The organism is Pseudoalteromonas sp. SiA1 (assembly GCF_018732205.1).
GTDB classification, from domain to species: Bacteria; Pseudomonadota; Gammaproteobacteria; order Enterobacterales; family Alteromonadaceae; genus Pseudoalteromonas; species Pseudoalteromonas tetraodonis.
The window spans coordinates 1,281,790-1,339,460 of sequence record NZ_CP076084.1 but is presented as its reverse complement, the minus strand read 5'-3'; the positions used below and the strand labels follow the sequence as shown (position 1 = coordinate 1,339,460).

General features: G+C 41.0%; 40 protein-coding genes, 9 tRNA genes and 2 pseudogenes (2 of these 51 only partly in view). 16 read left to right on the top strand and 35 right to left on the bottom strand.

Going from position 1 to position 57,671, the window contains the following annotated elements:
• Positions 1-609, bottom strand: partial view of a hypothetical protein gene (locus KK487_RS06255; protein WP_058154442.1) — the 5' portion only. 456 nt of this gene lie to the left of the window's left edge; 609 of the gene's 1,065 nt are visible here — the first part of the coding sequence; the start codon lies at positions 607-609; its stop codon lies off the left edge, out of view.
• Positions 610-673: 64 nt separating this feature from the next.
• On the bottom strand, positions 674-1,732 hold the full coding sequence (locus tag KK487_RS06250) for a hypothetical protein (protein ID WP_128583390.1): 1,059 nt from the start codon (positions 1,730-1,732) through the stop codon (positions 674-676).
• Positions 1,733-2,056: 324 nt separating this feature from the next.
• Here KK487_RS06250 and KK487_RS06245 point away from each other — a divergent pair, with 324 nt between their 5' ends.
• Positions 2,057-3,346 carry an amidohydrolase gene (locus KK487_RS06245; protein ID WP_058154440.1) on the top strand — a complete coding sequence of 430 codons (1,290 nt, stop codon included), beginning with the start codon at positions 2,057-2,059 and terminating at the stop codon, positions 3,344-3,346.
• Between the two features lie 130 nt (positions 3,347-3,476).
• A complete protein-coding gene (locus tag KK487_RS06240; RefSeq protein WP_013464657.1) occupies positions 3,477-4,109 on the top strand; it encodes a trimeric intracellular cation channel family protein in 633 nt (210 codons plus the stop codon).
• A gap of 13 nt (positions 4,110-4,122) precedes the next feature.
• Here the strand turns inward: KK487_RS06240 and recD are convergent, their stop codons facing one another.
• The 6 genes from recD to KK487_RS06210 form a co-directional block, all read right to left on the bottom strand.
• Positions 4,123-6,141: an exodeoxyribonuclease V subunit alpha gene (recD, locus tag KK487_RS06235; RefSeq protein WP_128583389.1), complete on the bottom strand. Its 2,019-nt coding sequence runs from the start codon at positions 6,139-6,141 to the stop codon at positions 4,123-4,125.
• The gene (gene recB, locus KK487_RS06230) at positions 6,138-9,704 is read right to left on the bottom strand and encodes an exodeoxyribonuclease V subunit beta (protein WP_138687005.1); all 3,567 of its coding nucleotides are present in this window, start codon (positions 9,702-9,704) and stop codon (positions 6,138-6,140) included. The genes recD and recB overlap by 4 nt, the downstream gene beginning before the upstream one ends.
• Positions 9,691-12,990, bottom strand: a complete 3,300-nt coding sequence (gene recC / locus KK487_RS06225) for an exodeoxyribonuclease V subunit gamma (protein ID WP_128583388.1) — start codon at positions 12,988-12,990, stop codon at positions 9,691-9,693. The genes recB and recC overlap by 14 nt, the downstream gene beginning before the upstream one ends.
• 169 nt (positions 12,991-13,159) lie before the next feature.
• A complete protein-coding gene (locus tag KK487_RS06220) occupies positions 13,160-14,221 on the bottom strand; it encodes an alkaline phosphatase D family protein (protein ID WP_036956166.1) in 1,062 nt (353 codons plus the stop codon).
• Positions 14,218-15,348, bottom strand: coding sequence for an alkaline phosphatase family protein (locus tag KK487_RS06215; protein ID WP_036956164.1), 1,131 nt, complete (start codon positions 15,346-15,348; stop codon positions 14,218-14,220). The genes KK487_RS06220 and KK487_RS06215 overlap by 4 nt, the downstream gene beginning before the upstream one ends.
• 69 nt (positions 15,349-15,417) lie before the next feature.
• On the bottom strand, positions 15,418-17,691 hold the full coding sequence (locus tag KK487_RS06210) for a TonB-dependent receptor domain-containing protein (protein ID WP_036956163.1): 2,274 nt from the start codon (positions 17,689-17,691) through the stop codon (positions 15,418-15,420).
• A 404-nt stretch (positions 17,692-18,095) separates the two neighbouring features.
• Between KK487_RS06210 and KK487_RS06205 the strand changes: the two genes are divergently transcribed.
• On the top strand, positions 18,096-19,835 hold the full coding sequence (locus KK487_RS06205) for a PAS domain S-box protein (RefSeq protein WP_036956241.1): 1,740 nt from the start codon (positions 18,096-18,098) through the stop codon (positions 19,833-19,835).
• A gap of 59 nt (positions 19,836-19,894) precedes the next feature.
• Here KK487_RS06205 and KK487_RS06200 read toward each other — a convergent pair whose 3' ends face one another.
• The gene (locus tag KK487_RS06200) at positions 19,895-20,938 is read right to left on the bottom strand and encodes an alkene reductase (RefSeq protein WP_128583387.1); all 1,044 of its coding nucleotides are present in this window, start codon (positions 20,936-20,938) and stop codon (positions 19,895-19,897) included.
• 173 nt (positions 20,939-21,111) lie between these two features.
• Between KK487_RS06200 and KK487_RS06195 the strand changes: the two genes are divergently transcribed.
• The 5 genes from KK487_RS06195 (at position 21,112) to KK487_RS06175 (ending at position 27,083) form a co-directional block, all read left to right on the top strand.
• Positions 21,112-21,690, top strand: a complete 579-nt coding sequence (locus tag KK487_RS06195) for a TetR/AcrR family transcriptional regulator (protein ID WP_013464648.1) — start codon at positions 21,112-21,114, stop codon at positions 21,688-21,690.
• Between the two features lie 64 nt (positions 21,691-21,754).
• On the top strand, positions 21,755-22,144 hold the full coding sequence (locus KK487_RS06190; protein WP_013464647.1) for a DUF2750 domain-containing protein: 390 nt from the start codon (positions 21,755-21,757) through the stop codon (positions 22,142-22,144).
• A gap of 229 nt (positions 22,145-22,373) precedes the next feature.
• Positions 22,374-23,486: a methyl-accepting chemotaxis protein gene (locus tag KK487_RS06185; protein ID WP_128583386.1), complete on the top strand. Its 1,113-nt coding sequence runs from the start codon at positions 22,374-22,376 to the stop codon at positions 23,484-23,486.
• A gap of 299 nt (positions 23,487-23,785) precedes the next feature.
• A complete protein-coding gene (locus tag KK487_RS06180; RefSeq protein WP_058154430.1) occupies positions 23,786-24,667 on the top strand; it encodes a c-type cytochrome in 882 nt (293 codons plus the stop codon).
• Between the two features lie 244 nt (positions 24,668-24,911).
• Positions 24,912-27,083, top strand: a complete 2,172-nt coding sequence (locus KK487_RS06175; RefSeq protein ID WP_036956156.1) for a M3 family metallopeptidase — start codon at positions 24,912-24,914, stop codon at positions 27,081-27,083.
• Between the two features lie 277 nt (positions 27,084-27,360).
• Here KK487_RS06175 and KK487_RS06170 read toward each other — a convergent pair.
• The 20 genes from KK487_RS06170 to KK487_RS06075 form a co-directional block, all read right to left on the bottom strand.
• A tRNA-Ser gene (locus KK487_RS06170) sits at positions 27,361-27,450 on the bottom strand.
• 170 nt (positions 27,451-27,620) lie between these two features.
• Positions 27,621-28,661, bottom strand: a complete 1,041-nt coding sequence (gene nadA / locus KK487_RS06165) for a quinolinate synthase NadA (RefSeq protein WP_013464643.1) — start codon at positions 28,659-28,661, stop codon at positions 27,621-27,623.
• Between the two features lie 150 nt (positions 28,662-28,811).
• Positions 28,812-28,887, bottom strand: a tRNA-Lys gene (locus KK487_RS06160).
• A gap of 65 nt (positions 28,888-28,952) precedes the next feature.
• Positions 28,953-29,028: transfer RNA gene (locus KK487_RS06155), tRNA-Lys, on the bottom strand.
• Between the two features lie 71 nt (positions 29,029-29,099).
• Positions 29,100-29,175: transfer RNA gene (locus tag KK487_RS06150), tRNA-Lys, on the bottom strand.
• Between the two features lie 71 nt (positions 29,176-29,246).
• Positions 29,247-29,322: transfer RNA gene (locus KK487_RS06145), tRNA-Lys, on the bottom strand.
• Between the two features lie 69 nt (positions 29,323-29,391).
• Positions 29,392-29,467, bottom strand: a tRNA-Lys gene (locus tag KK487_RS06140).
• A gap of 65 nt (positions 29,468-29,532) precedes the next feature.
• Positions 29,533-29,608 (bottom strand) — tRNA-Lys (locus KK487_RS06135).
• Positions 29,609-29,682: 74 nt separating this feature from the next.
• A tRNA-Lys gene (locus KK487_RS06130) sits at positions 29,683-29,758 on the bottom strand.
• A 171-nt stretch (positions 29,759-29,929) separates the two neighbouring features.
• Positions 29,930-30,682 (bottom strand): tol-pal system protein YbgF, encoded by a 753-nt coding sequence (ybgF, locus tag KK487_RS06125; RefSeq protein WP_016899823.1) that lies wholly within the window; start codon positions 30,680-30,682, stop codon positions 29,930-29,932.
• Positions 30,683-30,695: 13 nt separating this feature from the next.
• A complete protein-coding gene (pal, locus tag KK487_RS06120) occupies positions 30,696-31,235 on the bottom strand; it encodes a peptidoglycan-associated lipoprotein Pal (RefSeq protein ID WP_013464641.1) in 540 nt (179 codons plus the stop codon).
• Between the two features lie 35 nt (positions 31,236-31,270).
• Positions 31,271-32,629, bottom strand: a complete 1,359-nt coding sequence (tolB, locus tag KK487_RS06115) for a Tol-Pal system beta propeller repeat protein TolB (protein ID WP_013464640.1) — start codon at positions 32,627-32,629, stop codon at positions 31,271-31,273.
• An 8-nt stretch (positions 32,630-32,637) separates the two neighbouring features.
• A complete protein-coding gene (tolA, locus tag KK487_RS06110; protein WP_024601153.1) occupies positions 32,638-33,543 on the bottom strand; it encodes a cell envelope integrity protein TolA in 906 nt (301 codons plus the stop codon).
• 4 nt (positions 33,544-33,547) lie between these two features.
• Positions 33,548-33,979 (bottom strand): protein TolR, encoded by a 432-nt coding sequence (gene tolR, locus KK487_RS06105; RefSeq protein WP_016899822.1) that lies wholly within the window; start codon positions 33,977-33,979, stop codon positions 33,548-33,550.
• Positions 33,966-34,670 (bottom strand): protein TolQ, encoded by a 705-nt coding sequence (gene tolQ, locus KK487_RS06100; protein ID WP_016899821.1) that lies wholly within the window; start codon positions 34,668-34,670, stop codon positions 33,966-33,968. The genes tolR and tolQ overlap by 14 nt, the downstream gene beginning before the upstream one ends.
• An 875-nt stretch (positions 34,671-35,545) precedes the next feature.
• Positions 35,546-36,553 (bottom strand): Holliday junction branch migration DNA helicase RuvB, encoded by a 1,008-nt coding sequence (ruvB, locus tag KK487_RS06095; RefSeq protein WP_013464636.1) that lies wholly within the window; start codon positions 36,551-36,553, stop codon positions 35,546-35,548.
• 7 nt (positions 36,554-36,560) lie between these two features.
• Positions 36,561-37,178, bottom strand: a complete 618-nt coding sequence (ruvA, locus tag KK487_RS06090; RefSeq protein ID WP_008114133.1) for a Holliday junction branch migration protein RuvA — start codon at positions 37,176-37,178, stop codon at positions 36,561-36,563.
• 2 nt (positions 37,179-37,180) lie between these two features.
• Positions 37,181-37,705 carry a crossover junction endodeoxyribonuclease RuvC gene (gene ruvC / locus KK487_RS06085; protein WP_008114131.1) on the bottom strand — a complete coding sequence of 175 codons (525 nt, stop codon included), beginning with the start codon at positions 37,703-37,705 and terminating at the stop codon, positions 37,181-37,183.
• Between the two features lie 132 nt (positions 37,706-37,837).
• Positions 37,838-40,339: an ABC transporter permease gene (locus KK487_RS06080; RefSeq protein ID WP_036956153.1), complete on the bottom strand. Its 2,502-nt coding sequence runs from the start codon at positions 40,337-40,339 to the stop codon at positions 37,838-37,840.
• On the bottom strand, positions 40,329-41,042 hold the full coding sequence (locus tag KK487_RS06075) for an ABC transporter ATP-binding protein (protein ID WP_008114127.1): 714 nt from the start codon (positions 41,040-41,042) through the stop codon (positions 40,329-40,331). Before KK487_RS06075 ends, KK487_RS06080 begins: the two co-directional genes overlap by 11 nt.
• Here KK487_RS06075 and KK487_RS06070 point away from each other — a divergent pair, their 5' ends adjacent.
• Both KK487_RS06070 and KK487_RS06065 read left to right on the top strand, forming a co-directional pair.
• Complete coding sequence (locus KK487_RS06070) at positions 41,043-41,666, top strand: arylesterase (RefSeq protein ID WP_013464633.1); 624 nt, start codon at positions 41,043-41,045, stop codon at positions 41,664-41,666.
• 116 nt (positions 41,667-41,782) lie between these two features.
• Positions 41,783-41,859, top strand: a tRNA-Pro gene (locus KK487_RS06065).
• 831 nt (positions 41,860-42,690) lie between these two features.
• On the opposite strand, the gene KK487_RS06060 is transcribed toward KK487_RS06065, so the two are convergent.
• Positions 42,691-42,975, bottom strand: a complete 285-nt coding sequence (locus KK487_RS06060) for a hypothetical protein (protein WP_013464631.1) — start codon at positions 42,973-42,975, stop codon at positions 42,691-42,693.
• Positions 42,976-43,151: 176 nt separating this feature from the next.
• Between KK487_RS06060 and KK487_RS06055 the strand changes: the two genes are divergently transcribed.
• From KK487_RS06055 to KK487_RS06045, 3 genes are read left to right on the top strand one after another with little or no spacing between them, the layout of a single operon-like run.
• Positions 43,152-44,633, top strand: a complete 1,482-nt coding sequence (locus tag KK487_RS06055) for a PAS domain-containing sensor histidine kinase (RefSeq protein WP_013464630.1) — start codon at positions 43,152-43,154, stop codon at positions 44,631-44,633.
• The gene (locus KK487_RS06050; RefSeq protein WP_013464629.1) at positions 44,630-45,052 is read left to right on the top strand and encodes a response regulator; all 423 of its coding nucleotides are present in this window, start codon (positions 44,630-44,632) and stop codon (positions 45,050-45,052) included. The genes KK487_RS06055 and KK487_RS06050 overlap by 4 nt, the downstream gene beginning before the upstream one ends.
• Positions 45,053-45,075: 23 nt before the next feature.
• Positions 45,076-46,797 (top strand): GGDEF domain-containing response regulator, encoded by a 1,722-nt coding sequence (locus tag KK487_RS06045; protein ID WP_235190276.1) that lies wholly within the window; start codon positions 45,076-45,078, stop codon positions 46,795-46,797.
• A 17-nt stretch (positions 46,798-46,814) separates the two neighbouring features.
• Here the strand turns inward: KK487_RS06045 and KK487_RS06040 are convergent, their stop codons facing one another.
• From KK487_RS06040 to scpC, 3 genes are all read right to left on the bottom strand, one after another.
• A complete protein-coding gene (locus tag KK487_RS06040) occupies positions 46,815-47,357 on the bottom strand; it encodes a methyltransferase (protein ID WP_215522047.1) in 543 nt (180 codons plus the stop codon).
• A gap of 181 nt (positions 47,358-47,538) precedes the next feature.
• Positions 47,539-47,787, bottom strand: coding sequence for a hypothetical protein (locus KK487_RS06035; RefSeq protein ID WP_008114111.1), 249 nt, complete (start codon positions 47,785-47,787; stop codon positions 47,539-47,541).
• Between the two features lie 169 nt (positions 47,788-47,956).
• Positions 47,957-49,450 (bottom strand): succinyl-CoA:acetate CoA-transferase ScpC, encoded by a 1,494-nt coding sequence (gene scpC / locus KK487_RS06030; RefSeq protein ID WP_013464626.1) that lies wholly within the window; start codon positions 49,448-49,450, stop codon positions 47,957-47,959.
• A gap of 388 nt (positions 49,451-49,838) precedes the next feature.
• Here scpC and KK487_RS06025 point away from each other — a divergent pair, with 388 nt between their 5' ends.
• The gene (locus tag KK487_RS06025; protein ID WP_013464625.1) at positions 49,839-50,432 is read left to right on the top strand and encodes a hypothetical protein; all 594 of its coding nucleotides are present in this window, start codon (positions 49,839-49,841) and stop codon (positions 50,430-50,432) included.
• Positions 50,433-50,490: 58 nt separating this feature from the next.
• Here the strand turns inward: KK487_RS06025 and KK487_RS06020 are convergent, their stop codons facing one another.
• Both KK487_RS06020 and KK487_RS06015 read right to left on the bottom strand, forming a co-directional pair.
• Positions 50,491-51,042, bottom strand: coding sequence for a flavodoxin family protein (locus KK487_RS06020; protein ID WP_013464624.1), 552 nt, complete (start codon positions 51,040-51,042; stop codon positions 50,491-50,493).
• Between the two features lie 90 nt (positions 51,043-51,132).
• The gene (locus KK487_RS06015; RefSeq protein WP_016899760.1) at positions 51,133-52,833 is read right to left on the bottom strand and encodes a cyanophycinase; all 1,701 of its coding nucleotides are present in this window, start codon (positions 52,831-52,833) and stop codon (positions 51,133-51,135) included.
• Positions 52,834-53,182: 349 nt separating this feature from the next.
• On the opposite strand from KK487_RS06015, the pseudogene KK487_RS06010 reads away from it, so the two are divergent.
• A pseudogene (locus tag KK487_RS06010) lies at positions 53,183-56,144 on the top strand (TonB-dependent receptor domain-containing protein).
• Between the two features lie 141 nt (positions 56,145-56,285).
• A pseudogene (gene yfcC, locus KK487_RS06005) lies at positions 56,286-57,671 on the top strand (putative basic amino acid antiporter YfcC); it runs 18 nt beyond the window's last position.

Below are 57,671 nucleotides of genomic sequence, written 5' to 3'. Positions count from 1 at the left end.
TATTTTACCCGCGATATCGGCTTCAACTAATAATTGTAAATTACGTGGATAGTCTTCTTCACCTTTAAATGTCATTGCCAGCTCATTTTGACGAGCCACACCACTTTGCGTTTTTAGCGACTTTTTGGTGTCTGTATTACTGAGTGTTACTACCGCCTTACCTAAATTTGGGGCGCTTACGGTTAGCTCTATAGCTTGTGGATACACATACCGATATTGAGACAAGCTCACTGTTAACTCCCCTCCTTGCTCACCCACTGGGCTGCTAACAGGAAAGAACTGATTTGGCTTAAGTCTGTCCTCATCATATACCGTTAATGGTTGTGAATAAGGCGGAAACGCCAAACTTTGTTGATACTGTTGTGCCACCGCCGATGCCGCTTTGGCTAAGTCTTCATCAAATGCTGACTGAGTTACTGAGCTGGTTTTTGTTGTTGCCTTTGTCACAGGTTGGCTTAGCGTGCGCTGCTGAGCTGGAGGTGTCGATATCGGCTTTTTATCATTGAGAGGGGCTTGTTTTAGGGGGTAACTTGCATGACCCTCATCAATTAAAAACCACATAAGTAGGCCCATGCTGATAACAAAGCCAATCACGTAGGACTTTTTCATCGGTTAGTTATCCTATATAAAACGTGTAGTACGTATACTACACGATGTTTTAAGTATGCTTATATCACGGGATCACATTATATATAAGTGCCGATGCACTCAAATTATCTGAGTCTTTTACATAACGATATTGTTTCTTCCAAAACCAACTACCTATGGTTTCATCTACGGTTTCAAACCCTAGCGTGTCGTCAGCTACCGTAATGTTATTCATCGCAATCGTTACATTTCCTTGGCGCTGCGCTTGTTGAATCTCATTATGACTGTAACTGTTAGTCATCATTAATGGATAATGATATGGCATAAAACTATTAACAGCATCACCTTGCGATTTTAAACGCCCATTAGTGTCAATATTGGTGCTACAGCTACCAAATGAGTTTACCGAGCTTGCACCACATGATGAGTGAGTAGCCACCACCGAGTCGTCATTACCGCGTAAAAATCCAGCCGTTAAACCTAAGTAAGCATTACCATCGGCTACAAAACGTAAACGAGGTGTGCGTGCATCAGGTAATGGCGCAATTCTGCGTGCATTATTTACTTTTAAATCGTGCAATACGCCTACCGCCTCATTAACTTCACTGCCTAACCACCACGTTAGCGCGGCATCTACAGCAAAATTCCACGATGCGCCTGTTAATGTACTCACCGCTAAGTCGGCCAATTCACTGCCGCCACCAGCACCGGCTAAATCAAAGGTGGCAATAATATTAAGCGGCTGTAATCCGGCATTTGCAAGCCAGTTTTCTTGGTTATCTATAATATATCGGGCAACTAAGTCACCGGTTGAATGAGTCACAAATACACAGCCTGGCTCGCATAGATTTGAGCGAGAAATTTGCTGTAGTTTAGGCCATATCCAATCGGTGGTGATTTTTCCTTCTATTCGTTCATATGCAGGCCAATCGATGCGCTCGTCTGCGCGGTTCACCCAATAAGACTGCCAATAGCTTTGTCCATCGTTTACCACATCACTGGCTGCTCTATTGGTAAGTTGTGATACCTGCAAACCATGAATTAAAATTACCTTATACTCTTTACTGAGCGCAGAAAAACTCATTAGCAGGCTTAATGCTGCTGCAAATAAAGAGACGCGTTTAAATATGTGTGTGTTGTTCATATTAATCCTTAACTGATTCAATATTTTTATTATGCTTAGCTTGTTACACGCTGTTGTCGGTGCATGGTAAAAGCAACGCATTGACCAGTATTGGGAACAAAGTTAAAAAATGCAACATTTTGTTATCATTTTCACTGTTAAGGCTAAATATCTGCGTTAAAATACGACAAAAGCGCTAAACTATTGTGCTATTTGGAACAGTTTATGGGCTTTATAAACCGCCATTGAAAACACCGTGAGCTTTTTTGTTAACTATCGCACGGCACTACTTTTTATCAGCGTAATAGCGTAAGTTAGTTACATACGAACAACCGAGGAATCATAATGATAAAAAAAATAATATGTGGTGGCTTTTTATTAACCGCCATTTCCGCCCCTAGTTTTGCCGCGAGTGTTAACACCCAACTTGAACAAGCAACACAAAGTGTGAGTGAAAAAGTCATTACATGGCGTCGTCACTTACATCAATATCCAGAGCTGAGTAATCGCGAATTTGAAACCGCCAAGTACATTACTCAACATTTAAAATCACTAGGTCTTGAAGTGCAAACTGGTGTTGCGCATACCGGTGTTGTGGCTAAATTAAGTGGCGGTAAAAAAGGCCCTCTAATCGCATTGCGTGCTGATATGGATGCTTTACCGGTTACCGAACAAGTTGATTTACCCTTTGCCTCTAAACAAACATCAACCTATCGTGGCAATGAAGTAGGCGTTATGCATGCCTGCGGGCACGACACTCATGTTGCTATTTTAATGGCCGTGGCAGAGTCACTGGTAAAAATAAAAGATCAGTTAGCGGGCGAAGTACTGTTTGTATTTCAACCGGCTGAAGAAGGTGCCCCCGAGGGCGAAGAAGGTGGCGCTGAGCTGATGTTAAAAGAAGGCTTATTTAAGCAAAAGCCTGAGGCCGTGTTTGGTTTACATGTCACGAGCTCACTCAATACAGGGCAAATTGGCTTTCGTGAAGGGCCACTAATGGCCAGTGAAGATTCTTTCACAATTAACGTAACGGGGCGTCAAACACATGGTTCACGTCCATGGAATGGCGTAGACCCAATTGTTGCTTCATCACAAATTATTATGGCAACTCAAACAATCGCCTCTCGCCAAGTTGATGTAACTAAAGCACCTTCAGTCATTTCGTTTGGCGCAATTAATGGCGGCATACGCTCAAATATAATCCCTGATAATGTAGAGCTGATTGGTACCATTAGAACCTTTGATCAAACTATGCGCGCCGATATTAAAAAACGTTTAGCTAAAACCGCTGAGCTGGTTGCCGAATCCGCTGGTGCTAAAGCCGATGTGCATATAGATCACGGCTACCCTGTCACAGTAAACAATGTAGCACTCACCCAAAAAATGACCCCAACGCTTGCCCGTATTGCTGGTGCTGACAATATTATTACCACCGATTTAATTACCGGCGCAGAAGACTTTAGTTACTATGCGCTTGAAACCCCTGGGCTGTTCTACTTTTTAGGCGTCACTCCAAAAGATCAAAACGCTAAAACGGCAGCAAGTAATCATTCACCTCAGTTTTATGTTGACGAAAGCGCCTTACAACTCGGCGTAGAGTCATTATCTCAACTGGTTGTTGACTACTTACAATAACAACTCAACGTAACAAGCACAGGGGTAATAACCTTGTGCTTGTTTTATTAGAGAGTGTTATTCAGCTAATATAAATCCCCTTTCGCTTACCTTTAATTATATAAATTCTCAATCAGGTAAGGACACCTTAATGACAGCAGAATATTTTAATTTTTTAAGCCTAATTGGTGTGGCTTTTTTTGCAATTTCAGGTGCGTTATTAGGCCATGATAAAGATATTGGCGGATTTGGAGTGGTGGTTGTTGGCTCAGTCACTGCGCTTGGCGGTGGCACGCTCAGAGACATACTTCTTAACCAACCCGTTTTTTGGATAGCCAACCCCGATTTTTTATATGTCACCTATGGCGCTATTTTTGTCACTGTTATGTTTATTCGCCACTTACCCGATGTGTCTAACTATTACATGTTGTTGGTTGATGCAATTGGTATGGCTATCTTTAATGTGGTCGGTATCGAAAAAGCATTAATTGAAGGCACCACCATGATGGTTGCACTTACAATGGGCATGACTACGGGGATATTTGGTGGCTTAATACGCGACGTGATCTGTCGAGAAGTGCCGTTGGTGATGCGAGAAGAGCTCTACTCCACCGCCTGTTTTGCAGGAGGCTTGACCTATGCCGCGCTATTTTTATTAGAAGCCCCTTATTTATGGTGCATTCTTGGTTCGCTGTTGGTCAGTGTTTTTTTAAGATTGGGCGCGCTCCATTTTGGCTGGCAGCCCAATCTATTTAGAAAAAGAACACCAAAAATAAACGATTAGTATAAGCATTGCGTTACACTAATCGCTCATAGAGTCCTGATGCCCGTGACACACTTTTACCCATCGCCAGTTGCAGCACTTTTTTATCTGCTACCAGCTCAAAGGTCTGCTTTGCACGGGTAATACCGGTATACACTAATTGCCGGTTAATACCGACGCTCGCTTGTTTAAGTGGGGGCAATACCATAGCAGTGTAACTAAACTCTGAGCCTTGCGATTTATGAATGGTCATAACATACACTTTATCGTGCGCTGGGAGTCGTGCAGGTGAAAATGCACGTTCATTACCCTGCTCATCAATAAACAGTGCTTTGAGTTGGCCACTGTCATCAGGCATTAAAATACCTATATCGCCGTTAAAAAGTTTAAGTTGATAATCGTTTTGGCTAATCATAATAGGCATACCCGTGTAATGCCGCTGATTAGGGTTAACGCTAATTAACCCTTGCTGTTGCAATACACGCTCAATACGTTGATTTAAACTATTAACGCCGTAATCGCCTTCACGCACCGCGGCAAGTAATTGATAGCGGGCAAAAGCCTCATGCACTTTGGCAACACTAGCCCCTTGAGCAATCAGTGTTAAATAATCACCGTAATGACTTGCTGCGCTGTTTATAAGCTTTTCAATCGGTGTAGAGACAAAATCGTAGTCTAAAATAACATCCCTAAAATGCCCTTGCGTACTGTGTTGTTCAACGTAATTTAAAATACCCCGATCATTGGTATTAACAGCCAAAGCCAATTGGCCTATGCCACTTTGGGCATCAAAGCGATAACTATGTTGTAAAAAGGCAATGCAATCAGCCAGTTTAAACTCACTCTGATTTTGCGCGCCAAGTTTAGCGTTGCCATTAAAACACACCTTATTTAATTGCTCACAGCGTGCTTTTGAATAACGCGGTGTTTGCCCAAGCACTAAACCTTGGCATAAATCACTCATTACACTGCCAGTATCAACCGAGGCGAGTTGGTCTTTATCGCCGAGTAAAATCAATCGGGCATGCGCTGGCAAGGCCTCAATTAATTTAGCCATGAGCGATAAATCGACCATACTGGCCTCATCAATAATCAATACATCAACATGCAACGGATTGCTTTTATCGTGCCTGAATTTATTGGTAAATGGCTTAACTCCTAACAAACGATGAATAGTTTGCGCACTTTGCGGGATCAACGCATTAATATCAGCCGGTATTTCTGTGAGCTTATTTTTAGCCCCTAAAATTGACTCTGTTAATCGCGCCGCTGCTTTACCGGTCGGTGCTACTAATTTTATGCTCAATGGCGCCGCTTGATATAACGATTGTAAAATCGCTAACAGCTTTGTCACCGTGGTGGTTTTACCTGTGCCAGGCCCGCCTGTGATCACACTAAAGCCCTTTGTTGCAGCAACAGCACAAGCGACCTTTTGCCAATCAATATCAAGCGTTGGATTATCAGGAAAGTAGCGTGTTAATAACTCAGTAAGGACTGCATCATCAATATTGAGTTGTCGCTCACTCATTGTCAGTAATCGTTGCGCTAAGGTTTGCTCATACCCTGCTAAACGGGAAAAATACAACCGCTGATTAAACAATTGCAGCGGCTTGTGATCCCCCACACTGTGATGCGCGTGTAAGTAATTTATTGCCGCCTCAGTCGTAAAATCGTCACTAAATGGGGTGAGAGTGTCAGGTACGGTGCCTTCTAATTTAGTAAAGTCGCTTTGGCGTAAATTAAACGGATTAGCCCAATCAACCTCTGTTAGAGTTAAACAACTATGCTGGCTTTGCTGCGATAAACACAGCATTAAAATAATATAAAATAATTCGTCATAATCATGCTCAGTATTGTTACCACTGAGTAATTCGGCCAGCTTTACATCCACAACACGTACGCGATGCTGCTCAGTTAAATAGCTAAGCAGCGGCACAACTTTAGGTGTTTGAGTAACAGAGTCCGCTAGTTGTTCATTGAGTAGCGCCGACTCATCAACAAGCGCGTCGTCAAAGTCATCAAACAAACCAGGTTGTTGGTTTAAATCACTCATAGCATCGCTCCTTGGCTAAACAAACCATCTAAAATAATAACTTGCTCTGCACTTAACTGTTTAAAGTACACCCCTTCACCCGCTGGCATACCGCGTAAAAAGGTATAATACACGCCGCCTAAATGCGTCTCTATGGCATAGTCAGGAATACGTTGTTTAAGTAATCGATGCAGCGCTACGGTATAAATTAAATACTGTAAATGATATTGGTGGCTGGTCATGGCTTGCTCAAGCTGCTCTGGATCATAATCTGCGGGGGTACTGCCCAAATAATTCGATTTATAATCTAAAATATAATACTTGCCTTGGTAACAAAAAATTAAATCTATAAAGCCTTTTAGTAAGCCTTTTACATGGGCAAATTCAAGTTTGCTTTGGCTAAAATCAAAGTGTTTAATCAGCATTTCGTTGAGTTTAGGCGCTCTTAGGCTAGCAAGCGGTAAGTTAAACTCCATTTCAACAAGACAATCACTCGGTGATAATTGACTCAAGCTTAAATTATTTTCACTATTTAACGGGCAATTAAGCGCATCGAGTATCCATTGCTCGGTAATTTGCTGCCATTGCTCATCAATATGGTATTTTTCAAAGGCACGTTTAATTACTGCCGATAAGTTTTGCTCTGGATTTGAGGGGTGAACAAGCGGGCTGGTAAAATCAAGTTGCTCGAATATTTCGTGTAAGCAACTTCCTGGTTTTGCACCTTTTGGAAAACTATACGGTGAGAGAAGTTCATCTTGTTGCACCGCAAACTCATCTCTTTGATGATCTTCATCGCTGCGCCCAGGTGCCAGTTGGTCAGTATGCTTTTTAAAGCTTAAGGCACTAAAACTGGTTGCCCGCCAATCGCGTTCAATCTGCGTGGTTACAGTATTAATACTCAGCGCCTGCTTTTCAACGTGTTCATTATTAAAGCGAAGTATGCCCTGCTCGAGTAATTCACCCGAGGTAAATTGCAGATATTCCATCGAATCATTGGCATCACAAAACTCACTTAAATGAGTGCGCCATATTTGGCTGCTGGTTAACGCTAACCCTGAGAACAACACATGCCCAAGCGCACTACTTTGAATCGCTAAGCGGCTACTTTGCCCTTGCCCGATATTATATACACCCAAGGCACAAAAATGCACTGCACGGGTCAGTGCGACATACAATAGGCGTAAATCTTCTGCTAAACGTTCTTGCTCGGCTTTTTGCAGGGCGTCTTCGTCTTTACTTAAATCAAAAATTAACTTGCCGTTATGGTGATAAAGCGCGTCTTTAGTTTCACGATAGCCACTAGCAAAGGGCATAAATACCAATGGATATTCAAGCCCCTTTGAGGCATGCATAGTGACAATTTTAACCAAGTTTGCGTCGCTCTCTAAACGTACTTGCACAGTTTCGCCATCTTGCTGGCTCACCTTTTGCGCAAACCAACGTAATAAACGAAGTGTCCCTTCAAGCTCTATTTGTTTTTGCTGCAGTATTTCGCCAAGGTGTCTAAAGTCGGTAAGCCAACGTTCTACGTTATAGCCCAAGCCTTGCCATTTGGCACTGAGTTGATTATGACTCAGTAAGCGCTCAAGCATCGCCATAGCCCCTTGCTTGTGCCAAATATGGCTAAGTTGGGCAAAAAAGTTTAAGTGTTCTTGCCATGCATTTTCATCATCGGCCAAAGCAAAAATATCGTTATAACTTAAACAAAATAATGGCCCTGCGAGTACACCTCGTAGTAGCGACTCGTCGTACTGGCCGTGCAATGCGGTTAAAAAGTTGAGTAAATGGTGACTTAGCTCTTGGCTAAATACACTATCACGAGACAAATACACGCTGGCAATATTGGCTTTGCTCAAGGCCTGCTTCATTATTTGCGCTTCAACGCGGTCGCGCACCAAAATACAAATATCAGCAGCGCTTACCGGCGTACTGCCAATACAGGCTATTCCTTGGTTTGCTTGCTCGAGTAACGTAACAATTTTATTGGCAAAATGGGTGGCTAAATGAGCTTGCCCTAAGCCTTTACTGGTCGGCTTATTTTTTTCATCGCCGGCTTCATCTACAAACACATTAAACTCAAAGGCGGTGGCCGGCTTGCCAGCAATTAAAAATGCATCTTCGGCTTTTTTACCCTTGGCTTTCACTTTATTAAAAGGAATGGCATCGTTATAAATAAAGCTGTTGTCGTATTTACTAAACAAGCTATTTACGCTGTTGACGATATCGCTGCTGGAGCGAAAATTAGTGCCTAGGGTAAATTGTTGCGACTGCTCTACGGCCTCTTTGGCACCAATGTAGGTAAATATATCTGCGCCCCTAAAGCCATAAATAGCTTGTTTGGGATCGCCTATCATAGCTAAAGTGGTATTGCTTTGAGCATAAATTTTACTAAAAATACCGTACTGAATAGGGTCGGTGTCTTGAAACTCATCAATCATTGCCACCGGAAATAACTGCGCAATTTTTTGCGACAATACGTCACCCTGCTCACTATTAAGGGCTGTATGTAAATTAGTGAGTAGGTCATCAGGGGTGATCACGCTTTGCTCTTGTTTGCGCTTAACTATGGCCGCTTTTACCCAACTTGCCGCATATTGCACTATCGCAATTTTTAGCCCTTGTTTAATGGTATTGTTAAGTGCGGCTAAGGTATCGAATTGGCTAATAAGTGGATGAGTCAGTAATGTGCCATTTTTTTTATAATTAGCGGTATTACTTAAATTCTCGCTGCTCCAAACCTCAAACGAATATTTGTTAGTACCAAATTCAAAAAAGTCATCATTGCCTAAACAAAACGCTTCAAGCGCCGCTAAGCTGCCTTTTCGTGCCGGTGTTTTTGAGCCGCTTAAATCTGATGCTTTCACAGCGCCAATAAATTCTTGCTCTAGGCACGCTTTTTTAAAGGCGGGTACAAGCTCCAAGTATTCATCTCGGGCTTGCCACACATCCTCTAAATTTACTTGCGGTGTTATTTCGGCGTTGGCTTTATTTAAAATACTGCTTACTTGGCTAAATAATGATTCAGGTGCGGCAAACACCTCTAAAATTGCATTTGTTTTTTGCTTATTAAGCGGGTAGACAAACGCGCGCCAAAAATCTTTTATGGTCTCAAGCAGTATCTCGCGCTCATCTAAAATAAACTCTAAGTTAAACGCGACCCCCGATTCAAACGCATGTTGTTTTAGCATCCGCTGACAAAAACCATGAATGGTAAAAATAGCCGCCTCATCCATTGATTTAGCTGCTGCATCGAGTAAGTCAAACGCACGATGTTTATCATCAACGCCCGCTATCACATCTTCAATGAGTTCATCGTTTGGCTGTTGCCCCAATAAGGCATCGCGCGCGGCAATAATACGGCTACGTACGCGGTCTTTAATCTCTTGGGTAGCGGCATCGGTAAAGGTTACCACCAAAATTTGCTCAACACTCAATGGCGTACTCAGCTCACCGGGTATTTGCATACCTAATAAATAGCGTAAATACAAACCCGTGATCGTGTAGGTTTTACCTGTGCCAGCACTGGCTTCAATTAAGCTTTGGCCCTTTAATGGCATAGTGATTGGGTTAAGCGCTTGCATAGTCACTCTCCTTGGCGTGCTCAAATAACGGGGCGAGTAATTTTTCGCTCCATTGTATAAACTCCTCTTGGCAATCATTGAGCGATTGCACCGTGAGACGAATATAAGGGTTTTCCCCTTCACCTCGGCCAATATACTGTGGGCTAAATTTACTGTTAGCTTTTGCCATATCGCCACCGCTTTTCACATATTCGTAACCACTCACCGGAAAAAACGCCACGGGCGCGTTTCGCAATGCTTTGTATAGTTCAAACCAATCTGCAAGCAGCAAGTCGGCATTGGCTTTACTCATAGGGGCAAAGCTAATTTGTTTATCTAAACCCAGTAATAAGGTTTCAACCTCTTGTTCCATGCTTTGAGCTGCCAGGTGATAAAGAAAGCCTTTTATTAAATCTTTGGCTTTAATACTGGCACTGCGGTAAAACACTTGTTTTTGCATATACACATGGTTAAGCCAGCCTTCAATGGTGGTATTTTCAAGCGCAAGTAACACTTCTATCGGTTCGCTTTTACCGGCTTTTATTTGCTCTTTTACTTGCCCTGCAAGCGCATCAACTCGGTGCTGCATACCCTCATAAATTAAGCTGCCAACATTGGCTTGGGGCAACTCACCGCGCTGCAGGATTTGCTCGGTACTGAGTGGCGTATTGTTAATGTTTGCTTCAAGTATTTCGTCAAGGTAAAAATAACGGCGCAGCGCATCTAGGCTAAACGGTTCTTCGTCTTTCGCTATATCGTTAAATTGCGGCAAGCGTAACCCTAAGCTTTGTTGATAAAAGCTCTCTTGGGCATGACACACACTGCGAATAAACACATCAAGATCAAGTAGCTCTGGGGGTGTTACATCAAGCGCAGTGATTGCTTTTGGCTCAATAGCCTCACTAGGCAGCCAAATTGGGTTATAGCTGTGATTATTTACTCCCGCCTGTTCATCGCTAGGAGCTGAGTAATACAGGCTATTAAAAGGCTGCAAATGCTGCTGCGTAATAAGGCATTCAGGCAAGGGTTTATCACTGGGTTCGCTAAGTTTAAAACTGCGACCTATGTATTCTAACAATTCACTGACAAGTGTTGATGGCATGCGCGGCTGGTTGTCAAAACATGATCGACCAATGTAGCTCATATATAAATTATCTCGAGCACTTAAGAGCGCTTCTAAAAAGAGGTAACGGTCATCGAGTTTACGTGAACGGTCACCTTTTTGCTTTTTAGAATAAGGTACTAAGTCAAAACCGATAGGCTGCACGGTACGTGGGTAATCGGCATCGTTCAAGCCTAGCATACACACCACCTTAAACGGCACGGCGCGCATTGGCATTAACGTACAAAAGTTCACTTGTCCTACTAAAAAGCGCTGACCTACACCTTTTTCTTGTATACCTTGCTTGATTAGATAGCTCACTATGCGCTGCGATACGGCTTTACTGTAGTCGCCGTTGTCGTGGTGCTTCGCAATGTCTTCGAGCACCTTTTGCAGCACTAATAAATCCCAGCTATCATCGCTTTCGCTCTCATACACAGCATTGAGTAGCTCACTTAATATATGGGCTTTATTAGAAAGCGTATCATCAGGGGTGAGTTTCGCTTTAAAGTCTTGAAGCACATCAATAAAATGCACCAGCTTATTGAGAGTATCAAGCGCCATACCTTCTACTTCATCGGCGCTGTAAATACCATTAAATGGGCACTGTTCGTCGCGCATGGCAATCCCCAGTAATAAACGGTTCAAGCCATGTTGCCAGGTATTTAAATCAATTGCGGGTAAATCAAAGCTTTGTTTATGCTCAGCGTTTATGCCCCACTTTACCCCTACTCGCTCAAGCCAATAATGTATTTGCTCGTATTCATGGGCTTCTAGGCCAAATTTTTCGGCAATTTGCGTAACCTGTAATAAATCAAGAATATCCGACACGCCAAAGCGCGAAAACGGTAAATTAGCTAAACTGGCAAACGAGCCCAGTACTGGTTTTTCTTGCTCTATGGCTAAATCGGCAAGGGCGTATGGTATAAATCGGCTGCCCTGCGCACCACCAAAAACGGCCTCAATGTAAGGGCTATAAGTACCTACATCAGGCATCATCACAATGATGTCTTTGGGGGTAAGCGTTGGGTTATGATTAAACAAATTGAGTAAGTAGTCGTGCAGGCGCTCGACTTCCCTTAATGGTGTGTGGCAGTCACTTAACGTAATGCTGGTATCGTTTGCACTTATGGGCAGTTTACCCTCATCGTTTATAAACCATTCTTTGTTATCGGTAAGCGATTCACCTTTAAAGGCAAGTTGGTATATTTCGCTTTGCACTTGCCCAAGTAAGGTATCGTCAAACGCATCAATAAAACCATCAATCCAACGGGCATCAAGCTGCACCAGTTGCTCAAAATAATCGCGGCCGAGTTTACCCCACGACGACAACAACGGATTACCAATAAAATAGTATTCTTCATCAGGATTCGTTTGCTTTTTTTGCTGCGCTTCCACCAGCGGCATTTTGGCGTATTTAGCGTTTATTTTAGCCGCTGTTTTTTCATCGATTATATCGCCCCAATAATGCTCGCTGGGGTTAAAAAAGAATAAAAACACCTCAGTTTTTTTACTCAAGGCTTCAAACACGTCAAGCTGTGAGCTGGCAATCGCAGATATACCAAATAGGCTAATACGCTTTGGCAATAAGCTGCTATCCATACTCTCAAGGGCGCTGAGTAATTGTCCTTGCATGTTGGCGCGGTGAAATTGGCTTTGCCCAAGTGTTTTACTTAATTTGACAAGGCGGCGCCACAAATCGGGTTGCCAAGGAGCAATGCTGATATCTACATCATCAAGCGTATCAACACCGCTATCCCAAGTGGCTATCCAATGGGGGCGATACATTAAATATTGGTCGTACACATCGGCTATTTTTTCACATAGGGCAAAGGTTTTTTGGCCGTCAATATCCCCCTCTAAATAGGTTTTTAGGGGTAAAAACAGTGGCTCGTCAATACAAGTAGGTAAAATTGCAAACAGTTTCCAAGCAAGGTTCGGTTTATTAAACGCCGACTCTTTAGGCACGTTTGGCAATAGTTGCTGGTACAACTGCCAAATAAAGCTCGACGGCAGCGGAAAGTCTACCTGCGCAGCCACGCCTAAATTTTCACTTAAACCAATTTTTAGCCACTGCGACATACCCGGCGATTGCACTAACACCACTTCTTTATCAAATGGGCTTTGCAACGGGTTTACCTTTAACAGTTGATGAAACTGCGCTTGCAGGGCTTCCATACGGTTTGATTGAATAATATTGAGCATACGATACCAGCCTTACTTGAGATAAAGGCCAGTGTAAGATATTTTCAATTTAAGCGGTAGCGCAAAGGAGGAATTGGCGTTAATAAATCAGCATGTTAGCCAGTAGCTAGCTGTTTTTTTAAACGCACAGGACTCACTTTAGTCACTGTGCGTTTTTATATTAAACCAACTATTGGTATGGGCTTATGCTAGATAAGCTAAAGTCACTTTGCATTATTACGTTACCATCAATGCCTTTGAGCTTAAGTGACAAGCCTGGATCTGCTTGCTGCCAATCAATGGTTAAATCCCCATAGTTAACATTATGCGTGTAATCACCGACACGATGTTTATTTGGGCTAACGTCTTTCCACTTTTCTGTCAGGCCTGAGCTGGTCATTTCAATGAGTGGGTAATCAAGATTGTGTTGATACCTTGAAATTTCCCCCCAATGGGTATCGCCGCTGATGATCACCACGCCATTTATTTGGTGTTTTTTAATTAACGCAAATAAACGGTTTCTATCCTCTGGAAAATTTGCCCACGATTCCCAGCCAGTAAAATCAGGCAGTAACTGCAAGCTTGATGCAATTAGTTTAATCGCTGCTGGCTTTTTAAGTTCGGCTTCAAGCCATTGCCACTGCGCCTCCCCTAGCATAGACGCGCCTTTTACTTCGGTTGGACTATACGGGCCTTGGTTATTTGCTTTACGCTTGGTGTAATACTCAAGTTCGCTCACTGAATTAAGTTTATCGCGATTAAAACGTAAGTCAGGCATGATCACTTGCACGGTTTGCTCGCCTTCGCCATACATGTAAGAGGTATAAATACCATCAGCACGGGTTCGGCGCGCTGAGTTTGCCGGTTCATCCCAAAAATCGAGCATAATTTGCCGAGATGCTTCTTTATGCGGGTACTCTTTACCCGCATCGTTTTGACCATAGTCGTGATCGTCCCACATGGCTATTAATGGTGTATTTGCTTTTAAGGTTTTAAAGCCAGGCTTTGCCCCTAATCGTTGGTATTTATTTTTAAGCACGGCCATGTCGTTAGTATCGCCATAAATGTTATCGCCTAAAAAAATAAATAAATCACTCTGCTCTTTGTTGATGGCGTTAAATATAGGAATGTCTTTATCTTGATGCCCACACGAGCCAAACAATATTTTAGAGGGCGCAGCCATTGCGCCACCACTAATAACAAAAGCAAGTAACAGCGCTGAATGATTAAAGGTTTTTAGTAACTGTTTCATTTTAAAATCTCATTAATAGCCGGTGCCATATTAGGGTTAATCGTGTCTGGGTTTTGCCCAAGTGCTTTTAAAACGGTGGCGGCAATTTGCGCTTGTTTAAGCTCATTATCGGTTTTTATTAAGCCATTACCTTTAATTGTAGGACCAATGGCAGCAAGCCAAATATGCTCTGAGCCAATAATTCCCTCAGGAAATGCCTTTTTACCCTGCTCCGACTTTGCTAATGCCCGTTTAGAGCTGTGATGTTGCCAATCGTTTGCGTAGCTGCCACGGCCGTGATCGGTAGTAACAATTAACGTAGTATTATTTTTATAACCTGCTGTGCTTTGAATGGTTTGCCATAAATCTTTTAAAAATGCATCGCTTTGTTTGGCCGACTTTAAGTAAGCATCGTAATGGCCATCGTGAGCAAAATCGTCAGTTTCCCCTAAGCTAATCACCAATAATCTTGGCTTTTTAGCCAGCATATAGGCTTTAGCAAATCGATAGGTAAAACTATCAAGCCGCACATTGTGCCATGGGCTGGGGATTTCTGTTTGTAATGCGTTTAACAGGGGCGCATCGGCAAATAAATCATCGGCAATAGGCATAAATCCTGCATTTACATACACATGACTACGCTTAGTATTTACAATGTAAGGAAACACATCCCAGCTACCAAATAAAGCCGTGCTGTTTTTAAATTCAGGCTGCGCATCTAATCGCTCTAAAATGGTTTTATTTGGATTAAATACTTTATCGTTACTCTTAATGTTTTCATCCACTTCGCCGGTAAGAATTTCGTTATAACCAGGGTATGAAAAATACCATGGATTACTCACTGACATCGCTGAGCCGTTTGCTCTGTCGCCCATAATTACGCCTTGAGTGGCAATCGTTTGTGTTAAAAACGGCATTAATAATTGCTGGCGCTGTTGCACCCTTTCATCCCAAAATTCATTGCTTAACTGTGCTGGTTGCTTAACAAATTCTTTATTATTGAGCAGGTTTTTATCGGCACCATTAAATACTTCCTGCCAGCGCACGCCGTCAAGGGTGACTAACACTACATTTTGTTGAGCAGCCAATGCCACATTATTAAACAATAAAATTAAACTTAATCCGGTTATTTTTATCATGCTTTTCATTGTGTTCTCATCAATCTTTTTATAGCAAAAAGCCCATCGGTGATGGGCTTATATAAGGTTACATTAGGTTTAAAAAGTAGCCGTTAATGTAACTGCTGCTGTGCGTGGTGAGCCAATAAAGTAAGTACTCCCATTGCCCGTACCACCTGCTAAGTAGCTTTTATCGGTAATGTTATAAATCACAAAGGCAATATCAACGGCTTTAAACGGGCCTGCGTTAACTTCGGCTGCATAACCTGCGTTTAAATCAAGCACGGTGTAACTGTCTACATCGCCACGCTCACCGGTGTATTTAGCAGATAAACCAAAGCGGAAATCGCCACTGTAGTAATCGGTTGATAGCACAAATAAATCATCCACTGAGTCAATTACTTTGCCTCCAGCTTCAAAGCCTGGCGCATCGCCTTTGTATTCAGAGCTATTATTGGTGTATGAGCTATATACATTCCACTCATTATTAAGCATGTAACTTGCTGACAACTCTAAACCTTTTGATTCAATACCGCCCACATTGAGGTACGAGCCGTTTGTGCCTATGGTGTAGTCTATACCGCCCGTGTCGCTGCCTGGTGCTATAAAGGTGATGCGGTTATCAAACTCAATTGAATAGGCCGTTGCTGTTAATTTAAGTGCATTATTTTGATAGCGTACACCCAGGTCAATATTTTCAGCGGTTTCTGGCTTAATTGCTGATAAGTCAGAGCTATCGCGTTCAAGCACACCGTCTTTAATAGCGGCAAAGTTTTCGCTATAGCTGCTAAATAACTCAGTATTACTATTTAGCTGATACAAAATACCACCACTAAATAGAAGGTCTGAATCACTGTTTACTTTAGCTGTTGTGGCGTTTTTATAGTGGTCATACTTTTCTATATCCACTAAGTATTTTTTTACCCCTAGGTTTAAGGTAAGGTCGCCAAATGTCATTGAGTCTTGTGCATACCATTTAAGCGTATCAGTCTCAAAGGTGTTTTTGTATTGCGTCCAGTATGGGGTGTTATCAAAATGATGATAAATACGGGCATCTATTACTTTATGCCAATCACGCGACTCATCACGGTCGCTTTGCTCATACCAAAAACCCGCTTCTATATCGTGCATGCCAAAGCTAGCTTGATAATTAGCAGTTACCCCTAAACGATCTTTATTGTAATGAGTATGACGATAAGACATAACAGGCGTTGCATCAGCGTCGTAACACGCAGGATTAAGCTCAGGGCCCGACTCCCATGGCCAGTTTAAACTTGCGGTACAACCTGCGTTCGGCGCAAGTGGATTACCGTTGCTATCGGTAAAACCATAAGAGCCCGCGTTTGTGCCCCCCTCGGTGGTTGGGTTGCCATTTTCATCTACAGGGGACGTTAAATAAGGTGGGATCCAATCGCCACGGCCAGAATTTTTATGATAATACGGGCTAACGGTTAATAATGAGGTTGGAGAAATCGCGTATTCAAATTTTAAATAGCCTAGGGTATTTTCGCGCAGGGTGCCCCAACCTTCTGCAAACATTTGGTCAAAGTGCGGAACGCCTGTCCAGTTCCATGTTAGTTGATCCCAATCAGGGGTTTGTTCAAATTGTTCTAGGCTCACGCTATTGTAGTTGCTCTCGCTTACATCGTCGTACGATAAACGCCCTGTAATAGTTAAATTATCAAGAGTGGTAACAAATTTCGCCTCAGCGTGTTGGTTATCTTTTCCGCCATTGCTGCCTGAGCCAATCCAGCGGCTGGTATCGGTTTGTGAGTAACTCACGTACGCTTGGGTATTATCGAAAATGGTGCCAGTTTCGTGCTTAACATAATAACGCGAAGCATCGTGACTGCCTGAGGTATAAGCAAAGGTGGTGCTTTTATCTAAACTCGGTGCTTTACTTACAAAATTAAAAGTACCGCCTAATGCCTCTAATGAGGCAGATTTAATATCTGAGGTACCTTGGCCAACTTCCACTGTCACCAAGTTTTCGCTATCGAGATAACGATTCGCTTTAGCCCCGCCACCATAATTAGAGCCACCATTAGGAATGCCGTCTATCGTCATACCTAATTGCTGTTGGTTAGAGTCAATACTAAAACCACGCATGGTAATGGTTGTTGACCAATCATCGCCGCCAAATGCGTCGCCTTCGTTTATGCTAATCCCTGGCAAGTTATCAATTACCGATAACACACTCGATACCGAGCTTTGTTGTTCTAGCATCGCAGGTTCAATAACGTTGTTTGCATAACTGGTTGGTTTTGCAGTAACAGTTACTTCTTCTATCACGTTATCGTTAGCATAAGCTGGAGTTGATACCGCCATGGCCACAGCCATGCTCAAAATCGATTTATTTTTTAAAGCGTACATTGTTGTCCCATTTGATTCTAATTATAAAAAGGTAATTATGAAAGCGGGCACAGTCTATTTTTTAAGTATGACAACGAGGGGCAATTTTATTGACAAACAGGTTAAACAAATATGAGTTAATTATGACGTAAAGTAATCAAATCAAGCACATCGTAATTAAGAGCAATCAGACTAAAACAGCACCCAAAAGCCAAGGGACTCTCTAAAGTCATAAAATTTTCTCACTCTTTCTAACTGCAATTGATCAAAATCTTATTTAACTTAGATATAAAGAGTTAAGAGCCCATAAAGTGATAACTTTTAGCCCAAAAACACGGTTTTATACAAAGTTAAAAAACCAATTTTGCAATCAGCTTTTTCTGGGCTATCTTTTTATTAACGCTTTACTTACAGGTAGCTGCACTATGTTTAATTTTTTCGCTAATAGCGCTGAGCAAGCATTAAAACAGTCTATTACGGCAATTGTTTCCATAGATGAAAAAAACAATATTGTCTTTTATAACAAAGCCGCGCAAAAATTATGGGGCTACACAGAAGATGAAGTACTCGGTCACAACATACGAAAACTAGTCCCTGACGAACATAAAACAAACCACGACGACTATGTAAATCATCATAGAGAAACCGGGCAAGACAAAATTGTTGGCAGCTACCGAGAAGTTGAGTTACAAACTAAATCGGGAAGTCGCATTTGGGTCGAATTAGCGCTTTCTCAGGTGAAAGTAAATAACAACAAACATTACACCGCTTTTATAAGAGATATATCAGCAGAGCGTGAAGCAAAAGAAATCAATGAGCAATCGTTAGAGCAAGCCCTTGATGCAGTTGTATGTATTGATGAAAATAATTGTATCACTTTGTATAACAAAGCCGCAGAAACACTGTGGGGTTACAGTAAACAAGAAGTAATGGGAAACAATGTAAAAATGCTAGTACCCCATGCAATACAACATAACCATGATGAGCTTGTAAATGCAAACCGAGACACAGGTGTCGATAAAATAGTTGGTACCAGTAGAGAAGTTGAAATTGAACGCAAAGATGGAACAACCGTGTGGGGGCGATTATCGCTATCGAAAATTAAATTAGCTAATCGCGTTATTTACACAGCTTTTATCAAAGATGTAACGCAAGAGGTAATAACTAGAGAAGAACAACGGATGTTGTCACTTGTTGCAAACGAAACAGACAACGCGGTAATAATCACCGATCCTAACGGCTATATTCAATATGTAAACAATGGATTTGAACGTTTAACAGGATACGCTTTAAGTGAAGTAAAAGGTAAGAAACCAGGCAGTTTTTTACAAGGCAAAGATTCTGACAAAAACATGATAGAAACGATACGCACACATCTTAAAAATCGAACTCCTTTTTATGGAGAAATATTAAACTATAAAAAATCGGGGAGTGCTTACTGGACCTCGCTATCTATCAACCCAGTAATAAGAGAAGGGAAATTAGAAAATTACATTGCAATTCAAGCTGATATATCTGAAGTAAAGCAAATGGCGCTTGATTTCACAAACAAACTAGAAACTATCGGCGAGTCTATAGCTATGTTGCAAGTGTCTCTTCATGGTGAAGTACTTGATTGTAACGAATTACTAAAAACGGCATTAAAACCCAATTTTTCTGTAGAAGAGTTTGCTAAAAATCTGATTTCTGATCTCAGCGTTGAAGAAAGAGCATTTTTAGACAAAAACAAACATATCTCAAAAACTTTTGAACTTGAAAAAAATAATCAATACAGTGCCTTTGATGCGAGAATATGTGCTCTTCGTGATGTTAATGGTCAAACCACTAGTTATATGTTTATAGGTTTAAACATAACGGAAAGAAAAAAAGCAGTTAATCAAACTCAAATATCAATGAAAGAATTATTAGATATAAGCCAAACCATCAGCAAAATAGTAGAAACAATTAATGGAATATCAGAGCAAACAAATTTACTTGCACTCAATGCTGCTATTGAAGCCGCAAGAGCAGGTGAAATGGGACGCGGTTTTGCCGTTGTTGCTGACGAGGTAAGAACTCTTGCAGGCAATTCAAAGGCATCTTCTGAAGAAATAAACGGCTACATAAAAGAAACGGTTACTAAAATTCAAGAGCTTGCAGAATTATCTAAAAAGATAGATTCATAAATCCGCTTTTAAGTAATAAGCCCACATTTGTGGGCTTATTAGTGAGAACTCTTTAAAACTTAAACTAACTCAGCAAGCATCTCATCACTATAAGGTGTCACTTCTTCACCATTTTTAATTTTGCTAATGTAATCTGGGTTAGCAATAAGTGGGCGACCAATGGCAATTAAATCAAATTTATTATCGTTGATCGCTTGTTTGGCAGTTTCAAAACTATAACTACCTACACCCACTAAGGTACTTGCATAACCAGCTCGTAAAAATTCAGAGGTTGATTTACCTTCTAGTGAATCAAAACGCATGCTGTCGTCAAAAATACCGCCATGTAAATAGGCTAGTTTGCGGTTTTCAAGCTCAGGTAATAAGTAGTCAAATACTGCTTTATCACGGTTATCTTCGCTCATATTAAAGTAGGCACCTGGTGTTAAACGCATAGCGGTACGCTCATTACCTACAACATCAATTATGGCATCGGTTACTTCGAGTGCAAAACGAGACATATTTTCTGGTGTTTGCCCATACTCGTCATCACGCTCATTGGCAGCATAATGTAAAAATTGGTCAATTAAATAGCCATTAGCACCATGAATTTCCACGCCGTCAAAACCTGCTTCCATCGCGTTTTCTGCCGCTTTAGCGTAGTCAGCCACTAAGCCTTTAATATCATCTTTAGTGGCAGCTTTTGGCGTAATATAAGTTAGCTCGCGCATACGCGGTACTGAACCTTCAACCCCTATCGCCGATGGCGCCAGAACATCACCACCAAAAAAGTGAGGGTGAGCAACACGGCCAACATGCCATAATTGCGCGAACATTTTACCGCCATTGGCATGCACGGCGTCAGTGACTTTTTTCCAACCTTGAACTTGTTCACTAGTGAAGATACCCGGTGTATTTGGGTAACCTTGTGCATCGGCACGAATAATAATTGCTTCACTAATAATTAATCCTACATTAGCACGGCGAGCGTAGTAATCAACCATCGCTTGTGTAGGCACTAAATTGTCATCTGCCATACAACGAGTTAGTGGTGCCATTAGTACGCGGTTTTGCAGTTCAATGCTGTTATTTAATTTAAAAGGTGAAAGTAAGTCTGTCGACATAATGTTTATCCTTTATTGAATGTACATTCAAGATAAGGTCACTTGAATGAATATTCAAGTATAATTTTGAAACTTTGTTCAAGATTGCGTAAACTGCTTTACCTAAACGCTGCTTAAGGTAGGATTATTGTTGAGAGTTCGTTTTACCTACTCTGCCAACAAGAAGAGTCATTATGAGAACTGCAGAATTTGATACAGAGTTTGTACTGCGCCAAGCAATGGCGATGTTTATGCTTCACGGTTATGCAAAAACCAGTATGCAAAAACTTACTCAAGCAACCCATTTACATCCGGGCTCGTTATACGCGGCATTTGGAAGTAAAAAAGGCATTTTTTTAGCCGCTACTGAGCAATACCAAACCGATCGCAATACACAGTTTACGGCGCTGTTTGAGCACAGCAGTTGTATTTTAGATACGCTGAAACAATACCTTAATATCATTGTGCAAGAATGCGTTGACGGTGAAGCAACCAAAGTGTGCCTGCTCACAAAAAGCATTAGCGAGGTAGAGGGTAACGATCCACAAATTTGCCACGTATTGCGTACTAATTTAACTGCATATGAGCATGCTTTTGCGCAGCAGTTACAAAAAGCAATTGATAATAAAGAAATTACCAATGGCCGAAGTGCCATAGAGCTGGCACGATTTTGTGTTATGGGTATATATGGATTACGCACCTACGCATTAACAAACCAAGACCCCGACGCACTAAACCAACTAGCCAATGAGCTACTAGCAGCCATCAGCTAAACTAAATTTTAAAGCGCAGCAGCTCGCTGCTCTTTGTATACTCCACAGTGAGAGAGAGCCAAAAATGACCACCGATAATTTATCAAAGCAAGACGACGTAATTTTAGGCCTTGGCGCAAAAAAACGACTCGCATACATGTACGAAACCGTGCAGCAATTTAAACAAGTGTGGATTTTAAACGATGACGACGGCTGCGTAATGCTCACTAACGAGGACGACGATTGCGTGCCGGTATGGCCAACACGAGAGTTCGCACAAGCCTGGGCAACCGGCGAATGGCAAGGCTGTACACCTAAAGCAATTCCAACAAACGATTGGTTTAGCCGCTGGACACCTGGCCTTGAAGAAGACGACTTACTGGTGGCCGTGTTCCCTACCGAAGAAGACGACGGCACAATTTTATTCCCTGATGAGTTTCAAGCCCAGTTGAGTAAATCAATTAGGAAGTACTAACTTCTAAAGCAGTGTTCACCTTAAACAAGCTTATTATAAGCATTAAAAGAAAAGTTTATTTACCAAAAGGTTATAAAGCATCTATTATAGTGTTGTAACTTACTTTTATAAAAATCGACCTGGGTGGACGTCAATTCCACCCCTGTAAAAAATCGAATAAAGTAATCAATGTTCAGGTAAATTTAATAAAAAATATACGTTTATTTTCTGTGTTTAAATTGGGGTCTACATGCTGTTCAATTCAAAATATAAAAACAAAATTAATGAGTTAAATAACGAGTTAATTCAATTAAAAAAAACCAATGAAAAGCTTGAAGCGCAATTGTTAGCAGCAAACAGCGAGCAATCACAACAAAACGACAATGAAATAGCAAATGATACAGCCTTTGTAAAACAGCGTGAATTAAACACATTATCATTACAGTCATCTGATTTAATTAGTGACATCAGAGAAAGCTTAGCCTCAACTTCACATAAACTAATTAATGATATTACGTCATTTAAGTCATCCCAAGAATTACTTGATACAATTTTAGATATGTTAGCAACGACTTCATCGTCAACACATAATATCTCAAGAGATACAAAATCAGCCACTAAATCCGTTAAAGAATTGCAGTCAGTAACAATCGGAATTAATGATTTTGTAAACATAATTAAAGGGATTTCTGATCAAACAAATTTACTTGCACTTAATGCGGCCATCGAGGCCGCTAGAGCCGGAGAGCAAGGACGAGGCTTTGCTGTTGTGGCAGATGAAGTAAGGACGCTCGCTCAGCGCTCTTCTGATGCATCTAACGAGATCTCTAATTTAATAGCTAAGGTCAATGAGCAAATGCAAAGCGTTGTAAATAACATTACTAACGTTAGCGAAGAAAGTGATGGCATTGCAAATAGCTCATCAGAAATTGATGCTACCGCTAAAAAGGTGGTTGAACTATCACAAAATATGTATAGCGTTATTGTTAATTCAAGTGCCGATGCATTTATTCAAACAGTAAAAATGGATCACATTGTATGGAAATACGATATTTATAAAGTCATTTTAGGCCAATCAAATAAGACTGCAGAAGACTTTTCTGATCATACCATGTGTCGTTTAGGTAAATGGTATTACCAAGGTGAAGGTGCATTAAAATATTCAAGCATTAACGACTTTAAAGCATTAGAGCAACCACATGAAGATGTCCATAAGAATGGCTTTGCTGCTTTAGAAGCATTCCAATTAGGCGATATCAATACTGCTGTAGAAAAAGTATCTCTTATGGAGCAAGCAAGTTTTAAAGTAGTGGACATACTTAGCGCTTTATCACACAAAATTATGGACTATAACTGTAAGTAAAATAGTCAAAAAACACCTCACTTTGCATAGCGTTATGGTTCATAATCATTTGGCTATGCATACCAAACTTATATAAATTAATCACAAACTAATGACACCTCCACCTAAGCACTGCTGTTCAATAATCAAACTAACTAAATTATTAACCCTTTAAGTAATCGTTAACTATATTTTAATGATAGTGGGTCACGGTTTACCGATTCATCTTACCAATTTCACCGGTATTAAAAACACTTAGCCACATTACAGCAATAGTGAGCACTGTCGTTTAAATACTCTTTTTTATTTAGGTTTTAATTATGTTTAAAGTTCATTTAAGTGTTTTATTCGCGACGTTGTTTACTTTGCCCGTATACTCACAAGAAGCGCAAACACAATCACTTGTGCAAAAAGCGTTAAGTAATGCGCCCACAATTATAAACTTATCAGCAAATCACCCTAAAACCCTAGTAACGCCCGCTATTAATGAGCTCGATGCCAGCCCTGAGTCGGATTTAATTCGTTATGGGCGCTTATTAATTATTGATACCTATAAACAACTTCCCAATAACGTAAATAATAAGCTCAATTGTAGCACTTGCCATCTTAATGAAGGGCGTGTAGCTAAAGCCGCGCCTTATGTGGGCATGAATGTGGTATATCCAAAGTATCGTTCACGTAATGCAAAAATAAACACCATTGAAGACAGAATTAATGGCTGTTTTCAACGCTCAATGAACGGTCAGCCACTGCCTACTAATTCAGTGCCAATGCAGGCTATTGTCAGCTACATGAACTTTTTATCACAAAATATAAAAAACAAAAACGATCTGCAAGACAACACAGGTTTTGTCACTATTAATAAAGAGCTAGTACCAAACGCCGATAACGGAAAAACTCTTTACGTTCAGCACTGTGCAAGTTGTCACCAACTAGACGGTCAAGGCTTATATCCTAATAATACTTACATGTTCCCAGCCATTGCCGGCAGTCAGTCGTTTAATGATGGTGCAGGTATGGCACGCACTTACACCGCAGCGGCATTTATTAAAGGAAATATGCCATTGGGCCAAGAAGGCATGTTAACCGAGCAACAAGCTGTTGATATTGCTTATTACTTTTCACATTTAGAACGTCCTATTTTTGCCAATAAAGCGGATGACTGGCCAAAAGGTGGCGCACCAAAAGACGTGCGTCGATAAATAACTAGATAGGTAAATAAATTAAGTATCGCTGGCGTATTTAAGTCACTCAACGCCCCTCCTATTTACTGCTTTATATTTTACTCGCTCGTCAAAAAATGCACTATGAGGCATATAACTTACCAGCTCGTCGCAGTTAATTCAGACTTTATCGCAACCTAAGTGTGGTTACATTTAAGTCAACGTACTCTTACTTGATTAATGACAAGGTAACGACTGGTTACAATAATAAGATAATGTAAATATGAAAACTTTACTCGCCACGGCAATCAGCTCGGCGTTATTACTTTCGGGCTGCTCTGAGCCAAATGTAAACGCTGACAACAAACAGCAAACTACTGCGCAAAGTGTTTCAGCGCAAGCAAAACAAGCTACCAACCCATTATTAGAAAAAAGCACACTACAGTACGAAACCCCTGACTTTGCAGTCATCAAAGATGAGCATTTTTTACCTGCCTTTAATCAAGGTATGGCGCAGCAAATGGCGCAAGTACAAGACATTATTAATAATACAGCCCCTACGACTTTTGAAAACACCATCGTGGCACTTGAGCAAAGTGGCGAGTTATTAACGCGTGCAAGCAGCATTTTTTACAACCTTGCAGGCTCTAGCTCAAACCCAGCGCGTCGTGAGCTTCAAAAAGAACTTGCACCAAAGCTTGCAGCGCACAGAGACAACATCTTTTTAAATGATGCGTTATTTAAAAAAGTAGCCACACTTTTTGAAAAAACAGACTCTTTAGCATTAACAGCGCAAGAAACACGACTATTAGACGTTTACTATAAACGTTTTGTGCGCTCAGGCGCTCAGCTTAATGATGAACAAAAGCAGCAAATACGTGATATTAACTCATCGCTATCAACCTTAACGACGCAGTTTTCACAAAATTTACTTGCGCTAAGTAAAAGTAATGTTGTTATCGTAAAAGACCAAAAAGAGTTAGCTGGCTTATCGGCAGGTCAAATTGAACAATTTGCTAATGCAGCCACAGAAGCCGGCCACGAAGGGCAGTATTTAATTAAAATCACCAATACCACTCGCCAGCCTGTTTTAGCTTCATTACAAAACCGTGATTTACGCGAGAAAGTGTGGCGTGCATCTTCAGAGCGCGCGCTAGATGGTGAATTTAGTAATCGCGACATTGTTGCGCAACTAGTTAAATTAAGAGCACAAAAAGCAAAGCTACTTGGCTACAACAGCTGGGCTGAATTTGGTTTAGAGTCGCAAATGGCTAAAAAACCACAAGCTGTATTTGATATGTTTGCTAGCATGGTGCCAAGGCTAACTCAAAATGTAGCGTTAGTAGCTACCGATATTCAAGAAAAAATAAATGCATCTGCAGAGCAGTTCGAACTTAAACCATGGGATTGGTTATATTATGCCGAGCAAGTACGTCAAGATAAGTACAACCTTGATGAAAAAGCAGTAAAAGAATATTTTGAGTTTAACCGTGTATTAGAAGACGGTGTATTCTTTACCATGAATCGTTTGTATGGCATTACATTTAAGCCACGTAACGATCTACCTGTGTATCACCCAGATGTAAAAGCATATGAAGTATTTGACGCAAATGGTGAAAGCCTAGCTATCTTTTTTGCTGATTATTTTGCGCGTGAAGGTAAACGTGGCGGCGCATGGATGAGCTCGTTTGTTAAACAGTCTGGTTTGCATGGGCAAAAACCTGTTGTCGTGAATGTTATGAACATTCAAAAAGGCGCCAAAGGTGAGCCGACACTTATTAGCTACGATGAAACAACCACTATGTTCCATGAGCTTGGACATGGCCTGCATGGTATGCTTTCAAAAGTAAAATACCCAACCTTATCTGGTACGTCAGTATCAAGAGACTTTGTTGAATTCCCGTCTACGTTTGAAGAAGATTGGGCAATGCACCCTGAAGTAATTGCTAACTATGCTAAACATTATCAAACAAGCGAGCCGATTCCGGATGAATTACTTGAAAAAGTAATAAAATCAAGAAGCTTTAACCAAGGTTTTGATACGTTAGAATATGTATCTGCCACTTTATTAGATATGGAATGGCATTCATTACCAGCAGATGCCCCACTGCAAGATATTGAAAAATTTGAGCAAGATGTTTTAACAAAACACGGCGTTAACGTGCCATTTGTGCCGCCGCGTTATAAGTCTGCATTCTTTTCTCATTCAATGAGAGGGGGTTACTCTGCAGGCTACTATGCCTACATGTGGAGTGAAATTTTAGCTGCTGATGCATTTGCTTATGTACAAGAGCAAGGAGGCTTAAAACGTGAACTAGGTGACAAATACCGTAAAGAAATTTTAGAAGTCGGTAACTCGCGTGACCTTATGGAATCGTTTAAAGCATTTCGTGGCCAAGAGCCAGACACATCAGCCTTACTTAAACGTCGTGGTTTAACAGCCACGGTTGAATAACAAGCTGTTAGTAGAGCTTGATGGCTACATAGCCATTAAGCTCTGCTTTATGCTATTACATTAAACTTCAAACGCCCCTCAGCCATTTTTATGGGTATTAATAATTGCCCAGCAGCAAAACGCCCCCCACTTACCCAACCTGTTTAACCTTAGCCGAGCATGTATACGCTAAAACATCGGCATAAAAATAATCGAGTCGCGCAAGCGATAGGCTAACTGGCTAAACTTTATTACAGGCACAAAAAAAGACGCCATAAGGCGTCCTAATATAGAATAATGGTGGAGAGAGAGGGATTCGAACCCTCGTTAGGGATTAACCTAAACACACTTTCCAGGCGTGCGCCTTCAGCCACTCAGCCATCTCTCCACAATGTTGCAGTGCAACAGCGCGCTATAGTATGAAATACACTTGCTTGGTGCAAGGCCTTTTTAACATCACGCTTTTAACTGCTCAATAATCAAACTAACCACCTATAAGCAAATAAAAAAGGCGATACCTGAGTATCGCCTTTATCTAATGCATTATATTGCCATCTATTATTTTGCCATATTGGCTGTAAAATCAAGCATGCGATTTAATGATTTAAGTGCGCCTTCGCGCAAATCCATGTCAACAAACACTTCTTTACCGCTGGCATCAATCAGTGCTTCCTCAATCGCTTGTAAGCCATTCATTGCCATCCATGGGCAGTGAGCGCAAGTTTTACACGTAGCGCCGCTACCGGCCGTTGGAGCTTCGAAAAACTCTTTCTCTGGGCATAGTTGCTGCATTTTATAAAAAATACCGCGATCGGTGGCTACAATAAACTTTTTATTAGGCATAGTTTGCGCTGCTTTAATTAGCTGGCTAGTAGAGCCAACTGCATCGGCTAATTCAACAATTTCAGCCGGTGATTCTGGATGCACAAGTACGCCCGCATCTGGGTGCAATGCCTTCATGTCTTTTAAGGCTTTGGTTTTAAATTCGTCATGTACGATACATGCGCCGTTCCACATGATCATATCGGCACCGGTATTCTTTTGAATATAGCTGCCTAAATGCTTATCTGGGCCCCAAATAATTTTTTCACCTTGCTCATCTAAGTGCTCTACTATTTCAAGTGCACACGATGAGGTAACTATCCAATCAGCACGCGCTTTAACCGCGGTAGAGGTGTTAGCGTATACCACCACTTTACGGTCTGGGTGTTGATCACAAAATGCTGAAAATTCATCAACAGGGCAACCAATGTCTAATGAACAGGTTGCTTCAAGGGTGGGCATAACGACAGTTTTATTGGGGGTTAAAATTTTAGCGGTTTCACCCATAAAACGTACGCCCGCGACGATGATCATGTCGGCTTCGTGTCTAGCGCCAAAGCGTGCCATTTCCAGTGAATCGGCTACACAACCGCCTGTTTCTTCAGCGAGTGCTTGAATTTCAGGATCAGTATAATAATGAGCAACAAGCACCGCGTTTTTTTCTTGCAGTAACTGCTTTATTCGCGCTTTATATTCGCCTTTTTCGTCTTGTGTTAACGGAGCTGGCTTAGGAGGAAAGATATAGCCTTCTGGCATAATAGTTTGAGCTAAACTCATTGTTCTCGACCACTTTATTTACAGTGTAATTAATAGTGCAAATTATACGAGAAACTAACACTAAATAATAGCAATCTAACAAGGCAGTTTATAAATAAAAATTAGGGAGATAGTAGGAAATATTTCATGTCGAAGAAAGTGTACCAGAAGTGGTGGGTCATGATGGACTTGAACCATCGACCAATGGATTAAAAGTCCACTGCTCTACCAACTGAGCTAATGACCCGCTCTGGTTTACTTATAAAAAGTAAGGCTGCGTAAATCCGCCGATTATAACCATTCAATAGAGAATGGTGGGTCATGATGGACTTGAACCATCGACCAATGGATTAAAAGTCCACTGCTCTACCAACTGAGCTAATGACCCGCTCTGGTTTACTTATAAAAAGTAAGTGCACGTAAATCCGACGATTATAACCATTCTTATTCAATAGAGAATGGTGGGTCATGATGGACTTGAACCATCGACCAATGGATTAAAAGTCCACTGCTCTACCAACTGAGCTAATGACCCGCTCTGGTTTACTTATAAAAAGTAAGTGCGCGTAAATCCGCCGATTAGACCATTCTAAATATAAAAAAGAATGGTGGGTCATGATGGACTTGAACCATCGACCAATGGATTAAAAGTCCACTGCTCTACCAACTGAGCTAATGACCCGCTCTGGTTTACTTATAAAAAGTAAGTACGCGTAAATCCGCCGATTAGACCATTCTAATATAAAAAGAATGGTGGGTCATGATGGACTTGAACCATCGACCAATGGATTAAAAGTCCACTGCTCTACCAACTGAGCTAATGACCCGCTCTGGTTTACTTATAAAAAGTAAGGCTGCGTAAATCCGCCGATTATAACCATTCAATAGAGAATGGTGGGTCATGATGGACTTGAACCATCGACCAATGGATTAAAAGTCCACTGCTCTACCAACTGAGCTAATGACCCGCTCTGGTTTACTTGTAAAAAGTAAGGCTGCGTAAATCCGCCGATTAAGACCAAACTTTATTAACAATAAAGAATGGTGGGTCATGATGGACTTGAACCATCGACCAATGGATTAAAAGTCCACTGCTCTACCAACTGAGCTAATGACCCGCTCTTTTTGTCGCATTTCGAGTGGGGTTACCATTCGTTTGCTGCGGGCGCTTATAATACTTATTTATAAAATGAGTGCAACCGAAATTGTCTCTTTTTTTAAGTTTTTATGTCTAGTTGAGCAATTTTAGACCGCTTATGACAAAAAGCAGTCTAATCAAGCATCAACATTTATTTTGATAAGCGATCTGTGGCTAATTTAGCAGCAGTTGTACTTGGGTACTGATTGATAAGCTCATTCAGTATTTTTTGTGCTTCTGCCTTCAAACCTTGCTCTTGTAAAAGTGTACCAAGCTTTAACATCGCATCTGGGCGTTTATTTGAATTTGGAAATTCGTTAACAACTACTTTAAAGTGCTCGGCTGCTTTTACACCGTCATTTTTAATCGTTAATAGTTGTCCCAGCCAATAATGTGCGTTTGAGGTGTACACTGAATTTGGATACGTTGTTAAGAACGCTTGAAATTCTGGAATAGCTTGGTCGTAGCGTTTATCTTTCATTATAAGCGCAACAGCACGTTCGTACGCTTCGTTTTCAGATAAATCGCTGCTGTAGCTCTGCTCATTACTAGGCTGTGTATAGTCTGTTGTAGGCGCTGGAGCCGTAGGCTTTGCATACGCTTGGCTAACACGGTTCTCAATTTCTTGATAAAGCTCGCGTTGACGCTGGAGTACTTTTTCAAGCTTATAGCTTTGCTCTTCAGTTACTCCGCGTATTTGACTAACTTCATCTTGCAGTAAATTGAGCTGTTGCTGTAACTCTACTTGTAAAAAATTACGCTGTTGCATCATACTTTCAAGTGTTGCTAAACGCTTTTCAATGCTTGACTGTGAACTTGCAGCTTCTGAAACAGGAGCGGGAGCAGCCATTAACTGGGTGCTCCCGCTCAATATCATGGCTGCCAAAATAATTTTCGGCTTCATAATATCTCTTATCTTAGTAAACTAGTACCGCACGGCGGTTTTTAGCGAAAGCTGCTTCTGTGCGAGTCTTAACCATTGGCTTTTCTTCGCCGTAGCTAACTACTGACATTTGGCTTGCAGAAACACCTAAGCTTTGTAGGTATTTTTCAACTGCTTGTCCACGGTGCTCACCAAGTGCAATGTTGTACTCTGGCGTACCGCGCTCATCTGCGTGGCCTTCAATTAATACTTTAACAGAAGGATTTTTAACTAAAAACTCAGCGTGTGCACGAAGTAAGTCTGCATATTTGCTTTCTACTGTCGCTTTATCAAAGTCAAAGTAGATAATTTGCTCTTGACGAAGCGCTTCGTACTTTTGACGAAGTTGCTCTTCTGCTTGTTGCTCTGGCGTCATTGTGGCTACTTCAACTGTATCCGTTGTTGTTTGCTCAACAGTTGCTTGGTTTGACTGGTTAGCTGCATTTTCGTCGATATCTGAAGATGAGCTACAAGCTGCTAGTGTCATTACTGGCACAGCAATTAGCAGGCCTTTAAGTATTTTGTTAAGTTGCATTGAGTAGATTCCTATTTTGAGTAAACCAGCAATTATTACTGTAAATATGGCGACCAAGCCGGTGCCTTTACTTGTCCATCAAGCACAGGTAAACGTGCTTTAAAACGGCCGTCCATCGATACTAGCGCAAGTACCTGTTTATTATTGTGGAGCGTGCTGTATATAATCATCGAGCCATTCGGCGCTATGCTCGGTGATTCGTCAAGGCGAGTTCGTGTTAAAACTTGAAACGCACCTGTAGCCAACTCTTTCTTAGCAAGATGATACTGTCCGTTAGTACGGTTTACCATCACTAATTCTTTTCCGTCTGGCGAAATAGAACCCGCTAGGTTCATGTCACCGTCAAAGGTTAATCTTTGCGTTCTGCCAGTTTTTAAATTTAACTTATAAATCTGAGCATTACCACCCCTTTCCGACGTAAATACTATATCTTCACCATTTGGGTACCACGAAGGTTCGGTATCTATACTACGATGGCGTGTTAATCGCGTCTCTTTACGTGTTAGTAAGTCTAATAAGTAAACCTCAGTTGCACCAGTTTTATCTTTTGACAGCACTAGCAGTAACTTTTTACCATCTGGCGAGAACTGCGGCGCGCCGTTAATTCCCTTGTAGCTGGTGATCAATTCGCGTTTACCCGTATAAATGTCTTGAATATAAATTTGGCTCTGGCGATTTTCAAAGGTTACATACGCTAACTTAGTACCGTCAGGTGACCAAACCGGCGACATTAATGGCTCTTTTGAACGCAATAATACTTGTTCATTAAAACCATCGTAATCAGCAACCACTAACTGATAAGGCTTTTCTTCGGTATCACGTACAATAACATAGGCTATTTTTGTTAAAAACGCGCCTTTTTCGCCAGTTAGCTTTTCATAAATAACATCACTAATGCGGTGCGAGTATCGACGAAATCCAGTTTCACCAATTACGCTTTGACGTGCTTCTAAAATATGGTCTTGGCTTTGAACAAGCTTACCGTTGCTCATCATTTGTGTTTCACCGCCAGTAATTTGGCCGCGAATAACATCAACAAGCTCATAACGTACTAAGTAACGTCCGTTGGTTTGCTGTTCTACTTCACCCACTAAAACCGCTTCAACGCCTTTATTAACCCAAGCGCCGTAATCAATATCGCCGTCTTTATGTGGTTGTTGAGGCATTTGTGAAACGCTAACTGGCTTAAATTTACCACTACGCATTAAATCAGCAGCAATAACATCGCTAAGCTGCTCTGGAATAGGGCCAATACCTTGGTATTTAAAAGGCACAATCGCAATCGGTCTTGCACCGTCTATACCTTCAGTGATAACAATTTCAAGTGCCGCGTGTGCAACGCCCTGAAACCCTAATATTAAAACTAAACAGGCTATTTTAATTTTGTTAAACATGTCATCCCTTAAAACTCTGGCGCGATGGTTATATTAATATTCTTTAATTGTTCGAATACGTCTTTATCTTTCGATACCGGTAATGTGTCTGCCATGCGAACCGCTCTTAAAGCAGCTTCACACACTAACTTATCACCGCCTAACGACTTAACCTGCGTAACCAAGCCATTAAACCCAAGACGGAGATTAATGCGGCATTGCTGGTTTTTCATTTTTTCATCAATTAATAAGTTTTGCTGAATACGCGCCATAATTAATGCACGGTATTTATCAACTTCACTCACTACTTGCTGTTGACGTATTTTATTACGAGCAGCCTGCTCTTTGGCAAGTTGCTCTTGCAGTATTTGTTCTTGCAATGCTTGCTGACGTTTACGCTCGGCTTCTTCAGCACGTTTTTTACGCTCTTCTTCCGCTTTTTTAAGCGCGGCTTCTTCGGCTTTGCGTTTGTCGGCAGCCGCTTTAGCAGCATCTTCAGCTTCTTGCTTTTGCTTTTGCGCTTGTTTGGCTTTTGCTCGCTCACGTTGTTCTATTTCGCGGGCTTTTTTAGCTTGAGCTTCGGCTTCGGCTCTTTCTTTCTCTTTAGCTTTGCGCTGCTGCTCTAGCTTTTTAATGCGTCTTGCTTCAGATTCACTTTGCTTACGTGCATCGGCTGCACGGCGCTCTAAATCACGAATGCGTTTATCTTCAGCGCGCTTTTTATCTTCTTCTTTTTTGCGTAACTCAGCAATTTTTTGCTCAACCTGCTGTTGATCCACGGTCACAGCAGACACCGCATTTTCTGGCTCAGGAATGGCGGCATTAAGCGTCACTTCCATTACTTTAGGTTTAGGTGGATGAATGTTTGCTGATGCATACAAAAATCCCCCTAATGCTAAATGCAGTATTACTGATTTGATTAACGACGTATTCATATGACTACTTGGTCCCCTCAAAGGATTCGGTCATTAAGCCTACCGATGGTACACCTGCATTCTTCAAAAAATCCATGAGCAGTAACACTTCTTGATACGACACTTTACCTGAGCCTTTAATCATTACTGGGGTATCAGGGTTTTTCATTAGTTGTAGTTTAATTACAGCGGCTACATCTAATGCTTCCATTGGCTCTTCCGGATCAGTACCTATGCTTACATAATACTTACCTTGCGAATCAATAGAGGCAATAATGGGCGGCGTATCTTTGGTATCAACTAAGTCTGACTCTTCCATTTTTGGTAGGTCTACTTTTACGCCATGGGTTATTAATGGCGCAGTGGCCATAAATATAATAAGCAACACCAACATTACATCAATGTATGGTACTACATTAATTTCTGCGACTGGGCGACGCTTTTTACGCTGGTACATTCGCTTGAGCCTCTATTTGGGTAGCTGCTTGACGGTGTAAGATATTGGCAAATTCTTCCATAAAGTTAATGTAATGAGATTCTAACTTTTCAACCTTATTAGCAAATCGGTTATAGGCAATAACGGCAGGAATAGCCGCAAATAAACCCATTGCTGTTGCAATCAAAGCTTCTGCTATACCTGGTGCAACCATTTGTAAGGTTGCTTGTTTTACTTCACCTAAGGCAATAAAGGCATTCATAATACCCCATACTGTACCAAACAAACCTATGTAGGGGCTAATTGACCCAACGGTTGCTAAAAACGATAAGCTTGATTCTAGTTTTTCTATTTCACGAGAAAGCGCAACCCGCATTGAACGGTGCGTGCCTTCCATAACAATGCCTGCACTTTGAAAGGTATTTTTTTTGTGGCGTGCAAACTCTTTAAAACCTGAGGTGAATAACGCTTCAATACCCGTTGATTGACCACCGCGTGATGAAATTTCGTTATATAGCTTACTTAGGTCAACACCAGACCAAAAACGTTGCTCAAATTTTTTGGCATTTGCTAAGGCGTCAGAGATGGCTTTTTTACGTTGAAAAATAATAGCCCACGACATAACCGACATAGCAACCAACGCTAGCATTACTAATTGCACAAGCAAACTGGCTTCTAGAATTAGATCTAAAAAATTAAGCCCTGATCCCACGTTAAACTCCTAAATAATTAAAAACATCAAATTGATTTATTTGAGTAAGGTAACTTTGTAACACATTAGCCACCATTAAAGTTCAGCTAGTGTATCTAGTGTATTTCCTGCTGACAACGATATTGCTGTGAATAGCCAACAAAAAACGTTAAAAAAATAGTTTTACTACTTAACTCTTGTTTTACTGTATAAATAAATAACAATAAAGCTATCTGTAAGCCCGCTTAACTTCACTAAAGAGTCACAAAAATACGCTGTTTATTCAAAATTAATGCATAAGCACTCATAAACACTACACGCTTACCTTAACGTAATAGTAAAACTAATACCGAACGTTTATATGTTAATATACATAAACAAAGCATTTCATTAACTTATAGAATTAATGGTTAATTAACATGCAACATTAAGTAAAAACAGAAAACCCCTGCTATTAGTTTTTTTAATCTGAAAATATAAATTTTCTAGTTTGAACAAATTCTGCCGCTTCGGTATTATTCTCCCATACCGAGCTAGCGCATTAAATGAAAGCTATTTCATTGAATCCAGTTCTTCGTAATATGATTTATTTCGTATTACTTTTTTACTTCTTGGGGTATGACCTCAATAAGTAAAACGTAGTTCCCTAGATTACTTCCTTAAACTTGTTGTTTGCCCGCATTATTTGCGGGCTTTTTTTTTGCCCGCAATTTGTCAAATCAGCTAAACTCGGCCTCAGTAACGTTACAGCAGGCGCACAATAGCCTGATATGTCTTAACGCTCAGTGAATTATTGGCAAAGTAAAATACGTCTAAATTTAGCTTTTGCTCATACTAAAAAGCCACTGTCGTTAAAATGACAGTGGCTTTAGAAAGAGTCTAGTTATTCTGGTTATTTAATCTTTTTTAGGTAACAAGCCAAAATGGTGGTACGCATTATCAGAGACAATTCGCCCTCGCGGCGTACGCTGAATAAATCCTTGTTGAATTAAAAAGGGTTCAATCACATCTTCTATGGTTTCTTTCTCTTCGCCTATTGCCGCGGCTAAGTTGTCAAGGCCAACAGGGCCACCCATAAACTTTTCGATGATGGCGAGTAAATATTTACGATCCATGTAATCAAAACCGCTTTTATCAACGTCAATCATGTCGAGGGCTTGTTGAGCTACCTCAGCATTAACCGTACCGTCTGACTTTACTTGGGTGTAATCGCGCACTCGGCGCAATAAACGATTTGCAATACGTGGCGTACCGCGCGAACGTTTGGCTATTTCGGCCGCGCCATCGTCACACATTTCTAAACTAAGATAATGCGCTGAGCGCCCCACAATATGCGATAAGTCTTCCACAGAGTAAAACTCTAAGCGCTGAACAATACCAAAACGGTCACGCAGTGGAGAAGTTAATGATCCCGCACGGGTAGTTGCACCAATGAGTGTAAATGCGGGTAAATCAAGCTTAATAGAACGCGCTGCAGGGCCTTCACCTATCATAATATCGAGCTGGTAATCTTCCATTGCGGGGTAGAGTATTTCTTCAACTTGCGGGCTCAAACGGTGAATTTCATCAATAAACAGTACATCACCTTCTTCAAGGTTAGTGAGCAATGCGGCTAAATCGCCCGCTTTTTCAAGCACAGGCCCAGACGTGGTTTTAATATTTACGTTTAATTCGTTCGCCACAATATTAGCAAGCGTGGTTTTACCTAAGCCTGGTGGGCCAAATATCAATAAGTGATCCAACGCTTCGCTGCGGCTACGCGCAGCTTCAATAAATATTTCCATTTGTTGCTTAACATGCGGCTGACCACGATAGTCGGCCAGTAACTTAGGCCTAATAGCACGGTCTATGGTGTCTTCGTTGGTTTTTTCAGCAGCATCTATTAAGCGATCAGCTTCGATCATAATTTACTCACAGCATTGATTTCAAAGATTCTTTAATTAGAACCTCAGTCGACATATCGGGTTTGCTTACTGATTTTACTGCTTTTTGCGCTTGTGGCAATTTATAACCGAGCGCCACTAACGCCGAAACCGCATCATCGGCCGCATTATTGGCTATAGTTGCATCGCTCGCAGGCTCTATTACGGCGCTATCGCTAAATGGGGTAAATAAGTCATTACCCCAATTTTTTAATCTGTCTTTCATTTCGAGCACTAAGCGCTCTGCGGTCTTTTTGCCCACCCCTGGCAGTTTAACCAAGGCAGTGGCATCTTCATTATTTACACAACTTACAAACTGCTGCGCCGACATGCCCGACAAAATGGCTAAGCCTAATTTAGGCCCTACTCCATTGGCTTTTAACAGCTCTCTAAATAACGCACGTTCGGTTTTATTATTAAAGCCAAACAATAACTGTGCGTCTTCGCGTACTACAAAATGAGTGTACACAATGGCGTTGTCGCCTACTTTAGGCAAATCGTAAAAACAGGTCATTGGCATTTGTACTTCGTAGCCAACGCCGCTCACTTCTAATAGTATTTCTGGGGGCTGTTTTTCAACTAACACGCCGTTTAAGCGACCTATCATTGTTATTTCCTTAGACGTCCTCTAACGGTTTTGCTTGCGCTACCCGCTAGTTTTATTAAATTTTGTTCAGAGTGGGCATGGCAAATTGCAATTGCAAGCGCATCCGCCGCATCGGCTTGCGGCGTACCTGGCAGTTTAAGTATGTTTTTAACCATATGTTGAACTTGCGATTTATCTGCCCCACCGTTACCCACAACGGCTTGCTTTATTTGCCGTGCTGAGTATTCAAAAACCGGTAAGTCGGCCATAGAGGCACCGACAATCGCAGCACCACGGGCTTGACCTAGCTTTAAAGCAGAATCAGGGTTATGCGCCATAAATACTTTTTCTATAGCAAATGTTTCAGGCGAAAATTGCTCTATAAGTTGCGTAATGCCCTGGTAAATCATTTTAAGTCGGGTGGGAAAGTCATGATCGGCTAATTTAATACAGCCACTGCCTAAGTATGTAAACTTGGCACCTTGATGCGCAACCACACCGTAACCCGTTAAACGCGAGCCCGGATCGATCCCTAAAATTATGGCCAAACAGCACTCTCATTATTGTTATTTATTAATAGTGCTAATAATGCCAGAGCACTGTATAAATTACCAGTACAAAGCAAAAACAAAAATGCCTACTTAAAAAGTAGGCATTTAAACGCTATTTGGCTGGAAAGTTTACGCTAAAGCGCGCACTAAGCCTTGAGTATTTTGTTTAAGCGTACGGGCAATCATAAAATAGCCTAACCCTGCTACAAACACGCCACCAGCAACGGGGCCAATAACCCAAATATTAGGATGCAGCTTACCTGCCAAATCAAACATTTGCTGCTGTACTATTAACAGTGCTATATCACTGAAAAATGCAGCAACTAGTCCGGCTAAACCGCCCAGTAATAAAAACTCATACAAGGTGGCATTTTTTATTAATCGGCTTTTAGCACCTAACGTACGCAATATTACAATTTCTTGCATGCGCTCACCTAAGCTTGCTTGCACCTGCGATATAAGTACCAACGCGCCACACAACACCACAATAGCCAGTACAAAGCCAATAGCTAACGACACTTGCTCAATAGTCGATTGAATTTGTTTAACAAAGTTGTCTACATCAATCGCTGTAATAGTAGGGTATGCTCGCAATAGCTGGCTAAAGTCGCGCTTTTGCTCAGGCTCAATACGTACTGATGAAATATACGTGGCCGGAAAGCTGCTCAACACATCAGGGCTTAAAATAATGAAAAAGTTAGGTTTAAGCGTGGCCCAATTAACTTTACGTACACTGGTAATTTTAGCGTCGAACGACTGCGCACCAATTAAAAACGTGAGGGTATCGCCCATTTTCACATCAAGGCGCTTCATCATCGACTCTTCAAGTGAGGCCTCAGCTACTGCGTCATCGCCAAACCACTGGCCATCTATAATGTCATTTTGTGAGGGGACTTCGTTAAGCCAAGTTAAGTTAAGCTCGCGGCCAATGCCTGAGCGGGCTTCTTCGTCTTTTTTCTCGTTGTCTTGCAATGACACTTCACGTGCTACTGCTTCGCCATTTACTGCATTCACGCGGCCACGAATCGTTGGGTAAAACTCCGACACTTGAATGCCTTTTTGCGCTAAGTATTCATTTACCGGATCCAGCTCATTTTGCGTAATATTAACCAAAAAGGCATTAGGTGCATCGCTTGGTAACTGAGACTGCCAATCCGAAATAATGTCGTTTTTTAGCACAATTAAAAACAACAGTAATTTAATCGCTAGCGAAAAACTAATTAGCTGCACCGCATTAACATTGGCGCGCTTTTGAATAGACGCAATAGCCAACGACCAGCTGTTACCTGGCTTTAAGCCAAGCTTGCGGCCCCCGCCAAATATTAATTTAGAAATTAAAAACAACACTAAAATAAGCGCAAGCGTTGAGGCAAATAAAATAAGGGTAATTTTAATATTGTTACTAAATAACCACATTAATAAAAATACCGTTAAGGCGCTAAGTCCTAAATGGATTTTACTTACCGCAAGGCGATCGCCTAAATTACGGCGAAGCACTCTAAGTGGTGGAATATCAAATAAATCTAACAATGGCTTAATAGAAAACATAACCGCACAAATAACTCCGGTGCTAATGGCCACTAACCACGGTTTAAACCCTGCCATAGGCAGTTCGGTTCCCATGCTTTTTGCAAGGTAACCAGTTGCAACTTCTTGTAAGCCGTAACCAATAGCAAGGCCAACAACTACCGCCATCGTACACACCATTAATAAGTGCATAAGGTAAATTTTGCGGATCATATCGCGGCTGCCGCCTAAAGTTTTCATCATTGCGACAGGGTCGTATTGGCGCTCACAATAACGTTTAGCTGACACCGCAATGGCTACTGCAGCTAAAATAATGCCCAGTAAACCTGCTAACAATAAAAAGCTTTCGGCTCTGTTTAAGCTATTTGAAATAGGAGACTGGCGGTCTTTTACACCATACCAGTTTTGGTTTTCTTTGAGTTGCGGCTTTAACCAATCGTAAAAACTATTGATGTCGTTTTCATCACCTGCATATAACTGGCGGTAAAATACACGACTGCCTGGCTGTATTACTTCGGTTTTTGCCACATCATCTATGTTTATGAGCACCCTACGGCTACTAGAGAACACATTAAATGGCGCGTCGGGTTCTTCTACAATCACCTTTTCAACGTTAAATAACGCGGCACCTAATTCAACTTGGTCGCCTACGTTTATGTTTAAGCTATAAAAAACTGACTCACTTAACCATACGTTACCAGGGCTTGGCGCACCGGGGGCAACCTCAGTTTGAGCATTCAAACCCGACTTAACTTTCAATTGGCCTTTAAGCGGGTAACTGTTTGATGCAGCCTTTACCGAGCTAAACTGCATTTGATCGTTTGCAAACAGCATAGTGTCAAAGTACACCATTTGTGCAGTTTGTAAGTTTTGTTGTTCTGCTTTGGTTATAAAGGCGGTATCTATGGCGTGATTGCTGGCAAGAACACGATCTGCTGCTATAAATGCACTGCTTTTTTGTGCAATACTTTGTGCAATTCGCTCAGTTACCATAGATAAAGTAAGCACGGTTAATACCGCTAAAGCAATGGCAGCACTTATTACGGTTAGTTCACCGCGGCGAAACTCACGAGAAAATAATTTAAGCGCTAATTTAGCCCACATTTGCCATTTCCTCTGTTGAATTTTGTACCAGCTCCCCCGCCTCTATTTGAATAATGCGTTCACATTTTTGTGCTAAGGCTTCATCGTGAGTGACTAAAATGAGGGTTGTACCGTTTTGCTTATTTAAATCAAATAATAACGACTCAATCATATGGCCATTTTTGCTATCTAAGTTAGCTGATGGCTCATCGGCAAACAATATTTTTGGTGAACCCACAAATGCACGGGCAATCGCAACACGTTGTTGCTCACCACCAGATAACTGCGACGGGTAATGATCAACCCGATGGCTTAAGCCTACTTTTTCAAGCAAAGCGAGCGCTTGTTCTTTGGCGTCTTCTTTACCTGCAAGCTCTGCCGGTAGCATCACGTTTTCAAGTGCAGTTAAACTTTGTACCAACATAAAAGACTGAAACACAAAGCCAACTTTTGCAGCTCTGAGTGCGGCCCGCGCTTCTTCGTCTAATTCGTGCAGCGGCTCCCCATCTAACATTACTTCACCGCTGCTTGCCGTATCAAGCCCTGCTAATAAACTTAATAAAGTGGATTTACCTGAGCCCGACGTGCCAACAACAGCAACAGACTCACCGTGCTTGACATTAAAGCTGATGTCGCTGAGGATGGACAACTCACCTTCAAGGGTAGATACAACTTTAGACAAACCATTTACTTGAATTATATTTAATTGAGAAAGCGCTGACATATGACTCATTCAATCCTACGTTTTGTATTTATTTTATTTTTAGTTATTAACCCGCTTACTGTGGCAGCTAACAACACGATTTTAATACTTGGTGACAGTTTAAGCGCAGCCTATGGCTTAAAACAAGAACAAGGCTGGGTGCAATTGTTACAAGATAAATACGATGCCGAGCAACGTAATCTCAATTTAGTTAATGCCAGTATTAGCGGTGAAACCACTGGTGGCGCCCTGCGCAGACTTGATGCATTGCTTGAGCAATATCAACCAACTCATGTGCTCATAGAGCTTGGCGCTAATGACGGTCTACGCGGTTTCCCAATTACTAAAATGCAAGACAACTTGACCGCTCTAATTGAAAAAAGCCAAGCAATAGATGCACAAACCGCGCTAATGGAAATTTATATTCCACCTAACTATGGCCCACGTTACAGTAAAATGTTCACCGATAGCTTTGCCAGTGTTAGCAAAGCCACAGGCTCGTATTTAATGCCGTTTTTTGTACTTAAAGTAGCAGGCAAAAGCGAGCTAATGCAAAACGATAACTTACACCCTAACAAAACTGCGCAACCAATACTACGAGATGAAATGTATAACACGATCAACCAGTGGTTAAATAAAGAGTAAAGCCGTGTAAAACTTCTGGCGCAAGCGCTTAATATTAAACGCTTGCGCAATAAACATCCAAACAAACAAATGCTTATTGATTTTTTTAAAAATACACGTACTATTGCAGTCGAAGTCGGTATGTGGCGCAGCTTGGTAGCGCACTGTCATGGGGTGGCAGGGGTCGAGAGTTCGAATCTCTCCATACCGACCATTTAAAACTCTTCAGAATTCAGTTTCATCCAATAAAAACCATTTTACTTTCGTACTAGCTAATTTAATAATAAAAAATATCGCACATTTATCGCACCAACCAATTTATTGACTGTTTTCCTGCTTTTTATGATTTCAAAGATATTGAGATTATGTGACCCCACAGTTAAATACTTTTCAAATAATAAAGAAGCACGTAACTGCTTTAATTATTGATGTATTGGTTTGAGGTCATTGATATGCAGCTATGAGTAGATGCTAAATAGCCGTAATGTCTGAAGTCAAGATTTACCCCTATGGTTTTCTTCAACTCAAGCTCAACGGTGTAACAAAATAACGTATGTTATACATACAGCTCACCGAATGTTCCATAGATACCGGCGGGAGTTAGAAAGCGTTTGAGAAGAAGTTTCATTTTGGAGCTTTCTTACACGCATAGCCCTCCCCGCAGGGTGCGGGTTACAAACTATTCAAATAAACTACTCTTTCAATATTTTGTCAATATTTCTTAAGCTTTGTATTGCTAGTATCAATTCATTCTTTGTTGGTGTAGTTATATTGCTTAGTGTATTAAGCTTAAATACGTTATTAAGCTTACATGTTTCAGATTTAATTAAATCCATCTTTCCATTAAGTGATTCATTATCGAATACAAGCTTTCGGTATGCATTTCTATTTTTCTCAAGCTCTTTTGTTAATTCTATAGTTTTATTATGAGCATTGAGATAAAGTTTATCAGCTTCAAGCAGTATTAGCTTATTGCACCAATAAGTATCGCAATTAAAAATCGCGACAAAGCTGCTGCCGTTTGTGTTAAGACTTCAGGCAAAGTTTACTTTGGTAGCGAGTGCCACACATAAATAGGCGTTTGGTAGAAATATTTAAGTTTGATCACTTTAGTTGGTTTATGTAATGGCAAAGCGAAGGTATTACTCACCATGGTCATTTTGTTAGCTACATCATATTTGAGTCTATCTTCAAACGCTAGCATACCAACAGGAAACAAGTAACACACCTGAGTAGACGCAGTACTGTGATAAGCATTTTTGAAGTCTTTGCGATAAAGAGTAAGGTTATTTAAACCCAAACTATATTTAATACGCACTAAAACCAACATACCCCAACCCGATCCTAAATCAATGTGCCTTTTTTAACCATAATGACTCGCTAAAATATAAGAAGAAACTATTAAAATGGGCATTTATATAACATGATCTTTCGCTAGATTTGCTGTTCATTACTTGTTCGACTATTACTATATTATGGGAACTAAATTTACTTGCGGGATGCTTGATGGACCTTAAAAAAGTAAATAAAAAATCTAACTCACCAAGTTTAACTGTAAATATGGATGAAGCATTTTTAACTCAACTAGTTAATTGTTTACCCATGGGGGCAATGGTAGTTAATACTGATGCTCAGATCCTTTTTGCCAATAATCAACTGTCTGAAATACTGGGCTATGAGGATTCAGAACTCATAGGGATGAACATAGATAATTTACTTCCAGCTCAATTTAAAGCCAATCATACCCACTTGATGAGTCAGTTTTTTGCTAACCCTCGAAAACGCTTAATGGGTGAAGGCCGTGAGTTATTTGCGAGTCAAAAAAGTGGTAAGCAAATCCCAATTGAAATAGGTTTAAACCCAATACAAGGACAACAAGAATTAGTTTTAGCCACACTGGTTGATATATCGCAAAGGCTGCGCGCTAATAATATGTTTCAACGCTCTATTCAAGCTGCACCACATGGTGTGTTAATAGTTGACCAAGCGGGCATTATTCAAGCGGTTAATCAATCGTTATGTAAATCTTTTGGTTACAGTGAAATAGAACTACTCGATAAAAAAATGGAAATGTTATTACCGCAGCGCTACCAAGGGCATCACTCAGCACTTCGTCATTCATTTCACCGTGAACCCAGTGTAAGAAGTATGGGAGTAGGTAGAGATTTAACCGCGTTACACAAAGACGGTAAAGAATTCCCGGTTGAAGTAGGCTTGAGTCCTTTTATAAACACCAATGATGAAGACATGGTGTTTGTCTCGTTGTTAGATATAACAGAACGAAAACAAATGGAAACTGAGCTAAGAGAAAATAACACTAGCCTGAAAGAGTTTACCTATGTGGCCTCTCATGATTTACGCTCTCCATTGCGTGGCATTTCAAACTTAATTGAATGGATAAAAGAAGATTTAGGCACTACCACGCCTGAAGTAGAGTACAACTTAACGCGTATTGATGATCGTATTCATAAAATGGAGACGTTAATTGATAATTTATTGGCCTATGCAAGAGCTGGCAAAGCTACCCTAGATACTCAAGTAATCGATATGCATAAATTAATCTCTAACGTTACCGAACTATTAGATTTACCTGCTGGAATGAAGCTTCATAAAGACGTTCAATTAGATACTATCGTCACTGCATGGACGCCACTTGAAACCGTTGTCCGCAATTTATTAAGTAACGCCATTAAACATCACGACAGTAAAGAGGGAACTATAGAGATTCGTTGTGTAGCAGAAAATACGCTTTGCCATATCACTGTGACTGATGATGGCCCCGGTATACCACCAGAAGCTTACGAACGTATTTTTAGTTTATTTCAAACAACCTCTGACGATAAGTCAGGCTCAGGTATTGGGCTGTCTATTAGTCGGCGTCTGGCACAAGCTCATGGTGGGCGCATTTCCGTTAGCTCAAATGAACCGCAAAAAGGGTCTACATTTCATGTTTGGTGGCCGCGCTTTGCAAGGAAAGAGAATTTATGATCAAAAATCTATCTATACTGCTTGTTGAAGACGATGATGTTGCCGCGGAAGCCGTAACAAGAAGCCTAAAAAAAGTGGATCCTAAAATTAAAATAATTTGGAAACAAAATGGAAAACTTGCGTTAGATGCGTTACGAGAAAAAGCACAACAAAAAGTAATATCAGAGCCCTACTTAGTATTGCTAGACCTGAATATGCCAGTGATGAATGGGTTTGAATTTTTAGAGCATATTCGTAAAGATAAAAAATTAAACGATACCGTTGTATTTATACTCACGACCTCCAATGAGGATAACGATCGTACTCGCGCGTACCATAACAACGTAGCAGGTTACATGGTTAAACATGCAATTGGCCCGCAGTTTGCCAAATTAGCGACACTTATGGATGCTTATATACATGCCGTTGAGCTTGAATAAGCCATTTTGCAAGAGATATGGATATGATAACTTCAATAGATAATTTTGAAACCTGCGACAGTATTAACCTACTCATTGTTGATGACGATGCGGTTGATAGAGAACAAATACGTCGTATGATATCTCGCTCAAATATACAGGCGAAAATTTCAGAGGCATCCTCTATTGAAAGTTCGATGTCTTACCTTGAACATGGTGAGTTTGATTGTGTCATAGTTGATTACCGATTAGGTATCGGATCGGGGCTTACCCTGCTAAATAATATTAGAAAGACTGAAAATAACCACTGTGCTGTGATTATGATCACGGGCTTAGGAGATGAAAAAATAGCAGCAGAAGCTATGCGGCTAGGAGCAAGCGATTATTTACTTAAAAATCAATTAAAAAGCGATCAGTTGATACACTCTATATCTAGCTCAATTCAACGCGCAAACTTAGAAAAAAAACTTCATGACATGGCACACTACGATAGCCTAACAGGCTTAGCAAGCCGCCCTATTTTAATTGATCAACTCCAACAGGCCATTACATCTGAGCAAAAGCTCGCCGTTGCCTATTTAGATTTAGATAATTTTAAACCCATTAATGACAAATACGGTCACGAAACCGGTGACTTCGTTTTGAAAACTATTGCCCAAAGACTAAAAAGCACATTACGCAAAGAAGATACACTCGCGCGTATTGGCGGAGATGAGTTTATCTTTTTATTAAGAGGGGCTGCGCACACGATACAAGAATATGAGACTCTGTTACAAGAGGTGCTGATTGAGGTAAACGACCCAATAAAATTAGCAGAGTTTTCGTGCTCCGTTCAAATTTCAGTCAGCATCGGCGTTGCACTTCCCAGTGATGATGGCTTAACTTGTGATGACATTTTACGCAGAGCCGATCAAACAATGTACCAAGCAAAAAGATCAGGAACAAACCGAATTCTGTTTTTTGATCCAGAAGAAGAAAGCCTAAGGCATGCAAAACATGATTTATTATTGGCTGCTGAAAAAGGCATTGCTCGCAAAGAGTTTATTTTACATTATCAACCAAAGGTAAATTTGATGGATCACCAGTTGATTGGCGTTGAAGCCTTAATACGCTGGAATCACCCTACTTTGGGTTTACTTTATCCTGGTCACTTTTCAGAGGCATTAGAGCATCCACACATTGGTATTTTAATTGGTGAATGGGTACTTGCTGAGGCCTTAAAACAGCATAAAATTTGGACAAGAAATCATCTTTCTATGAGTGTAAACATCTCTCCAGCTCATTTACTTAGTGAGGGCTTTGTTGAAAACCTCAGAGAGTTACTCATCAGCACTAATAATATAAAACCAAAAACCCTCGAATTGGAAATTTTAGAGAGCACTACAATTGGAAACGTTGACCAAGCAGTCGACGTTCTCAATGGCTGCCGCGATTTAGGGGTAAGTATTGCGCTAGACGACTTTGGTACAGGTTATGCTTCGTTGAGTTACTTAAAAAAATTACCTTTAGATACATTAAAAATAGATCAAAGCTTTGTTAAAAAGCTCCTATCAGACCATGAAGACAAGTCCATCGTTACGTGTATCGTGGCGCTAAGTAAAGCATTTGGGTATAACCTAGTTGCAGAGGGGATAGAGTCACAAGAGCTCGAAAAAGTACTTATAGGCATGGGTTGCTATCATGGGCAAGGTTATTATATTGCCAAACCAATGTCTGCAGAGAAGATGAACTTATGGATAAAAAATATGACATCCACTAAGCACTGACCCGAAATAATACTCATCTATTTGGGTTGCCAGTGATACACATAAATCGGTGTTTGGTAAAAATCTTTAAGCTTGATAACGTTAGTTGGTTTGTATGATGGCAAAGCGAAGGTGTTACTCACAATAGTGATTTTATTATTAACTACGTCATGTTTTAACTTTTCTTCAAGCGCTACCATACCACCTGGAAACAAGTAACACACCAGAGTAGACACTGTACTAAAATCGGCATTTTTAAAGTCTTTACGATAGAGGGTAAGGTTATCTAAACCTAAACTATATTTAAAAAGCATTGAAATTAACCAGGGAAACCACGATAACTCATAGCCAATAACCTGTTTATTAGGATGCTTTTTGGCAACCGCTATAACGAGCGTTCCCCAACCTGAACCTAAATCAATTAATGCGCCTTTTTCATCCATGCTTATTGCATTAAGCATAGCTTGTCGCGCTTTGCTTGAGCTCATCATCGGTGAAATTCCCGTTTTTAGCGTTCCCCAAACAATAGATAAAGCGATTAGAAGAACTAAAAAGAAAAATGCGGTAGCAATAAAGTCCATACTAACTAACACCTAATAACGGTTGAATCATCATAATCTCACCTTATCGATTATTTGTTTCTATATAGTAAAACCATTACAAAGAGCACCGTTAGTATAAATTTATTTTATATTTAACAACTGTTTAAAATAAACCACAAAAAAAGCGCCATTTGGCGCTTTTTAGATTAGTAGCAAGGAATTAATGCTTACGCCCTACGCCGTTGCGCACCATGTCTTGGCCGCTTTGAAAAATCTCTTCGGTAATTTCGCGTGCTAATAAAAGTTGTTGCTTGTCATCAAACACCGCAACAAAACGGCTGCCGTCAGCATTGTTAGTTGCCATGCCCACGCCTGCTACGCCGGTTAAACCTAAGCCGCCGTTTTCAACTTGCAGTAAAAAGCTTTCAAGTTCAGCGAGGGTGTCGATTGCAGTTAGTTTGTTTTCCATTGTGGTTGCTCTATGTGTTGCTCGCCATAGCGAGTCTGTCAATAATATGCGGTTATTTTACAGCACACAGTAAAAACTTAAACCACCTTATAGGCAAAGTCATAACAACATTCTGTAAAGCAAAATTAAAAGTATTTGTAAAAACCCCGCAAATGCGGGGTTTTAAGTATTAGCTTTGCTTCATTGTGCCTTGTTGTTCAAGGCGGGTATGCCAGCTGAATGCTTCTTCTAAAATATGAGGCGTATGGCCGCCACGTACACAAGCACGCTCGTAGTAATCAAGCATAGCGTTGCGATAATCTGGGTGTACACAGTGTTTAATTACTTCAACAGCCCGTTCGCGTGGCGCTAATCCACGTAAATCAGCAAGGCCTTGCTCGGTCACTAAAATATCAACATCGTGCTCGGTATGATCGACGTGGCTTACCATAGGTACCACGCTTGAAATAGCGCCGCCTTTAGCAATTGATTTAGTTACAAACACCGATACATGGGCATTACGTGCAAAGTCGCCTGAACCACCAATACCGTTCATCATTTTAGTACCGCATACATGGGTTGAGTTAACGTTGCCATATATATCAAACTCAAGTGCCGTGTTAATTGCAATAATACCTAAACGACGCACAATTTCAGGGTGATTCGACATTTCTTGTGGGCGAAGTACTAGCTTATCGCGGTACTTTTCAAGGTTATTAAATACTTGTGCGTTACAACGCTCTGATAAAATAATTGAACACCCAGAAGCAAAATTAAGTTTACCCGCATCAATTAAATCAAAGGTAGAATCTTGTAGTACCTCTGAGTACATAGTGAGGTCTTTAAAATCTGAGTCTAATAAACCCATCATGACTGCATTGGCTATGTTACCAATACCCGCTTGTAATGGGCCTAAGTTTGCAGGCATGCGCTGTTGCGCTACTTCTTCTTTAAAAAAGTTAACTAAATGGCGGGCAATAGAGGCGGTATCGGCATCTGGGTCGGTTACTGTTGAAAATGAGTCACTTTGATTGGTAAATACAATACCCACAATTTTAGCCGGATCGATTGGAATAGCAGTACTACCGATACGGTCATCTACTTTCACTAGCGGCACTGGAGTACGCGTAGGACGATACGATGGAATGTATATGTCGTGCAGCCCTTCAAGCTCTGGCTGATGTAACATGTTAATTTCTACAATTACTTCTTTAGCAAAAATAGCAAAGCTTGCTGAGTTCCCCACTGACGTTGTAGGTACTATGTGGCCTTCTTCTGTAATAGCTACGGCTTCAATGACCGCTACATCTGGCATAGTTAACTGATGATTACGTAACTGTTCAACAGTTTCTGATAAATGCTGGTCAATAAACATGACCTCACCGTTGTTAATTGCTTTACGTAATGTGCTGTCTACCTGAAATGGCATACGACGCGCTAACGCACCTGATTCAGTAAGTAGCTTATCTAAATCGTTACCTAATGACGCGCCCGTCATTAGGTTAATTTTCATTGGGTTTTCACGTACACGCTCGGCAAGTGCACGTGGTACAGCTTTCGCTTCACCAGCACGAGTAAAGCCACTCATGCCCACGGTCATGCCGTCTTTAATAAATAAACTGGCCTGCTCTGCAGACATCACTTTGTTGTGTAAGTCACTACGACGAATTCGTTCTAATTGCATTTGGAACCCCTTAAACCCCATTATTATTTGGGCGCTATTCTAAGTATTTCCTTATGCTTCGTAAGCTAGACCTAAGTCTCATTTACGCATAGTTGGTATAAAAACGTTGCAGAGCGCTTTAATTTTGTACACTTTATTACTTAACTTATTGCTGTTATTGGGGTTAGAATACCAAAAGATTTATTCAGTGATTTAACTAAACAAGCTTAAAAGAAAATATAATTAATTTAAATCAATTGCTTATAAATCCAGCCAGGAAAGCTGAGATTATAAATTGTATAAAAATAAAGCCGTACAGGCCAAATCTTACAAAATAATAAACTGGTCATTCATTGGGCAGTAACCTTGTAAGGAATAGAATCTACGATTTACGTATTAAGGAAAATACATGGATTTGTCTGACGAAGAAATTAACTTTTTATCTGGGTTGTTTGAACCTAGTCAAAGTACAGCATTAATTAATGAAACAAAACTAACAGTACAAACATCAATACCAGATGGTATTGCGCATTTACTTGGTCAGGCTAAATTAACCCTATTAGCAGAAGTAGCTCATTACCAACTGTGGTTTCCACTTCAATTTAAAACTGATGAATTAGGCCATTTCAGTACTGTGTTAGCAGCCCCAGAAGTGATTGATACTAAAGGCACTCAACGTAGCTGGCGATTAAGTGAATTAAATATTCAAAGCCAAGGTTTTTGCATTGAATCTATCTCAAGCACAGGAATATTTTTAAAACCCACATCAATAAACAGTGAACTTGATGAGTTACAAAATATGCAATTTATTTTACCCAATGAAGCGGCTATATCATTAGACATAGAACCCGTTAGGCACAGTGAGTGTGGCATAGCAGCTAAAATAAAGCATATTCACCATGGTAAAGAGCAACTGAGAGCGTATTTATTTGAAGTGCATAAACGTGAATATTCAAGCTTATATCAACTTGAGCATAAGCAAGAACTGGGGCTATCAAACTAAAAAGCCACACTAATTAAGTGTGGCTTTACGGATTAAATAAACTTAATTTAGGTCATTTTTACTTTAATCGTTTTGCTATTTCAGCAACGCGCTCACCGTATAAACGAGCCGTTTCTAAATCGCCTGATGGAATAGCCGTTTCGTCAGCATCAGTAGGTGATTGTACTAATACGCCAACCGAACCGCCTAAGTTATTGATGTCTTGACGGGTTGATTCCAATTTATTGGCGGGTGGTAACCCTAGGCTTACCCAAAGTCCACCATGCTGTGAAGCTAACGTTTGCATACTAATTAGGGTGACTTGTTTGTCGCCATTTAGGCTGCCGCTATTAGTAAAACCGCCAAACACTTTATCTTTCCAACCCATGGTAAACCACACTTTAGAGGTGGCATCGACAAACTTTTTAAACTGCCAAGGGTATGAGCCCATATAGGTAGGTGCACCAAAAATAATGGCGTCTGCATTGTTTAATGCATCCCAATCGGTGTCTTTAATATCACCATTTTCATCGATTGCAATAAGCTGAGCGTTTGCTCCATCAGCCACAAATTCCGCCACTTTTTTGGTATGGCCATATCCAGAAAAATAAATAACCGCTACTTTACTCATGAACCTTCCTTTTGTTGTGATTTAATAACACGCTTTAAGTATAGTATGGCCGCTTAATCTAAAATCAACTAAGCAGCGTGTTTAATTAAATTAAAAGGTACTCACTGAAATTTCTAAATTACTCACCGCACAGCCATACTGCTCAGCACTAATACGGTGATAAGCCGACTCAGGCTTAGTTGATAGACTAATAATAAACGCATCTTGCTGACCAACAGCTGTTTGTTCTTGGCTCAAGCACATGGCTTGCGTTAAAGAGCGCAATTTGGCATCCGTTAAAATATTGCCGAAACGCTGAACCGGCAAAGGCGGTATTTTAATTGCTGGCAATGCTTGGCTAATACTGCGCTGACTTAAGGTAAAATCATTATTTTTAATATCAATCACACTGCCAGCAGGCCAGTACGAGTAACTGTAGGTTTTAGTTTCAGCCTGAGCCTGCCCTGTTGATTTAACCATCACCACACCATTTTTACCAATTACGGTCATTAAATTCCCTGATTCAGATTTAATAACCACTAAGGCGGTGGTTTCGTCTACACCAAAACCAAATGCGGGTTGAGCTTGATTTGCACCAAAGCTGTCGAGCAAAGTGCCTAGTCTTAATGTACGGTTTCGCTCGCTAAAGTGTGTATCGAGTACACCGTAACTAAATGTGCCTAAACCCCCAAAGCGGTTGTAAGTTAAACTATCGCTGTTTGAGCGCTCACTGGGCGCATCAATGGCTTGCGCGCCTTCTTTCAATGCCGATAAACTTGTGCCATTAGTGATCATAACCACATTACCACCGTGCGCTTGCCCGCCACTTTGCACTGCGGTGCCTGCACTTGTACCTACAACAACAGGGCGAGACTGTAACGCTTTTGTCCATGGATATGGCTGATTATTTTCATCAAACAATACCTTGCGCGTTAAGCTTTGATCGCCGCCATTAAACATAACACCGGTACTATTTTTGATTAGCTGCACTAAAGCGCCTGTGCCGTTTTTACACAGCAAATATTCTGCTTGAGTGCGATCAGGGTAAATATGTTCACGTTGATATAGCCCCATTTCAGAGTGCCTAAGCGTGTTTAAATCATCACATTTATTGGTAGTTATTGCTTTAGCAAGCGCAGGAGTTAATGCAAGCCATTGTGAATTTATATTGGGAAAACGAAGTAATCCTTCGTAAAAATCAGCAGATTCATAAGGGTCTCTGCTTGAGGCGGTAATGGCTAGTATGCTCGGGTTAGTACTTTTTACTTTTAAACTGCCCGATATAAATTGCAAAATATCTGTCGCGGCGGATTCGCTATTAAGCGCGGTATTGACCTGCTCTTTTAGTCGCGTATTGTCGCCCTGCAGCTGCGCTACTTCAAGCATATCTATTACAAAATTGTATTCTTGATCCGTTAAACTATTGAGCTGTTTACTATCAATATCGCGCCATAACCATAACAGCTCTTTTTTTGACAATGTGGGTGATGATTTAGCCTGCATTGTTGCTAAATTTTTAATAGTTTTGTTTTTAGCTTGCGTATTTTTACTTGGCCATTGTTGCTTTATTTGACTAATTTTAGCGTGGGAGAGCGTAAATACATTATGTATTTTACCCGGAATTTGTGTGTTTTTTTCACAATTTTTAGGGCTTAAACTAGCACACGTTGTGAGTGCACCGCCGACTAATACTAACGTTTGTTCAGATTCTTTTGCGCTTAACTGCAGCGAAAAAGCAATAAAAAACGAAAAAAGAGCCGTTATTATGCGCGATTTAGCTAACCGTTTGTTTGGTAAATATATTCGTTCCATTATGTTATACTCATGTAAAAAATTATAAGAAATAACTTGCGAGAGCGTCTCTCACTTGCTATAAAAAAAAGGAACTTTAAAACGCGAGTAAGCTAGCACCCCTTTGCTGGCTTTGTCAAAAACCTTTTGGAATGAGAATTATGTTTAAAAAAGCACGTTTGCTTACAACATATTTCTACTCACCACACTATCTTTCGGAGTGGTTTGACGAGTAGCCCACCACCTCACTTTTTCACAGTGAGGGGCTTAGCGTGTCATTTCACCACTGCCCTGTCTAAAAATATAACAATTAAAAGCCACAGATCTGTTTGTATGTTTTTGTGCGCTTAAAAGACAAAAGGTATTTAAGATGTTTCGTCAACTAACAATTGCGGCCACAGTAAGCGCATTACTGAACCCGATCACTTTTGCACATGCACAAGAAACCAACACCGACACCAACATTGAACGAGTAGAAGTAACAGGATCTCGCTTAAAAGGCGTTGATCTTGAAGGAACTATCCCATTAACCGTACTAGACCAAGATGCAATCAAACGCTCTGGCGCTAATACCATTCATGAATTACTCAAAGATTTATCTGTTTTTAAGGGCGGAAGCGGCACATTTTCAACCTCTGAAAGTGGCGGTACGTCTACCTCAACACCAGCGGGTCAATCAGCTGCGAGCTTAAGAGGCATGGGGCCATCAGCAACGCTGACATTAATAAATGGGCGAAGAGTTGCACCTAGTTCATTTGCTGCAGGTACTGAAAACTTTGTAGATGTAAACTCTATTCCACTAGCCGCCATTGAGCGCATTGATATTTTAGCCACAGGCGCATCAGCCTGTTTATGGTGCCGATGCTGTGGCAGGTGTTATTAACTATATTTTAAAAGATGATTTTGAAGGCGCTGAAATCAATACTTCGTTTGCCGATAGCTTTGATCAGCATGACGAAAGTAAAAAACAATTAAACTTAGTTTATGGTACAAAAATAGGCGAAAGTAATTTAACGGTATTTGCTGATATATATGACCGTAACGCTTTTAAAGCGACCGATCGTAATTACACGGCCTCTCCCTCTTTAGTGAATGGTTACTCCTATTTACCTAAGCTGGAGAACTCACCTAATATTTATTATTTCAGCAGCCGAGATGGTAACGAACTTCCATCACCAAACTGCAAAACCGAATTAGTTACTACTGAATTAGATGAACAAATTTGTGCTTACTACCCTAATCAAGATGATTACCTAGAAACGCCATTTGAAAGCATTTCAACCGGCTTTATGTTTAATAGTGAGCTTGGTGGTATGCAATGGCATACTGACTTTTTTTACAGTCAGACCAAGGCAAAAGCGTACTCATCGCCCTCACCTATTAACCAAATTAATGACGACGACGGCCCGTATGTTTTAGAAGACGCCTTATTTATTTACGATAATGCCGATGGTAGTAATGATTTATTAGATCAACTCTACATTGACCCATTTGATACCCAAAGTGGTCGAGAAGTGTATGGTTTTGCATTTGATGCGCGCTTTAATGCCCCAAGAACGGTGGAAGTAGAAACGAAAAACTTTCGCTTGGTAAGCAGTCTAAGTGGTGAAATTGGTGATTGGGGTTGGGAATCTGGGGTAACCTTTTCTCGCTCACGTTCAGAGCAAGAAGCGATTGCAGGAGTTTATAATCGTTACCAGTTCCATGGCGCTATCACCGGCGAGCTATGTTCAGACGGTACGCTGGCAAGTTATGACGGTACTGACTTAAACTGTGCATCGGGAGAACTGCTGCCTTTTTACAACCCTTTCCTTCAAGGCGACGCCGCTAATGATGCCGTTTTGGCAACAGCGCAAGCTCGCCCAACACGCAGCGGAGAAAGTACAGTTTACGGCTGGGATGCTAATTTTAATGGTGAGCTATTTACCTTTAACGACCTACCTGCCTATGCCTCATTTGGGGTAGAAGCACGCCGTGAAGAGCTAAGCGACATTCCTTCGCTTGATTCACAAGCTCAAGCAGATAAAGACTATCTTGTTGATGTATTTGGCTTTGGCTCTAGTTTATCAGAAGCCGATCGCACTCAATATGCAGCGTTTGCTGAATTAAGTATTTCACTCACAGAGCAAATAGAGCTGCAAGCAGCAGGTCGATACGATCATTACGATGATTTTGGTGGCACCTTTAATCCTAAAATAGGTTTGAGCTATCGCCCAACTGATTCGTTAGTTGTTCGTGGTTCATGGTCAACCTCGTTTAGAGCACCATCATTAACACAGGCTGGCGTTAAATTAAGAACCACACAATCTACTTTTGACTGTGGTGCAAACCAAGCTGTAGCCGATTTATACTGTATGGGTGATGGCACCCAAGTGAGTGTTAATTCGTTAGAGTTAGGTAACCCAAATCTAAATGCAGAAGAATCTGAGGCTATTAGTGTTGGTTTTGCATGGAGTCCCTCGGCTAATACTAATTTAACCATTGATTATTGGCAGTTTGATCATGAAGAAGTAATCGATACCAACATGACCGCTGTGTTAGATCGCGCCATAACCGATGCATCACTTCGTCACTGTGGCATTGTACCACCGGGCGAGCAAGGCATATCGTACGATGAAGCATTATGTGATGTCACCGACAACAGTGGTTTAAACATAGAGCAAGACGGCGCTAATTTAACTGAGATTTTAGCTAACTATGTTGATGAAGATAACAAAGCTGGCGATAAAAACCCAGATAACTTTAATCCCCGTCCTGGTGAAGACTACTTACCCTTATTCCGCGACCATGTCATTCCGCTTGAAAACACTGGTACACAAACGTTAGCGGGTATTGATATTAAATTTGACCATCGCTTTGCGTTATCTGGCGGCGACTTAACCTTCGCTTTTGACGGTACTCACTACCTTGAATTTGAACGCAACAAACCGGGCTCAGACTCAATTGAAAAGCTAGTGGGTACATATCGTTATCCTGAAAATATTGCGCGTATGTCAATAGATTGGGAAGCGCAAAGTTACTACCTTAACTTAGGTGCAAACTACACCAGCAGCTACGAGGATGATATAGAAGGCCTGCGTAGCCGTGAAATTGATGAGCTAGATTCACTTGGCGTATTAGACTCAAAAGGTGAGCATCAGGTTGATGACTGGCTCGTTTGGGATTTATCAGCGGGTTACTATGTTAATAAATCGCTGACTTTGCGCGCGCGCATCAATAATATTTTTGATAAAGAGCCACCCACACTTTATGGTTCAAGCCGTGGCTTTGATTCAATCAACCATAATGCCCTAGGTGCTAATTACAAATTAAGTATTAGCTACCGTTTTTAACCGCTTAGCCGCAAAGCAAACGCTTTGCGGCATTCCTTTTATTACAGGTCATGGCTACAGTGACACTGCCTATTAAGTGCTAAAGTACGTTTAAGCGTTTATTTACGCATCAACACAATGACCTTTTATTAAAGTGAAATTATGAAACAAAAACAATTTTCTATGCCCGATGCAAGCATCATTTTGCTTTGTGTGGCTGTGATTGCCTATATGGCCACGGTATTTATTACCCCTGGGGTATTTAATGCAGAGCCTGACAGCCATACTGTGCAGCTTTCACAATATCAAGCCGTTAACGACCAACAATCACCACCTGTTTTTGCACAAGGTGGCGAGATTGGTTTAGCTAATGTATTGTTTGAAGGCCTCGTGTCGGGTGATAAATATGGTGCAGCGATTGGCGTAATGGCGTTTATTTTAATCACTGGCGGTGCCTTTGGCATTATTATGAAAACCGGTGCGATTAATAACGGTATTATGGCACTTATTAATAAGACCCAGCGGGTTGAATGGCTGTTTATTCCCTTACTGTTTTTACTATTTTCGTTAGGCGGCGCGGTATTTGGTATGGGCGAAGAGGCTATTGCCTTTTGTATTGTGCTGCTCCCTATTATGCAACAACTTGGCTACGACGCTAAAGTCACTGTACTTACAACTTATGTGGCCACGCAAATAGGCTTTGCCACCTCATGGATGAACCCTTTTAGCATTGCTATAGCGCAATCGATAGCTGAAATCCCAGTGTTTTCAGGTGCGGGCTTTCGTATGTTAGCATGGGCTTGTTTTACCCTTGTAGGCCTTGTGTTTACTATACGCTATGCAAAACGGATAAAAACACAACCCCAAAAAACGGGTGATCAGCCAACGATTAAACTTAGCCTAGCCGATGCACTCACATTATTAGTGTTTGTATTGGGCATAGCTTGGGTTGTATGGGGGGTGATGGCGCGCCAATATTATATTCCTGAGCTTGCTGCACAGTTTTTTTGCATTGGCCTTATCAGTGCAATAATTGCCATCGTGTTTAAAAAGCTAACCGCGAATGAGTGCGCGGATGCGTTTAAACACGGTGCACAAGAATTATTGCCAGCGGCGTTATTGGTCGCATTGGCTAAAGGCATTGTATTACTATTAGGGGGTAGTGATTTAACCACTCCCTCAACCCTCAACACCCTGCTTTATTACTGTGCAAACAGCATAGCCAGTGTGCCAGATTACATTGCAGCTTGGGGAATGCTGGTGTTTTAAAGTGTATTTAACTTTTTTGTTTCATCGGGTTCAGGGCAAGCTGCCATCACTATGCCACTGATGTCTCCACTTGGCGATTTGCTCAATGTATCAAGGCAAATTGTGGTATTGGCCTTTCAATTAGGCGATGGATTAACCAACATTTTAATTCCCACCTCAGCTAGTTTAATTGGTTGTTTAGGGGTAGTGAAATTAGATTGGGGAGAATGGGCTGCGTTTATTTGGCGCTTTGCCCTAGCACTTTTTGTATTAGCAAGCGGCTTTATATTTCTTGCTTAC

Excerpts from the sequence above, each read along its gene's own strand:
- KK487_RS06250 (WP_128583390.1), bottom strand. The coding sequence starts at position 1,732 with ATGAACAACACACACATATTTAAACGCGTCTCTTTATTTGCAGCAGCA.
- KK487_RS06245 (WP_058154440.1), top strand. The coding sequence starts at position 2,057 with ATGATAAAAAAAATAATATGTGGTGGCTTTTTATTAACCGCCATTTCC.
- KK487_RS06240 (WP_013464657.1), top strand. The coding sequence starts at position 3,477 with ATGACAGCAGAATATTTTAATTTTTTAAGCCTAATTGGTGTGGCTTTT.
- recD (WP_128583389.1), bottom strand. The coding sequence starts at position 6,141 with ATGAGTGATTTAAACCAACAACCTGGTTTGTTTGATGACTTTGACGAC.
- recB (WP_138687005.1), bottom strand. The coding sequence starts at position 9,704 with ATGCAAGCGCTTAACCCAATCACTATGCCATTAAAGGGCCAAAGCTTA.
- recC (WP_128583388.1), bottom strand. The coding sequence starts at position 12,990 with ATGCTCAATATTATTCAATCAAACCGTATGGAAGCCCTGCAAGCGCAG.
- KK487_RS06220 (WP_036956166.1), bottom strand. The coding sequence starts at position 14,221 with ATGAAACAGTTACTAAAAACCTTTAATCATTCAGCGCTGTTACTTGCT.
- KK487_RS06215 (WP_036956164.1), bottom strand. The coding sequence starts at position 15,348 with ATGAAAAGCATGATAAAAATAACCGGATTAAGTTTAATTTTATTGTTT.
- KK487_RS06210 (WP_036956163.1), bottom strand. The coding sequence starts at position 17,691 with ATGTACGCTTTAAAAAATAAATCGATTTTGAGCATGGCTGTGGCCATG.
- KK487_RS06205 (WP_036956241.1), top strand. The coding sequence starts at position 18,096 with ATGTTTAATTTTTTCGCTAATAGCGCTGAGCAAGCATTAAAACAGTCT.
- KK487_RS06200 (WP_128583387.1), bottom strand. The coding sequence starts at position 20,938 with ATGTCGACAGACTTACTTTCACCTTTTAAATTAAATAACAGCATTGAA.
- KK487_RS06195 (WP_013464648.1), top strand. The coding sequence starts at position 21,112 with ATGAGAACTGCAGAATTTGATACAGAGTTTGTACTGCGCCAAGCAATG.
- KK487_RS06190 (WP_013464647.1), top strand. The coding sequence starts at position 21,755 with ATGACCACCGATAATTTATCAAAGCAAGACGACGTAATTTTAGGCCTT.
- KK487_RS06185 (WP_128583386.1), top strand. The coding sequence starts at position 22,374 with ATGCTGTTCAATTCAAAATATAAAAACAAAATTAATGAGTTAAATAAC.
- KK487_RS06180 (WP_058154430.1), top strand. The coding sequence starts at position 23,786 with ATGTTTAAAGTTCATTTAAGTGTTTTATTCGCGACGTTGTTTACTTTG.
- KK487_RS06175 (WP_036956156.1), top strand. The coding sequence starts at position 24,912 with ATGAAAACTTTACTCGCCACGGCAATCAGCTCGGCGTTATTACTTTCG.
- nadA (WP_013464643.1), bottom strand. The coding sequence starts at position 28,661 with ATGAGTTTAGCTCAAACTATTATGCCAGAAGGCTATATCTTTCCTCCT.
- ybgF (WP_016899823.1), bottom strand. The coding sequence starts at position 30,682 with ATGAAGCCGAAAATTATTTTGGCAGCCATGATATTGAGCGGGAGCACC.
- pal (WP_013464641.1), bottom strand. The coding sequence starts at position 31,235 with ATGCAACTTAACAAAATACTTAAAGGCCTGCTAATTGCTGTGCCAGTA.
- tolB (WP_013464640.1), bottom strand. The coding sequence starts at position 32,629 with ATGTTTAACAAAATTAAAATAGCCTGTTTAGTTTTAATATTAGGGTTT.
- tolA (WP_024601153.1), bottom strand. The coding sequence starts at position 33,543 with ATGAATACGTCGTTAATCAAATCAGTAATACTGCATTTAGCATTAGGG.
- tolR (WP_016899822.1), bottom strand. The coding sequence starts at position 33,979 with ATGTACCAGCGTAAAAAGCGTCGCCCAGTCGCAGAAATTAATGTAGTA.
- ruvB (WP_013464636.1), bottom strand. The coding sequence starts at position 36,553 with ATGATCGAAGCTGATCGCTTAATAGATGCTGCTGAAAAAACCAACGAA.
- ruvA (WP_008114133.1), bottom strand. The coding sequence starts at position 37,178 with ATGATAGGTCGCTTAAACGGCGTGTTAGTTGAAAAACAGCCCCCAGAA.
- KK487_RS06080 (WP_036956153.1), bottom strand. The coding sequence starts at position 40,339 with ATGTGGGCTAAATTAGCGCTTAAATTATTTTCTCGTGAGTTTCGCCGC.
- KK487_RS06075 (WP_008114127.1), bottom strand. The coding sequence starts at position 41,042 with ATGTCAGCGCTTTCTCAATTAAATATAATTCAAGTAAATGGTTTGTCT.
- KK487_RS06070 (WP_013464633.1), top strand. The coding sequence starts at position 41,043 with ATGACTCATTCAATCCTACGTTTTGTATTTATTTTATTTTTAGTTATT.
- KK487_RS06060 (WP_013464631.1), bottom strand. The coding sequence starts at position 42,975 with ATGTTGGTTTTAGTGCGTATTAAATATAGTTTGGGTTTAAATAACCTT.
- KK487_RS06055 (WP_013464630.1), top strand. The coding sequence starts at position 43,152 with ATGGACCTTAAAAAAGTAAATAAAAAATCTAACTCACCAAGTTTAACT.
- KK487_RS06050 (WP_013464629.1), top strand. The coding sequence starts at position 44,630 with ATGATCAAAAATCTATCTATACTGCTTGTTGAAGACGATGATGTTGCC.
- KK487_RS06045 (WP_235190276.1), top strand. The coding sequence starts at position 45,076 with ATGATAACTTCAATAGATAATTTTGAAACCTGCGACAGTATTAACCTA.
- KK487_RS06040 (WP_215522047.1), bottom strand. The coding sequence starts at position 47,357 with ATGGACTTTATTGCTACCGCATTTTTCTTTTTAGTTCTTCTAATCGCT.
- KK487_RS06035 (WP_008114111.1), bottom strand. The coding sequence starts at position 47,787 with ATGGAAAACAAACTAACTGCAATCGACACCCTCGCTGAACTTGAAAGC.
- scpC (WP_013464626.1), bottom strand. The coding sequence starts at position 49,450 with ATGCAATTAGAACGAATTCGTCGTAGTGACTTACACAACAAAGTGATG.
- KK487_RS06025 (WP_013464625.1), top strand. The coding sequence starts at position 49,839 with ATGGATTTGTCTGACGAAGAAATTAACTTTTTATCTGGGTTGTTTGAA.
- KK487_RS06020 (WP_013464624.1), bottom strand. The coding sequence starts at position 51,042 with ATGAGTAAAGTAGCGGTTATTTATTTTTCTGGATATGGCCATACCAAA.
- KK487_RS06015 (WP_016899760.1), bottom strand. The coding sequence starts at position 52,833 with ATGGAACGAATATATTTACCAAACAAACGGTTAGCTAAATCGCGCATA.